The organism is Pseudomonas sp. FW305-E2 (assembly GCF_058782925.1).
The window spans coordinates 88110-145780 of sequence record NZ_JBYSYE010000004.1; the positions used below are offsets into that span (position 1 = coordinate 88110).

At 62.9% G+C, this 57671-nt stretch carries 44 protein-coding genes and 1 tRNA gene (2 of these 45 cut by a window edge); 22 read left to right on the top strand and 23 right to left on the bottom strand.

Annotated elements, in window-relative coordinates; all coding sequences use genetic code 11:
* On the top strand, positions 1 to 391 hold the final stretch of the coding sequence (locus AC3WLP_RS05560; RefSeq protein WP_014753818.1) for a propionyl-CoA synthetase. It extends 1499 nt beyond the left edge of the window; 391 of the gene's 1890 nt are visible here — the last part of the coding sequence; its start codon lies beyond the left edge, outside the window; the stop codon is at positions 389 to 391.
* A 359-nt stretch (positions 392 to 750) separates the two neighbouring features.
* Here AC3WLP_RS05560 and zapE read toward each other — a convergent pair whose 3' ends face one another.
* On the bottom strand, positions 751 to 1821 hold the full coding sequence (gene zapE, locus AC3WLP_RS05565) for a cell division protein ZapE (RefSeq protein ID WP_014753817.1): 1071 nt from the start codon (positions 1819 to 1821) through the stop codon (positions 751 to 753).
* A gap of 132 nt (positions 1822 to 1953) precedes the next feature.
* Positions 1954 to 2196, bottom strand: a complete 243-nt coding sequence (locus AC3WLP_RS05570; RefSeq protein ID WP_012052965.1) for a hypothetical protein — start codon at positions 2194 to 2196, stop codon at positions 1954 to 1956.
* Positions 2197 to 2455: 259 nt separating this feature from the next.
* On the opposite strand from AC3WLP_RS05570, the gene AC3WLP_RS05575 reads away from it, so the two are divergent.
* Positions 2456 to 2530, top strand: a tRNA-Gln gene (locus AC3WLP_RS05575).
* 123 nt (positions 2531 to 2653) lie between these two features.
* On the opposite strand, the gene AC3WLP_RS05580 is transcribed toward AC3WLP_RS05575, so the two are convergent.
* Genes AC3WLP_RS05580 through AC3WLP_RS05590 form a run of 3 tightly spaced genes read right to left on the bottom strand, consistent with a single transcriptional unit; the run spans position 2654 to position 7778 of the window.
* Positions 2654 to 5041 carry a hybrid sensor histidine kinase/response regulator gene (locus AC3WLP_RS05580; protein WP_014753816.1) on the bottom strand — a complete coding sequence of 796 codons (2388 nt, stop codon included), beginning with the start codon at positions 5039 to 5041 and terminating at the stop codon, positions 2654 to 2656.
* Between the two features lie 13 nt (positions 5042 to 5054).
* A complete protein-coding gene (locus AC3WLP_RS05585; RefSeq protein WP_003250360.1) occupies positions 5055 to 5516 on the bottom strand; it encodes a response regulator in 462 nt (153 codons plus the stop codon).
* A gap of 15 nt (positions 5517 to 5531) precedes the next feature.
* On the bottom strand, positions 5532 to 7778 hold the full coding sequence (locus AC3WLP_RS05590) for an ATP-binding protein (protein WP_012052963.1): 2247 nt from the start codon (positions 7776 to 7778) through the stop codon (positions 5532 to 5534).
* A 267-nt stretch (positions 7779 to 8045) separates the two neighbouring features.
* Between AC3WLP_RS05590 and AC3WLP_RS05595 the strand changes: the two genes are divergently transcribed.
* The 7 genes from AC3WLP_RS05595 (at position 8046) to AC3WLP_RS05625 (ending at position 14390) form a co-directional block, all read left to right on the top strand.
* Positions 8046 to 8573, top strand: a complete 528-nt coding sequence (locus tag AC3WLP_RS05595) for a Csu type fimbrial protein (protein ID WP_088512897.1) — start codon at positions 8046 to 8048, stop codon at positions 8571 to 8573.
* 30 nt (positions 8574 to 8603) lie between these two features.
* Entirely contained in the window at positions 8604 to 9140 is a 537-nt protein-coding gene (locus tag AC3WLP_RS05600; protein ID WP_010953317.1) for a Csu type fimbrial protein, read from the top strand.
* An 18-nt stretch (positions 9141 to 9158) separates the two neighbouring features.
* Entirely contained in the window at positions 9159 to 9692 is a 534-nt protein-coding gene (locus AC3WLP_RS05605) for a Csu type fimbrial protein (RefSeq protein ID WP_088512896.1), read from the top strand.
* Between the two features lie 3 nt (positions 9693 to 9695).
* Complete coding sequence (locus tag AC3WLP_RS05610) at positions 9696 to 10199, top strand: Csu type fimbrial protein (protein WP_017147732.1); 504 nt, start codon at positions 9696 to 9698, stop codon at positions 10197 to 10199.
* A 40-nt stretch (positions 10200 to 10239) separates the two neighbouring features.
* A complete protein-coding gene (locus tag AC3WLP_RS05615) occupies positions 10240 to 11016 on the top strand; it encodes a fimbrial biogenesis chaperone (RefSeq protein WP_012052958.1) in 777 nt (258 codons plus the stop codon).
* A 108-nt stretch (positions 11017 to 11124) separates the two neighbouring features.
* Positions 11125 to 13422: a fimbria/pilus outer membrane usher protein gene (locus AC3WLP_RS05620; protein ID WP_088512933.1), complete on the top strand. Its 2298-nt coding sequence runs from the start codon at positions 11125 to 11127 to the stop codon at positions 13420 to 13422.
* Positions 13419 to 14390, top strand: a complete 972-nt coding sequence (locus tag AC3WLP_RS05625) for a Csu type fimbrial protein (protein WP_012052956.1) — start codon at positions 13419 to 13421, stop codon at positions 14388 to 14390. Before AC3WLP_RS05620 ends, AC3WLP_RS05625 begins: the two co-directional genes overlap by 4 nt.
* A gap of 76 nt (positions 14391 to 14466) precedes the next feature.
* Here the strand turns inward: AC3WLP_RS05625 and AC3WLP_RS05630 are convergent, their stop codons facing one another.
* The 5 genes from AC3WLP_RS05630 to dkgB all read right to left on the bottom strand — a co-directional run bounded on the left by AC3WLP_RS05630 (position 14467) and on the right by dkgB (position 20049).
* Positions 14467 to 15615, bottom strand: coding sequence for a M14 family metallopeptidase (locus AC3WLP_RS05630; RefSeq protein WP_088512895.1), 1149 nt, complete (start codon positions 15613 to 15615; stop codon positions 14467 to 14469).
* A 141-nt stretch (positions 15616 to 15756) separates the two neighbouring features.
* Positions 15757 to 16530: an AraC family transcriptional regulator gene (locus AC3WLP_RS05635; RefSeq protein WP_012052954.1), complete on the bottom strand. Its 774-nt coding sequence runs from the start codon at positions 16528 to 16530 to the stop codon at positions 15757 to 15759.
* 36 nt (positions 16531 to 16566) lie between these two features.
* Entirely contained in the window at positions 16567 to 17799 is a 1233-nt protein-coding gene (locus AC3WLP_RS05640) for an MFS transporter (RefSeq protein ID WP_012052953.1), read from the bottom strand.
* Positions 17800 to 18052: 253 nt separating this feature from the next.
* Positions 18053 to 19225: an MFS transporter gene (locus AC3WLP_RS05645; RefSeq protein WP_088512894.1), complete on the bottom strand. Its 1173-nt coding sequence runs from the start codon at positions 19223 to 19225 to the stop codon at positions 18053 to 18055.
* 20 nt (positions 19226 to 19245) lie between these two features.
* Positions 19246 to 20049 (bottom strand): 2,5-didehydrogluconate reductase DkgB, encoded by an 804-nt coding sequence (dkgB, locus tag AC3WLP_RS05650; protein WP_012052951.1) that lies wholly within the window; start codon positions 20047 to 20049, stop codon positions 19246 to 19248.
* A gap of 204 nt (positions 20050 to 20253) precedes the next feature.
* Between dkgB and AC3WLP_RS05655 the strand changes: the two genes are divergently transcribed.
* Positions 20254 to 24441, top strand: coding sequence for an NEL-type E3 ubiquitin ligase domain-containing protein (locus tag AC3WLP_RS05655; protein WP_088512893.1), 4188 nt, complete (start codon positions 20254 to 20256; stop codon positions 24439 to 24441).
* Between the two features lie 46 nt (positions 24442 to 24487).
* Here the strand turns inward: AC3WLP_RS05655 and AC3WLP_RS05660 are convergent, their stop codons facing one another.
* The gene (locus AC3WLP_RS05660) at positions 24488 to 24982 is read right to left on the bottom strand and encodes a DUF934 domain-containing protein (RefSeq protein WP_003250391.1); all 495 of its coding nucleotides are present in this window, start codon (positions 24980 to 24982) and stop codon (positions 24488 to 24490) included.
* Positions 24966 to 26618, bottom strand: coding sequence for a nitrite/sulfite reductase (locus AC3WLP_RS05665; RefSeq protein ID WP_012052949.1), 1653 nt, complete (start codon positions 26616 to 26618; stop codon positions 24966 to 24968). Before AC3WLP_RS05665 ends, AC3WLP_RS05660 begins: the two co-directional genes overlap by 17 nt.
* A gap of 213 nt (positions 26619 to 26831) precedes the next feature.
* On the opposite strand from AC3WLP_RS05665, the gene AC3WLP_RS05670 reads away from it, so the two are divergent.
* Positions 26832 to 27908, top strand: a complete 1077-nt coding sequence (locus AC3WLP_RS05670) for an ABC transporter substrate-binding protein (RefSeq protein WP_088512892.1) — start codon at positions 26832 to 26834, stop codon at positions 27906 to 27908.
* A gap of 627 nt (positions 27909 to 28535) precedes the next feature.
* Here the strand turns inward: AC3WLP_RS05670 and AC3WLP_RS05675 are convergent.
* Together AC3WLP_RS05675 and metH are read right to left on the bottom strand one after the other, a co-directional pair.
* On the bottom strand, positions 28536 to 28751 hold the full coding sequence (locus AC3WLP_RS05675; protein ID WP_004573790.1) for a DUF2970 domain-containing protein: 216 nt from the start codon (positions 28749 to 28751) through the stop codon (positions 28536 to 28538).
* Positions 28752 to 28920: 169 nt separating this feature from the next.
* On the bottom strand, positions 28921 to 32628 hold the full coding sequence (gene metH / locus AC3WLP_RS05680) for a methionine synthase (protein ID WP_004573789.1): 3708 nt from the start codon (positions 32626 to 32628) through the stop codon (positions 28921 to 28923).
* Positions 32629 to 32810: 182 nt separating this feature from the next.
* Here metH and AC3WLP_RS05685 point away from each other — a divergent pair, with 182 nt between their 5' ends.
* From AC3WLP_RS05685 to AC3WLP_RS05705, 5 genes are all read left to right on the top strand, one after another.
* A complete protein-coding gene (locus AC3WLP_RS05685; protein WP_047604101.1) occupies positions 32811 to 35111 on the top strand; it encodes a fatty acid cis/trans isomerase in 2301 nt (766 codons plus the stop codon).
* A gap of 192 nt (positions 35112 to 35303) precedes the next feature.
* Positions 35304 to 36338, top strand: a complete 1035-nt coding sequence (locus tag AC3WLP_RS05690) for an acyltransferase family protein (protein ID WP_088512891.1) — start codon at positions 35304 to 35306, stop codon at positions 36336 to 36338.
* A 58-nt stretch (positions 36339 to 36396) separates the two neighbouring features.
* Positions 36397 to 36981, top strand: a complete 585-nt coding sequence (nfuA, locus tag AC3WLP_RS05695) for a Fe-S biogenesis protein NfuA (protein ID WP_003250416.1) — start codon at positions 36397 to 36399, stop codon at positions 36979 to 36981.
* Between the two features lie 196 nt (positions 36982 to 37177).
* Positions 37178 to 37786 carry an SCO family protein gene (locus AC3WLP_RS05700; protein ID WP_003250418.1) on the top strand — a complete coding sequence of 203 codons (609 nt, stop codon included), beginning with the start codon at positions 37178 to 37180 and terminating at the stop codon, positions 37784 to 37786.
* Entirely contained in the window at positions 37787 to 38269 is a 483-nt protein-coding gene (locus tag AC3WLP_RS05705; RefSeq protein ID WP_019752020.1) for a copper chaperone PCu(A)C, read from the top strand.
* 49 nt (positions 38270 to 38318) lie between these two features.
* On the opposite strand, the gene AC3WLP_RS05710 is transcribed toward AC3WLP_RS05705, so the two are convergent.
* A complete protein-coding gene (locus AC3WLP_RS05710) occupies positions 38319 to 38546 on the bottom strand; it encodes a hypothetical protein (protein ID WP_003250422.1) in 228 nt (75 codons plus the stop codon).
* A 456-nt stretch (positions 38547 to 39002) separates the two neighbouring features.
* Between AC3WLP_RS05710 and AC3WLP_RS05715 the strand changes: the two genes are divergently transcribed.
* Entirely contained in the window at positions 39003 to 40220 is a 1218-nt protein-coding gene (locus tag AC3WLP_RS05715; RefSeq protein WP_088512890.1) for an MFS transporter, read from the top strand.
* 48 nt (positions 40221 to 40268) lie between these two features.
* Here AC3WLP_RS05715 and AC3WLP_RS05720 read toward each other — a convergent pair whose 3' ends face one another.
* From AC3WLP_RS05720 to AC3WLP_RS05750, 7 genes are all read right to left on the bottom strand, one after another.
* Positions 40269 to 41114 (bottom strand): AraC family transcriptional regulator, encoded by an 846-nt coding sequence (locus AC3WLP_RS05720; protein WP_003250425.1) that lies wholly within the window; start codon positions 41112 to 41114, stop codon positions 40269 to 40271.
* Positions 41111 to 41425, bottom strand: coding sequence for an AzlD domain-containing protein (locus AC3WLP_RS05725; RefSeq protein ID WP_004573763.1), 315 nt, complete (start codon positions 41423 to 41425; stop codon positions 41111 to 41113). The genes AC3WLP_RS05720 and AC3WLP_RS05725 overlap by 4 nt, the downstream gene beginning before the upstream one ends.
* Positions 41422 to 42114 carry an AzlC family ABC transporter permease gene (locus tag AC3WLP_RS05730; protein ID WP_088512889.1) on the bottom strand — a complete coding sequence of 231 codons (693 nt, stop codon included), beginning with the start codon at positions 42112 to 42114 and terminating at the stop codon, positions 41422 to 41424. Before AC3WLP_RS05730 ends, AC3WLP_RS05725 begins: the two co-directional genes overlap by 4 nt.
* A 147-nt stretch (positions 42115 to 42261) precedes the next feature.
* A complete protein-coding gene (locus AC3WLP_RS05735) occupies positions 42262 to 42957 on the bottom strand; it encodes an SEL1-like repeat protein (RefSeq protein WP_088512888.1) in 696 nt (231 codons plus the stop codon).
* A 138-nt stretch (positions 42958 to 43095) separates the two neighbouring features.
* Positions 43096 to 44178, bottom strand: a complete 1083-nt coding sequence (locus tag AC3WLP_RS05740; protein WP_014753795.1) for a hypothetical protein — start codon at positions 44176 to 44178, stop codon at positions 43096 to 43098.
* A 39-nt stretch (positions 44179 to 44217) separates the two neighbouring features.
* Positions 44218 to 44844, bottom strand: a complete 627-nt coding sequence (locus AC3WLP_RS05745; protein ID WP_003250434.1) for a LysE family translocator — start codon at positions 44842 to 44844, stop codon at positions 44218 to 44220.
* A gap of 2 nt (positions 44845 to 44846) precedes the next feature.
* Entirely contained in the window at positions 44847 to 45635 is a 789-nt protein-coding gene (locus AC3WLP_RS05750) for a YqcI/YcgG family protein (protein WP_014753794.1), read from the bottom strand.
* A gap of 160 nt (positions 45636 to 45795) precedes the next feature.
* Between AC3WLP_RS05750 and AC3WLP_RS05755 the strand changes: the two genes are divergently transcribed.
* Complete coding sequence (locus tag AC3WLP_RS05755) at positions 45796 to 46716, top strand: LysR substrate-binding domain-containing protein (protein ID WP_012052942.1); 921 nt, start codon at positions 45796 to 45798, stop codon at positions 46714 to 46716.
* Here the strand turns inward: AC3WLP_RS05755 and AC3WLP_RS05760 are convergent.
* A complete protein-coding gene (locus AC3WLP_RS05760) occupies positions 46697 to 47593 on the bottom strand; it encodes a LysR family transcriptional regulator (RefSeq protein WP_014591618.1) in 897 nt (298 codons plus the stop codon). The two genes, AC3WLP_RS05755 and AC3WLP_RS05760, sit on opposite strands and share 20 nt — an antisense overlap.
* A 117-nt stretch (positions 47594 to 47710) precedes the next feature.
* Here AC3WLP_RS05760 and AC3WLP_RS05765 point away from each other — a divergent pair, with 117 nt between their 5' ends.
* From AC3WLP_RS05765 to AC3WLP_RS05780, 4 genes are all read left to right on the top strand, one after another.
* Positions 47711 to 48901: an MFS transporter gene (locus tag AC3WLP_RS05765; protein ID WP_088512887.1), complete on the top strand. Its 1191-nt coding sequence runs from the start codon at positions 47711 to 47713 to the stop codon at positions 48899 to 48901.
* 66 nt (positions 48902 to 48967) lie between these two features.
* The gene (locus AC3WLP_RS05770) at positions 48968 to 51328 is read left to right on the top strand and encodes a DNA polymerase II (protein ID WP_088512886.1); all 2361 of its coding nucleotides are present in this window, start codon (positions 48968 to 48970) and stop codon (positions 51326 to 51328) included.
* 78 nt (positions 51329 to 51406) lie between these two features.
* Positions 51407 to 55828: an NEL-type E3 ubiquitin ligase domain-containing protein gene (locus AC3WLP_RS05775; protein WP_088512885.1), complete on the top strand. Its 4422-nt coding sequence runs from the start codon at positions 51407 to 51409 to the stop codon at positions 55826 to 55828.
* Positions 55829 to 55925: 97 nt separating this feature from the next.
* Positions 55926 to 57671, top strand: partial view of an NEL-type E3 ubiquitin ligase domain-containing protein gene (locus AC3WLP_RS05780; RefSeq protein WP_088512884.1) — the 5' end (the start) only. The gene runs 2748 nt beyond the window's last position; 1746 of the gene's 4494 nt are visible here — the first part of the coding sequence; the start codon lies at positions 55926 to 55928; its stop codon lies beyond the right edge, outside the window.

Sequence of the window (57671 nt, forward strand, 5' to 3'; positions counted from 1 at the left end):
TTCTGGTCATCGTTTGTCCACCGGTGAAATGGAAGACCTGGTCGCCCGGCACCCGGCGGTAGCGGAGTGTGCTGTGATCGGCGTGCATGACGAGATCAAGGGCCAGGTACCGTTGGCGCTGGTAGTACTCAAGGATGGCGAGGGCATTGCCGAGGCGCAGTTGCTGGTGGAGCTGGTGGGTAGCGTGCGCGAGGAAATTGGCCCGCTGGCCTGTTTCAATCGGGTACGGCTGGTGAAGCGCCTGCCCAAGACCCGTTCCGGCAAGATACTGCGGGCGGTGCTGCGCAAGATTGCCGATGGGCAGGATTATGTGCCGCCTTCGACCCTGGATGACCCGGCAGTGCTGGGAGAGATCGAAGCGGTGCTGGCGGATTTGCCCAGGGCGGGTTGATGGTTTGACCTCGATGGCCCTTCGCGGGCGGGACGCGCATCGGTGGTTCGGCAGAGGCCGTCGTAGGCGCGGGTTCACCCGCGAAAGGGCCGGGCCTGCTGGCCAATCTCCACCCGCCGTTCAGCGTTGCGGCCGCTACCGTATTCGCGGGTAAACCCGCTCCTACACAGGACGTGAGCAGGCCGTCGTAGGCGCGGGTTCACCCGCGAAAGGGCCGAGCCTGCTGGCCAATCTCCACCCGCCGTTCACCGTTGCGGCCGCTACCGTATTCGCGGGTAAACCCGCTCCTACACAGGACGCGCGCAGGTCGTTGTAGGAGCGGGTTCACCCGCGAAAGGGCCGGCTCAGGCACTACAGGCTCAGGGGGCAATCTGGTGCAGTTGCCCCAACCGGCTGCGGGTACGCATCAGGTCGGCCAGCGGGCCGCCCAGGCTCTCTTCCAGCGGACGTTTACCTATGACAATCACCCGCCGATCCTGGTCATACAGCACATCCACCAGGTTGACGAAGCGCTGCTGAGCCGCCAGCGAACACGCCGAGAGGTCATCCAGCCCATCGATCACCCACTCGTCATACTCCCTGGCCAGCACCAGGTAGTCGATGACCGCAGTGGCCTTCTCGCACAGATCGTCAAAGCCCAGCACCACCCGCCGGCCATCGATGGCCAGCGCTCGCAGCGGGCGCTTGTTCACGTCCAGTATCACCGGTTGTTCGCTCGGCACGTTCAGCGCCTGGCGCTGCGCCGCATTACCCGGCCAGACATAATGACCCTGGGTAAAACGCTGATGCTCGCGGTTGGCCGGCAAGCTGCGAAAATCAGTGTCGCCACCGACTTCGAGCACGTGCATCGAGCTGTTGATCAGGCGAATGACCGGCAGAAAACGTTCGTGATACAGCGGGTTGGGCAACAGCCCTTCGGGCGCGTAGTTAGAGGTCACCAGCAGGTACACGCCACGGGCGAACAAGGCGTTGAACAGCCGGGTGAGCAGCATGGCATCGCCTATGTCATGCACGTGGAATTCGTCGAAGCACAGCACCCGGCAACCACCCACCAGCTCGTCCAGCGTTGCGCCCAGCGCGTCGTCCAGCGCCCGGTGGCGGTGCATGCCCTGGTGCAGGCGTGCAAAGAAATCATGAAAATGCAGGCGCAGCTTGTCGGCTATCGGCACGGCCTGGAAAAAGCCATCGAGCAACCAGCTTTTACCCCGGCCGACCGAGCCGTACAGGTACAGACTGCGCGGTTGACCTTGTTCAAGCTGCGTCAGTTGTTCGGCCATGCAGTGGATTACCCGCCGCTGGCCGTCACTCAGCTGATAACCGCGGCTGTGCGCCTTGTCCTCGAACCAGCCGAGCAGCTCGCTCTGTTGATGGGTGGCGCCGCGCAAGCGTTGGCCAAGCTGGCGCAGCGGGGTAGGGATCCAGGCAGACAAAAGCGACGCTCCTTGGGCGATGGCGGGGGCAGCCTGCAGCTTGCCCGAGAGCGGCCATTTTGACTAATAGAGAAAGTGCCGGGCAATCATCACTTGTTGCGATAGGTCTGGCCGTCTGTTTGCCCTCACGGGCTATGCCTTTCGTTCCAGTTGGCGCTCGATCAGGTACTTCACCGCCAGGCGACGCTCCTTGAGGTGGCGCAGGTCTTCGTCGACGAAGTTACCGGCCGATATCGATTCGGCAGCCAGCACCTGGTTGTCGATGTCCATGTATTCGTCCAGCAAGCGGTCCAGCGCCTTGTCCTGCTGGCGGCGCTGCTGGACGATTTCGCGCGGGTAGTGCAGGTCCTGGTAGAGGTCGTGAGAGACAGGCATGGGGTCCTCCTTGGTCAATGCGATAGGCTTACCTGATTGGAAGTGCGGAATGCGATTGTGTTGAAGCGAGGCGGGCGGAAACCGACGGACGGTCGCTGCGTCAGCGCCGAAATGACTAACTCGCTGTTTTTTGGCAATTTTTTTTATCAGGGGGGTTCACAGACCGAAAGTTTGTTGTTAAAGTGCCGCGCATTCCAAGACAACAACCCAGTTGTCACTCAGTTGGAATTGTCAGAGCAGCAAACGCTGCATCCGATACAGGGGCGTCGCCAAGCGGTAAGGCAGCAGGTTTTGATCCTGCCATGCGTTGGTTCGAATCCAGCCGCCCCTGCCATTTTTAAGAGTCAAACGTATTTAACCCGGTGCCAGGAAAGATGAGCACTGGGTTTTCGCGTTTTCGCGGTTTGTGATTTTGCGCGCCTCCGCGCCTCCTGAGCGCGGGTCGTGCCGTACCGGGTTACCCGGAAATCCCCAGCATTTCGTTCAGCGCCCTGGCCAGTTCATCAGCCTGCACCGGCTTCTGGATCACCAGGCTGCCCGGCAGTTCCAGCCCCTGCAACTCCGCATAACCGGTCAGGAACACCACCGGCACGCGGGGGTACCGTTCGCGGGCAGCCAGCGCCAGTTGTGCACCATTGAACTCGGGCATGGCGAAATCAGTCAGCAGCAGGTCAATATCGTCATCCAGCAATGCCAATGCCTGCTCGCCGCTGTGCGCCTGGCGCACCTGGTAGCCGTATTGGCGTAACACATCGCCAAGCATGTCGCGCACCAGGTGGTCGTCGTCCACCAGCAGCACCGTGCGGTTATGGCCGCTTTCGCTGATTGACTGACTGAGCACTGCTGCTACGGGTTCGTTCACCATCTCCTCTTTTACCGCCGGCAGGTATACCGCCACCTCGGTACCGCGACCGAGTGTGGTGTCGATGCGCACGCCGCCACCGGACTGCTTGGCAAAGCCGAACACCTGGGCCAGGCCCAGGCCCGAACCTTTGCCAATGTCCTTGGTGGTAAAGAAAGGCTCGAATACCTTGGCCAGCACGTCTTCGCTCATGCCGCAACCGGTATCGCGGATGCTCAGCATCACGTACTCGCCCGGGTCTGGGTCTTCCGGACGTTGCGGGCGCTGGTCGATGTGGGTGTTGCGCGTTGTCAGGGTCAGCTGACCGCCGTCGGGCATGGCATCGCGGGCATTGATCGCCAGGTTGAGGATGATCATCTCGGTCTGGGTGGGGTCGGTCAGTGCCTGCCACAGGGCCAGGTCCAGGTCCAGACGCACCGAAACGTTGCCACCCAGCGTGCGGCGCAGCAGCTCTTCCAGGCCGGCCAGGGTACGGTTGAGGTTCAGCGGCACCGGCTCCAGGCGCTGGCGGCGGGAGAAGGCCAGCAACTGCGAGGTCAGCTTGGCACCACGCTCGCCCGCTTCGCGGATATGGGTGAGGCGAGTGCGGGCCTTGTCCAGGTCGGCCTTGGCCAGGTCGCGCTCCAGAAAGCTGGCACCGGTGAGTATCACCGTCAGCAGGTTATTGAAGTCATGCGCCACGCCAGCCGTCAGTTGCCCAACCGCCTCCAGCCGCTGCATCTGCTGCAGAGCGGCCTCGATGCGCTCGCGCTCGTTGATCTGTTCGCGCAGCCGGGCGTTGGCATCTGCCAGGCCCAGGGCGGCTTCGCGCTCGCTGGTGATGTCGCGTGCCACCACGTACAGCAGGGTGTCCTCCGGCACCACCACCCACGACAGCCAGCGCTGTTGGCCGCCGGCATGCAGGATGCGGCCGACAAAGCGTGCGCTGGTGCGGCCGTGGGAGAGGGCGGCCAGTTCGGTGAGTAACTGTTCCTGGTCGTGCTCAGGCAGCAGGTGCAGCAAGGAGGACTGGCTCAGGCGTTCGCGCGAGAAGCCCAGGCTGGCTTCCCAGGCGGGGTTCAGTGCGACCGGGGTCAGGTCTTTGTTCAGCACGGCCAGCAAGTCTTGCGACAGCTCCCAGGCACGATCGCGTTCGCGGGTACGGCGCTCAACCCGCTCGCCAAGCATCTCGTTCAGCTGACGCAGCGCCTGGGTGGCCTGGCGTTGCGTGTGGATGTCCTGCAGTACGCCTGAAAAGCGAACGCACTGATCATCGACGAACTGGCTCTGGCCGCTGCTCAGCAACCAGCGAGGCTCCAGGCCATTGGGTTGCGCGATCCGAAACTCCACGCGGTAATGACCGCCGCTTTCCGGGCGCATGGCATGTTCCACTGCCTCGCGCACCAGTGGCAGGTCATCGGGGTAGATGCCGGCGTAGAACACTTCAAGGCTCATTTCGGTGCTGGTGGGCACGCCGAACAAGGTCTTGCAGCGGTCATCCCACAGCAACAGGCCCTCTTGCGGGCGCAGGTCCCAGGTGCCCATGCCGGCGGCGTCGATGGCAATGCGAGCACGTGCTTCGACGTCCGCCAGGGCCTCTTCGGCGCGGCGACGGCGTTGGCGTTCCTGCACTTCGCTCAGGGCTCGGCGCACGGCTTTGGGCAGCAGTGGCAGGTTCTTCTTCAGCACATAGTCGGTCGCGCCCAGGCGGATCATTTCCACCGCGTGCTCTTCGCCATAAATGCCGGACAGGAATATGAACGGGATGTCGGGTGCCAGGCGTTGGGCGATGGCCAGCACTTCGGTGCCGGATGAGCCTGGTAGCACGCAGTCACACAAGATCAGGTCGTAGCGGGCCTGGCGCAGGGCATGTTCGACACCTGCATGGTCGAACACCAGCTGTGACTGAACATGCAGCCCGCTGCGCTCCAGGCGCATCAGGGTCAGCTCGGCGTCCATCGAGCTGTCTTCGACCATCAGTATTTTCAACGGCGTTTGCTGCATCGTCGCGGCGGCCTCAGTTGCTACCGCGACGGTTCAGTCGCAGTGAGCCGGGTGGCGGTTCGTTTAGCACTGCCCAGAATACCCCGAGGTCGGAGATGGCGGTGACGAATTCCTTGAACTCCACGGGTTTGACCACATAAGCGTTTACCCCCAGCTCGTAGGCGCGCAGCAGGTCGGGCTCTTCGCGCGAAGAGGTCAGCATCACGGTGGGGATGCTGCGCAGTTCGGCAGTGGCGCGCACTTCCTTGAGCACTTCCAGGCCGTCGACCTTAGGCAGTTTCAGGTCGAGTAACAGCACGGCAGGGTTGCCGTCATCGCGCTCGGCATAGGCGTTGCGGCGCAGCAAATAGTCGAGCGCATCGGCGCCGTCACGCAGCACGATGACCTCGTTGGCCAACTGGCTGCGCTCCAGGGCCAGCAGGGTCAGCTCCAGGTCTCGGGGATTGTCTTCGACCAGCAGAATGGGCTTGAGCATGATGGTAGCGGTGCCTCAGGTAGCAGTGTTTCGGGGTAGGGTGAAGTGAAAGCTGGCGCCCTGGTCGATCTGGCCAGTGGCCCAGACTCGACCGTCATGGCGCTCAATGATGCGGCGTACGCTCGCCAGGCCAATGCCGGTGCCTTCGAAATCTTCCATGCGGTGCAAGCGCTGGAAGACGCCGAACAGCTTGTTGGCGTAGGCCATGTCGAAGCCCACGCCATTGTCGCGGATGCAGACCTCGGTTTCGTCAGGGTGCTGTACGGCACTGATTTCGATGCGAGCAGGCGTACGGCTGCGAGTGTACTTGATGGCATTGGCTATCAGGTTGTGCAAGGCCATGTTGATGAATGCCGGGTCGCCGATCACCTTGGGCAGCGGGGCGATGTCCCAAACGATTGCGCGGCCTTCGTAATCGGGGGCCAGCTCGCTGCGAATGGCCTCGACCAGGGCGTTGAGGTCGACGTCGGACAGGCGCAAGGCCGAGCGGCCCATCTGCGAGAAGTTGAGCAGGTTGTCGACCAGGCTCCCGGCAAAGTGCGCCGCTTCACCGATATGCTGCAGGAAGCGCTTGCCGCGTTCGCTCAGGCCCTGGCCTTCGATTTCGCCAAGCAGTTCGGTATAGCCGGCGATGTGCCGCAGCGGGGCGCGCAGGTCGTGGGAAACACTGTAGGAAAACGCTTCGAGCTCCTTGTTGGAGCGGCGCAATTCGCCAGCCAGTTGTGCCAGCTCTTCGGCCTTGCGCAGGACAATGCCCAGTACCGCGGTGCGCAGCTCCATCACGCCCTCGATCACCAGTGGGTCCCACGCCTGACAATAGCCGCGCAGTTCTTCCTGCCAGCGTTCAAAACTGTGCCGCGGGTCGAGGTTGCCCTGTGGCCCGACCTGCTTGGTCGGCTGGCCGGCCCAGTTGACCGTGCGTATCTGCTCGGGGCGGAACCACAGCAGGTAGTGCGAGTGGATCTGCGAGATGGCCACTGCCAGCACCCCGCCAGCATGGTTTGCCAGCTCGGGTAGCTCAGTGATGTCGCGGCGCAGGTTGTCGCTATGGAACACGCTGTCTTCGTCACGTTGGCCTAGCCAGTGCACCAGCGCCGTCACCTGGGCCTCAGGCGGGGTCTGGCCGATCAGGTCACAGCGCTCGGCCGAGATCACTGCTGCGCCCTGGGCGTCGGCGAAGGCCAGCAGCACGTGAGGCAGGTCGCGCAAGCCGTCACTGACGCTGTCGTGGTCGGCCATGGACGAGATCATGCGTACGATGTGTTGGCGCAGCGCCAGCAGCTTGCGCGTGCTGGCATGGGACTCGCGGGACTCTATCTGCAACGACAGTACGCTGGCCAACAGCTCGCAGGCCGTGCGGGTGCGCAGGTCCACCGGGCGTGGCTGCTGATGGTGGCAGGAAATCAGCCCCCACAGCTCGCCGTCGACCACGATCGACAGCGACATCGAGGCCAGCGTGCCCATGTTGCGCATGTACTGCAGGTGCACGGGTGACACGCTGCGCAGTACAGCGAAACTCATGTCCAGTGCCTTGCCAGTGCGCGGGTTGGTTGCGGGCAGCAGTGGCGAGGGCTGATAGTTGGCATCCTCGATCACGCGGATACGGTTGACCCGGTACAGCTCGCGCGCTTGGCGCGGGATGTCTGCAGCCGGGAAGCACAGGCCCGCGTAGCTGGGGTAGCCTGGGTCGGCCACTTCGGCCAGCACCTGGCCGTTGCCTTCGGCATCGAAACGGTAGGCCTTGACCCGCCCAAAGCCGGTGATGCGCTTGAACTGCAACACCGTTTGCTGCAGCAGGTCTTCAATACTGCTGGCCACTTGCAGACTGGCGACAAAGCTGCGCACCAACGGGTAATAGTCGCCTTGCCCGACCAGGTCTGCTGGCAGGCGGGGCGGTTCGAACTCGGCAATCAGTACCTGATCGTGGCAATGGACCAGCATGTGCAGCTGGGCACTGATGGGTGCGCCCTGGCGCAAGCGCACGTCGCCAATGTGGAAGGGGAAGACTTCGTCTTCGGGAAGCCGTGTGAGGTGCGCGTGCAGGTCAAAGCCCTCGTGAACCAGGTCGGCGAAGTGGCAACCGATCAGTTCGCGGGCTGGCAAGCCCAACCAGTGCTCGACATTTTCACTGGCCTGCAGCACGCACAGGTCGGTGGCATCCAGCACCAGCAGAAAGCCGTGTGGCTGGATGCTGCCCGGAACCTGGATCGGTTCTTGGGCACAGCGCTCCATGGCGTCTGCCAGTGAGTTGTCTGCAGTCATGATTGAAAAAGCTCCTGTCATGTCCGTCCGTGTACGGCACAGGTGTCTGGCGCGGGACGAATACAATTCACCCTAACAGAATCCCGGCGAATTTACCGGCTCCTGGCCATTGGAGGCACGGGGTGGCCACGGGTTCTGTGCGGTACAGGCTTTTTTTGATGCCACCGTATCGCTTTATCGCTAATACAAAAAAATGGCGTTATGCCACATCGGCTGCGCCGCCTCACTGCTACGCTCAGTTCAGGACGTTTCGATAAGGATAACAAGGTGACGGAGCGCATGCTGGCCGCGCTGTTCGGCCTGTTGTTCAGCGGCAGTACCGTGGCGGCGGATTTTCTCGTGGAAGTGCGGGTACTGGTGCAGCGTGGCTGCATGCTGGTCAACCAGACCCGCGATGCGGGAGCTCAGGCCCTGGGACGTATCGACCTGGGGGCGACGGCGCGCCTGGATGGCCCTGGCGCGCCCTTGAGCGGTGTGCTGCTAAGCCAGCGCCCGCCGCGCCTGGAGTGCAACCCGGATACGCCCTATCAGGTGCGGGTCGACGGTGGCCAGCATGGTGGCGTCGGCGAACTGCGCTACCTGGCCAGCGACGATCGCCTGGCGCGGCCCATTCCTTACCGCTTGTACCGTGACGCTGCCTGGCGTGAGCCTCTGGCGGTGGGGGTGGTCCAGTCGGCGCGTGTGCCGGGCAGTGGTTCGGTGGAGTTGCCGCTGTATGCACGTATCGACAAACTGGCCTGGGTGCCGAACGCAGGGTTTTATGCCGACCTGCTGAAAGTCACCGTCACCTGGTAGGGACGCCACCATGCACAAGGACGCCATGCCATGAGCCGCACTTCGATCCTTTTGCTCACCCTCGGCCCGCTGCTGGTCCCCGGCGGTGCGGTGCATGGCAGCACCACCGGTTTCATCCAGGCGCGGCTGGTGATCAGCGCGTCTTGCCAGATCAGCAGCAACGAGACGCAACCTGCCGTGCTGGGTGACCCAGGCGTACTGGACTTTGGCGAGCGCGGTCCGAACTGGGACCAGCCGTTGCGCAGCCAGGTGGACGAAGTGGGCGGCCAGGGCAGCCTGCAGATCAGTTGCACGCCTGAGGTTCGGGCCTTCAACGTGCGTATCAATGGTGGCCTCAATGGCGACGATGGCATTCGCCGCCTGAGCAACGGCCGTGAACTGATTCCTTATCAGCTGGCGGTCGACCCAGGCGGTAACAGCCGCTACGGCGTCGGCCAGGCACGGGCCTTCACTATCAGCAGCAGCCAGCAAGTACCGATTCCCATCTACGGTGTGGTAGTGGCGCAACCGCGTGCGCTGCCGGCCGGGCTTTACCGCGACACCCTCAGAGTGACCCTGGACTGGTAACCACGCAAGGAGACTCCGATGCGAACGAACCTTTCATATTGCGTCCTCGCAGGCCTGGGCCTGGCGTTGGCTTCCCAGGCCCAGGCGGCCACGGTGACGGGGAGTATCAGCTCGACCCTGACGCTGACTGCGGCGTGCCAGGTCAATGGCACGTCGGGCACGTCGGGGCTTAACTTCGGTGCCTTGGACTTCGGTACCCAGGATGCCTTGTTCGTTACCGCCGATGCCCAGGTGTTGGGAGGCGGAGGTGGCGCCATGAGCATCCTGTGCTCGGCAGGTACGGTGCCTGTGATCAAAGTGCGTGCCGGCCTGCATGACGGCCAGTCGAGCGGCGGCACCCGTGCGCTCGCCGATGGTTCTGGCAACTTTGTGCCGTATGACCTCTATACCGACGCGGGGCGTACGGCGTTGCTGGCGGTCGACGACACCATCACTCTGCCGACCAGTACCGGCGCCGCCCAGACCGTCAACCTTTACGGCAAGGCCGTCGGCAAGCCGGGCCTGCCCGCAGGGGTCTACAGCGACACGATCTCGGTCGAGTTGTCGTTCTGACCCATGCGCGGCTGGCTGGCAGGTAGCCTGACTGGCGTCAGCATGTTGTTGGCCGCCCCATTGGGGGCAGTGACCACCAGTACCTTCACGGTGACGGCGCAAGTTGTTGCCGGGTGCCTGGTGGTGGGGGGTGTCACCAGCTACGGCATGCTCGATTATGGCTCGCAGTCGGCGTTGTCCACGGGGCTGCTCAGCACATCGCTGGGTGGTTCTACCGTAACGTTCCAGTGCACGCCGGGCGTGGCCATGAGCATGAGCCTGGACGGCGGGCAAAACAGTGCCAGTGGTACACGCAACCTGAAGCGCACCAGTGGCACGCAAGTGCTGGCCTACCAGTTGTACCGGGACGCCGCCTATAGCCAGGCCTTGGGAATCGGCCAGAGCGTGGCGGTGAGCTATTCCGACCCGACGGCGATCAAGCTTCCGGTGTACGGGCGGGTCCAGCTGACCGGCACGTTGCCGGCAGGGACCTATACCGATGTGGTGCAAGTGACGGTGACCTGGTAACGGCCAGCGCCACCCCTGACAAGTGTCTAAGGAGAGCTGCATGCGGGCAGGCGCGAAGTGGACGCGTGGATTGACTGGATTGTTGTCACTGGCAAGCCTGCCGGCCTGGGCGGCCACTTCGGTGCTGATCTGGCCGATCGACCCGGTGCTGGAGGCCGACCAGAAGGCAGGTGCGTTGTGGCTGGAAAACCGTGGCACTGCGCCGGCAAACCTGCAGGTGCGGGTATTCGCCTGGCGCCAGGGTGACTACCAGGAGCAGTTCCAGGCGCAGCGCGAGATTATCGGCAGCCCGCCGGTCGCCAACATTGCACCCGGGCAGAAGCAGCTGATCCGCCTGACCCGTACCGGCCCTTCACCCGCCGGCCAGGAGCAGGCCTACCGCATCATCATCGACGAGATTCCGCCCGCCATCCCGGTCGACAAGGCCGAGCCCGGCGCGACGGCGGCCATTCGTTTGCAGATGCGCTATTCGGTGCCGCTGTTCGTCTACGGCGAAGGGCTGTGGGGCAAGGCCGACCCTGACGGCAGACGCAATGCCGAGGGCGTGGGCAAGCCGCAGCTCAGTTGGCGCCCGGTGACGGTGCAGGGCAAGCCCTACATTGAACTGCGTAACACGGGCCCGGTCCATGCGCGGTTGACCGATGTGGTCGTGCAGCAAGGCAGCCAGAGCAAGCCACTGGCTGAAGGCCTGCTGGGCTATGTGCTGCCGGGGGCAAGCATGCGCTGGCCGGCTCCCATCGCATCCGGCAACGGCAGCGTGCTCATGGGCAGGGTCAATGGTCAGCGCTCGGCGGACGCCATCCGCCAAGGCCAATGAGCCAACGGCTGAATGAAGTGCAGGGGCCAAGGAGGACCCGGCAATGGTTGGAAACCGTGTGTGAAGTGGCTCCCGGCGACGACGTGCCGCTGGTGCCTGGGGCTGGTCATGGTCAGCCCCGCGCTGGTGCTGGCCGACGACTTGCCCCCACCGCCCACGGAGATGTCCGCCATCGCCGAGGCCACCCTTTACCTCGATCTGGTGGTGAACCAGATGCCCAGGGTTGAACTGATACCGGTGCAGCAGCGGGCCGGGCGGTTGTACCTGGACAGCGAACTATTGCGTGCAGCCGGCGTTTCGCTGCCGGGCAACCCCCAGGGGGAGGTGGCCCTGGACAGCATTGCGGGGCTGCATACCGATTACGACAGTCAGAACCAGCGCCTGCTGCTGCAGGTGCCGCCGGCCTGGTTGCCTGACCAGCAGGTGGGTGATCGCAACCTTTACCCGGCCAGTGATGCGCGCAGCAGTTTTGGTGCCTTGTTCAACTACGACCTGTATCTCAACGACACCGATGAAGGCGGCACCTACCTGGCTGCCTGGAACGAGCTGCGGCTGTTCGACAGCTGGGGTACCTTTTCCAGCACCGGGCAGTGGCGTCAGTCTTTCAATGGCGCACAGGCGGACGATACGCGCCGAGGTTTCATGCGTTACGACACCACCTGGCGCTTTACCGACGAGCAGCGCCTGCTGACCTACGAAGCCGGTGACTTCGTGACGGGTGCGTTGCCCTGGAGCAGTTCGGTGCGAGTGGGTGGGGTGCAGCTGTCACGCGACTTCGCGGCGCGTCCTGATCTTGTCACTTACCCGTTGCCTGCGTTCGCCGGCGAAGCGGCGGTGCCCACGTCGCTCGACCTGTTCATCAACGGTTTCAAGTCCAGCACCACCGAACTGCAGCCAGGCCCATACACCCTGACCAACGTGCCGTTCATCAACGGGGCCGGGGAGGCGGTGGTGGTCACCACGGATGCCCTTGGCCGGCAGGTGTCGACCACCTTGCCGTTCTATGTCACCAGCAGCCTGCTGCAGAAGGGCCTGTCGGACTACTCGGTGGCCGCCGGCAGCCTGCGCCGTGATTACGGTGTACGCGATTTCAGCTATGGGCCGGGTATCGCCTCGGGCAGCCTGCGCTATGGGCTCAGTGACATGTTCACCCTGGAAACCCACGCCGAAACGGCGGAGTCGCTGATGCTGGGAGGGCTGGGTGGCAACATGCGCGTGGGCAATTTCGGCGTGCTCAACGCTGCCTTGGCGCAAAGCCGGTTCGAAGGCGACAAAGGCCACCAGGTCGCCCTTGGCTACCAGTACAACAGCCAGCGCATCGGCTTCGGTTACCAGCGCCTGCAACGCCACGGCGACTATGCCGACCTGAGCCGGGTGGACTCCCCGGACATGCAACTGAGCAAAAGCAGCGAACAGGTTACCCTCAGTGTCAACCTGAACGCGTACGGCAGCATTGGCGCTGGTTACTTCGACGTGCGCGCCGGTGACGGTACGCGTACCCGGTTGATCAACCTGAGCTACAGCAAGCCGCTGTGGGGCAGCAGCAGTGTGTACCTGTCGGCCAACCGTGAAGTGGGGGACAGCCAGTGGGCGGTGCAGGCGCAGCTGGTGATCCCGTTCGACCTGCACGGCACCCTGGCGCTGAGCATGGAACGCAGCAATGAAGGCGAGACCCTGCAACGGGTCAACTACAGCCGTGCGGTGCCAGCGGGTGTCGGCGTCGGTTACAACCTTGGGTATGCCGCAGGCAGCGACCGTGATGCCTATCGCCAGGCCGACGTTACCTGGCGCCTGCAATCGGTGCAATTGCAGGCCGGTGTGTATGGCAGCAGCGGCGAGATGACCCGCTGGGCCGACGCCAGTGGTTCTCTGGTGTGGATGGATGCCGGCGTGTTCGCCGCCAACCGTATCGATGATGCCTTCGTGGTGGTCAGTACCGCAGGTTACGCGGATGTGCCGGTGCGTTATGAAAACCAGGAAATCGGCCGTACCGATGCCAAGGGGCACTTGCTGGTGCCTTACAGCAGCGGTTACTACCGGGGTAAGTACGAGATCGATCCCATGAACCTACCACCGGATGTCCTCGCGCCGGACGTTGAGCAGCGTGTGGCGGTACGACGGGGCAGTGGCTACTTGCTGGAATTCCCCCTCAAGCGCGTCATGGCGGCCAGTGTTGAATTGGTGGATGGCAACCAGCAGGTGCTCAAACTGGGTAGCCGTGTTACCCACGCAGAGAGTGGCACCCAGGCGGTGGTGGGGTGGGACGGGTTGGTGTACCTGGAGAACCTGTCGTTGCATAACCGCCTTCAGGTGGCGCTTGAAGGGGGTGGGCATTGCGAAGTGGCGTTCGACCTGCCTGACGCGCAAGGCTCGGTCCCTTTGATTGGTCCGTTGGTGTGCCGATGAATGCCTGGCGGCGGGGCCTGGTGGCGAGCGTGCTGCTGTTGCCGAGCGGCACGGCCTTGGCGCTTTGCTCGTCGGTGGCCACGTTGCCGGCAGCGTTTGGCAGCCTTAATTCTACGCAGGTTCGCAACACGGTACAGACGGCTTCCAGCCTCAACTCCGGGTTGCAGTGCACCGGTTCGCTACTGACCGTGCTCAGCAGCGGTGATCATTTCTACGCCACGATCACGCCCGCTTCGGGCGGGCTGGTCGGCCCGACAGGCGATGTCATTCCCTACACGCTCTATGCCGACAACACCACCCGCTACCCGATTACCCGGGGTGTGGCCTACGACTTCGCCCGCAACGGTATCCTCGACTTGCTGGGGCTGCTCGGCGGTACCACGCCCAAGGCGGTGCCGATCTACATGCGCACCCAGATTGGCAGCAATGTCGCGGCCGGGTTGTATCAAGAGGCCCTGACCGTGGCCTGGAGCTGGGATTATTGCTCGGGGATTGGCGCGTTGGGGATATGCCTTGGGCGTGACATCGGCTCGGGTAGCCAGGTCTTGAACGTGAGCCTGACGGTGACCAACGATTGCCAGATCACCACCCCCGACATCAGCTTCGCCAGTGCGCCGGTGGTGGCGGGGTTCGGCACGGTGAGCCAGGGCATAAACGTGTCATGCACCAAGGGCAGTAGCTACACGGTAGGGCTGGGTGACGGGCAGAACGTGTCCGGTGGGCGGCGGCGGATGAAGTCTTCGGCCAACAACTACCTGGCCTATGACATTTTCAAAAGTGCCGGTACCGTGCGCTGGGGGGCGTCCGGGGCTGCCAGGCGTTCCAGTACGGATGCCGACATCAACCCCGGCGTGGGTACCGGCACGGGTAGCCAGGTGTTCAACTACAACGCCAAGGTCTATACCGATCAGGCGACACCGCCGGCTGCGACCTATACCGACAGTGTGATACTGGATGTGCAGTTCTGAACGGCGGTCAATACCCCCGAAGGAGCCGCCGCGTGTCGCGACGGGCTGCTCCTGCAGGGGCTGCGCAAGACGAGGTTCAGCGCAAATCGCCTACCATGCTTGCCAGGGTCTCCAGCACCGCGCCGGCCAGTGCCTTCGAGCGCGCTCCCGACCACCCGGCAACTGCATCGGGCGCGTCGTCATGGTCCTTGAACGGCATCTCCAGCGTCAGTGACAGGCAGTCATGGGCCATGCCCACCGCGTTGCAGGCCAGCGTCGTGTTCGCCTGTCCGGGCTCGTCACGGGTATAGCCATGCACCGTCTGGAAGTCGCGAGTCAGGCTGCACAAGGTGGTACGGAACTGCTCTTCGAGCTTGGCCAGCCGAGGGGTGTAACCGGGGTTGCCCTCGCATGCGGCCGTGAACACGTGCGGGATCTCTTCGTCACCGTGCACGTCGATGAAGGCATCCACACCGTACTGCTTCATCTGCGCCTGTGCAAAGAACACTTCCGGGCTGAATTCGACGCTGGCGTCCTGCCAGGCGCGGTTGAGGTCCTTGCCTTTGAAGTTGGTGCGCAGGTGGCCGAGGAAGGCGCCGTCGGGGTTCATGTTGGGGATCAGGTAAAGGTCGGCCTTGGCCAGCAATTGCTGGACCACTGCGTCGTTGGCCTGCAGGCGGTCGATCACGCCTTCCATGAACCATTCGGCCATGTGCTCGCCCGGGTGCTGCTGGGCAATCAGCCACAGCTTGCGCTTGCCTTCGGCACCGTCGCCTGCCCGCAGCAGCGGGATATCGCGGCCCTGGATACTGCGGCCGCTGGCCAGCAACTCGACCCCCTGGAGTTGGCGGGCGCGTTCGATCAGCTGGTTGTGGCGGGCACGCGGGTAGGGCTCGAAATAGGCGAACCAGATCTGGTCCTGTTCAGCCTTGACCTCGAACGATAGCGCCGTACCGTCGAACTGGCTGGGCACGCGGAACCAGCGCTGCTGGTCGTAGCTGGCCACAGCGTTGTAGCCGCTCCACGCGTTCTTGTACGAGGAGCCAGAAGCGTTGTCCAGGCTGAAGCGATGGACCTGCCCCGGTGTGAGCCCGCTGACCTTGAAGTGGAACCACTGGTAGTGGCCGCTGTGGGTGTCCGGGCGAATGGCCAGGTGTACCTGGGCCGGGTTGCTGGCATCCAGTACCTGTATGTTGCCGGAGTCGAAATCGCAGTCGATCTGCAGGGGGGACAGCGTCACGGTCATGTGCCGGGCTCCTTTGCGGGCATTGTTGTAGGGGTACTGTATACGGCTTGGCGGGGATGCTGTGCAAGAACAGGCAGGGCGAGCCGTCAGCGGACAGCCCGTATGCGGCGGGCCAGTGCCGGCAAATGCGTGGACTTCAGGTTATCTGAAGAACTGGCTGGGCGTGGTACCGAACTGGCGTTTGAACATGCTGGCGAAGGCACTTGGGCTGTCATAGCCCAAGGCCCCCGCCACATCGATGATTCGCTCGCCCAGGGCAATTCGCTCCAGTGCCTGCATCAGCCGCGCCTGCTGACGCCACTGGCCGAAGGTCATGCCGGTTTCCTTGCGGAACAACCGCTGGATGGTCTTTTCGTCCACCCCCAGTCGCACGCCCCAGTCGGCAACGGTGGCGTTATCGTCGGGCCGTTCATGCAATGCCGTGCAGATCACCCGCAGGCGCTGGTCTCTGGGTTGCGACAGCTTCAGCGGCAAGGTCGGCAGTACGCAGATTTCGTCGAGGATCAGGCGCATGACCCGGGCTTCGCGCGAGTCCTCGGCAAACGGTGCGGTGAACCCCACCGAGGCCTTGATCAGTTCGCTGAGCAAGGGCGAGATGCTGATGGCCTTGCTCTGCAGGGGCAGGCCGGTTGCCGCGTCGATGCGCACGAACACACTGCGCATCTTCACGTCGCCGACACAGCGAATGGCGTGCACCTGGCCGCAAGGCATCCACACACCGCGGCTGGGTGGCACCGTCCAGCATTCGTTTCCGGACTCGACGATCATCAGGCCTTTGATGGCATAGATCAGTTGATGCTTGGTATGGCTATGGGGCTCGATGAACCAGTCGCTTGGGTAGTCTGTCGCACGGCTACCCACTTCCCAGGTCCACTCATCGACCTCCACCAGCAATTCACGCTGCGGCTTTACCATCGTGACCTCGTATCGAAGCAGCCTGGCAGCGCCACTTTAGCAGCAACGGCCAGGGCGGGCCCGCGAGCGGGTGGCCGGTAGCAAGGCGGTGGCCAACCCGAGCAGCGGCAGGAACGCGATGGCTTGGTACACCCATTCGATGCCATGCCGGTCGGCCAGTGTGCCCAGGCCGGCTGCACCCACGCCGCTGATGCCGAACATCAGCCCGAACATCACCCCCGAAACCATGCCGACCCGGCCTGGCACCGCCTCCTGGGCATACACCACCAGGGCAGCGAATGCCGAGGACATCACCAGGCCGATGGCCACCGCCAGTACGGCTGTCCAGGCGAGGTTGGCATGGGGCAGGGCCAGGGCGAAGGGCGCCACGCCGAGGAACGAGACCCAGATCACGGCCTTGCGCCCGATGCGATCACCCACCGGGCCCCCGGCAAAGGTGCCCAGCGCAACGGCTGCGAGGAACACGAACAGGTACAGCTGGCTGTGCTGCACACTCAGGCCGAAATGCTCGATCAGGTAGAAGGTGAAGAAGTTGGTGAACGAAGCGATGTAGACGAACTTGGCGAACATCAGCACGGCGATCACCACCACAGCGCGCCACATGGCACCCCGCGACAGGCCGGGGGCCTGTTGGCCCGCGAAGCGCTTGAGCCGGGCCTGGCCGTGGCGCACGCTCCAGCCCGTCACCCGCAGCAGCACCAGAACGGCCAGCGCAGCGGCCAGCATGAACCAGGCAATGGCCGGTTGGCCGTGCGGAATGATGATGGCAGCGGTGAGCAGTGGGCCGAGGGCCGAGCCGGTATTACCGCCGACCTGGAAGGTTGATTGCGCGGTCCCGAAGCGCCCGCCGGAAGCCATCCTGGCGACCCGCGAGGCCTCTGGGTGAAAGGTGGCCGAACCCACGCCGACCACGGCGGCGGCCACCAGCAGCATTTCATAGCTGCCGGCAAAGGCGAGCAGGGCGATGCCCACCAGCGTCACCACCATGCCGGCAGGCAGCAGGTAGGGTTGTGGGTGCTTGTCGGTGAACATGCCGACCCAAGGTTGCAGCAGGGAAGCGGTCACCTGATACACCAAGGCGATCCAGCCGATCTGGGCGAAGCTCAGCGCGAAATCGCTTTTCAGCATGGGGTAGATCGACGGCAGTACGGCTTGAATCAGGTCGTTGAGCAGGTGGGCGAATGCAGCAGCACCGACGATGCGCACGACAAAGCCCTGAGGCTGGTCGGCAGGCGTGGCGGCGGCTACGGAGGCGGCGGAAGTCGTCATGGGCAAGGTTCTTCTATGGCAAGGGAGCAAGGCGTCGCCGCAGCAGGTTATCCAGTGCCGAGGTTGCCTGTCTCACGCCGAACGGGCAGCCAATGTCGCGTTTCGGGCACCCGTGCGCACAGCCTGACAAGCGCACGCAATCGCCCGGCATTTCATCATTGCAGTGAGGAACGGTGCGTCGCAGGCGTCAGGTGCGGCCCGTGTGCAGAAGCGGCCTTGTATCGCGGTGGGCCGCTCCTGCAGGTGGTTGCCTTCAGGCCATATCGGCTGCGGTCTTTCCGGCGGCCTTGTGGCGGCCGCCCAGCCATACCAGCAACAGCCCCGCAGCCGCCAGCACACCTCCGGCCATTGGCACGGCGGCGTAGCCCAGGTTCAGGCTGATAACCGCACCACCCAGCGCCGCGCCCACGGCGTTACCCAGGTTGAACGCCCCCACGTTGATCGAAGATGCCAGGCCCGGCGCCTCGATGGCGGCAGTCATTACACGCATTTGCAGCGGCGGTACCACGGCGAAGGTGAACATGCCCCAGACCAGCAGGGCGATGGCAGCGCCGATGTGGCTACCCAGTACCAGGGGCATCGCCAGCATGATCAGCGCCAGCACGGCGAGGAAGATTTTCGCCGAGCCGTCCAGTGACCAGTCGGCCAGGCGGCCACCCAGGCTGTTGCCAAGGGTGAAGCCAACGCCGATCAGTACCAGCGCCAAGGTTACGAAGCTGTCCGAGGCACCGGTCAGTTCGGCCAGCACCGGCGCCACGTAGGTGTACAAGGTGAACATGGCGCCGGCACCGAGCACGGTGGTGGCCATTGCCAGCAGCACGCTGGGGCGGGCAATGACCGCCAGTTCCTTGCGCACATGCGGCACGCTGCCGCGTTCACCCTTGGGCAGGGCGTACCACAGCGCGGCCATGGCCAGCAGGCCAAGTACGGCGGTACCGGCAAATGCCATGCGCCAGCCGATCTGCTGGCCAATCCAGGTGGCGGCCGGCACGCCGCCGATGTTGGCGATGGTCAGGCCCATGAACATGGTGGCCACGGCGCTGGCCTGTTTCTCCTTGGGCACCACGCTGGCTGCCACCACGGCTCCCAGGCCGAAGAACGCACCATGGTTGAGGCTGGTGACCAGCCGCGAAGCGAGCAGGGTGTAGTAGTCCGGCGACAGTGACGACAGCAGGTTGCCAAGGGTGAAGATGGCCATCAGCGCCATCAGCGCAGCGCGCTTCCCAAAGCGGCTGAACAGCAAGGTCATGATCGGTGCGCCGACCATCACGCCAATGGCATAGGCGGTGATCAGCATGCCGGCGCTGGGGATGCTCACCTCCACGCCCTGGGCGATGACTGGCAGTAGCCCCATCGGGGTGAACTCGGTAGTGCCGATGCCAAAGGCGCCAATGGCCAACGCGAAGAGCACGCGGCCGGGTCTCATTGTTTGAGCAGTCATCAGTGTCAGTCCCAGGTTGGCGCCAGGCCGTCAGGGCTGACCTCGCGGCCATTGCGCTCCAGCTTGGCGATGCGTGCCATGTCGTCGCTGTCCAGCGTCAGGCCACGGGCAAGCAGGTTGCTGGCCAGGTTTTCACGCTTGGTCGACGACGGGATCACGGCATAGCCCAATTGCAAGGCCCAGGCCAGGGCAACCTGGGCGACGGTAGCCTTGTGCTTGGCGGCGATCTGGGCCAGCACCGGGTCTTTCAGCACTTTGCCGTAGGCCAGGGTCATGTACGAGGTCACGGTGATCCCTTGTTCCTTGAGGAACGCGGTCAACTTGCTGTTCTGCAGGTAGGGGCTGAGCTCGATCTGGTTGGTGGCGATTTCCCCTTTGCCGACCACGGCAATGGCTTGCCTGGTCAGCTCGATGTTGAAGTTGGAAATGCCGATCTGGCGAGCCAGGCCTTGCTGCTTGGCGTCGGCCAGGGCCTTCATGTACTCGGGCAGTTCTACGCCATTGCCCGGCGCTGGCCAGTGGATCAGCAGCAGGTCGACGTAGTCGGTGCGCAGCTTCTGCAAGCTGTCACGCAGGCTGGGGATCAGCTTGTCGGCGGCGTAGTTGTCGACCCAGATCTTGGTGGTGATGAACAGCTCGCTGCGCGGCACGCCGCTTTCGGCGATGGCCTGGCCCACTTCGGCTTCGTTCTTGTAGATCTGGGCGGTATCGATGACGCGGTAGCCGACTGCCAGGGCAGACTTGACCGAGTCGATGACGGTTTGGCCGGAGAGGCGGAAGGTGCCGAGGCCGAAAGAAGGAACGCTCATGGGGTTGCTCCTGAATAGGGTGAGGATCATGTGATGGCCAGTGTGCAGGTTTGAACGGCAGCGAATAAGCCGCCATGGCGCCAAAGTCATTTGACCTGTAGTCACAAATACATTTTCAAGCTGTGCATTCACTACATAAATAGGGCCCGAGGGGACTGGAACCTTGTTCAGCTAGCGCTTTTTTATCAAGCGTTGAGGCTGCCCATGACCCCTTCAGTAATACCCGCCGACTCCATCGATGCGCTGATTGCCCGTCAGCTGCCAGGCTGGCTCAAGCGCGCATCTGCCCAAGAGCTGACAGGCCTGCGCGCCGCTGCTTTGCGCCAACAGCGGGCGCAGGACCACGTCGACGCCTGGTTAGGGGCTGTAACCCCCTTGGATGAGTTCGCCGAGTCGTTGCTCAAACGTGCACCCGAGGCCCATTCGATCAAGCAGGTAGATTTGCGCCAGGCTCAGCTCAGGCTGGTGACCCTGCAGCCAAAACCGTCGATATCACCTGCTTTACCAAGCACGTCAACACGCATCGTCAGCACCCAGACGCTTCTCTCGGCGGCACTGCATAACTTCCACGAAAAGGAAATGCAGCCTGGCTGGTTCGCGGCCGGGTCGCAGTTGGTCACTGCCAGCGGGCACCTGCTGCCGCTAAGTGCGCAAGCCTTTGTCCGCCTTTGCAGAGACATTGATATTGGCAGGCGTTATCAAAGCCATTTGCAATCGAAGCTTGAAGGCGAGGGGGTGGCCGTCGAGAGCACCCTGGAGGAGGCGTTGAGGGCCAACCTGGCGCTTGCTGCAATCGCCGCAAGGATCAAGGGTGAAATCGATGAGCAGACCTGTCAGTGGATCAACCAGGTGGTGGGCACAGCGTCTTTCCAGCCAGCCGACAACGCCGTGTTGAAGTGTCACACCCTGCGGCTGTTGGGGAAGGAGGTCATTGGCGCACTGGTGATCGAAGTGCGTCAGAACGCCCGCCTGCTTGGCGTTATCGCGTGGTTCCCTGAGGACCCGTATGCCCCGGTGAGTTGGCACACCAGCTGGGAACTGCTGTACATGACCCTTGGCATACGTTTGCGTAATGAAGCGTATCGGCGCTACTTCCAGCGCTTCGTCGCAGAGCGTGATCGCATCGCCTTCTGCGCGGCGCTGAACGCGCTGCTCAGCCACGGTAATACTGTTCTCCCGCTTGAGCTGGATGGCCGCTGTTTTGCGATCGAGGGCGACGTGTTCGTCGCGCTGCGCCAGGCCCGGATCGACAAAATGCTGGATGACGCACGGGTATTGGCCGTTTCGACAGAGGATGAAGATGTCGCCGACCGTCGCGCACGTTTGCAGGGCTATCTGGATTTGGGGTTGAGCGTGGCAGGCCTGGCAGCGCTGTTTGTGCCTGTGTTGGGGCAGGCCCTGCTGGGGCTTACGGTGATGCAACTGGCAGGTGAGGTGTACGAAGGCTACCAGGATTGGCAGTTGGGTGATCGTGACGCCGCATTGGGCCACTTGTTCAACGTGGCCGACACGGTTGTGATGACGGCGGTGACGACGGCCGGAGCGACGGCACTTGGCAAGCTGGCCCAGCGAGTGGCGCAGGTGGATGCCTTGGTGCCGGTAAGCCTGGGCGATGGCCAGTTGCGGCTGTGTGATCCGTCCTTGTCGGGCTATCAGCGTGAGGGCGTCGATCTGATGGTAGGGCAGGCCGTGAATGAAACTGGCCGTTCGCTGAGGCGCCTGCACGATGCTGTGTATGAAGTGAGCGAAGGGGACGATGGCGCATGGCGTATTCATCACCCATCGAGGCCACAGGCCTACGTACCGGTACTTGAGCACAATGGTGCCGGGGGATGGGTGCATGAGTTCGAACAACCGCAGCGCTGGCATGACGCCGCCTACATGGTGCGCCGCCTTGCCAGTCGCACGGCGCAGGTGCCGGATGAGGTGATATCTGTGGCGTTGCAGACCACCGGTCTGGATGCTGATTGCCTGCGCCGTTTGTTATTGGAAAATGCGCCCCCGCCGGCACGCTTGCTCGACGCCATCGAGCGCCAGCAATTGCACCGTGATTTCCCGGCGTTGCGAGGTGAGGCTTTCGAGGAGGTCTTCAACGAGCGACAGATCAGCCCGCAAGCAGCAGACCGGGTCGTGATGCGGGACTTCCCAGGCCTTTCCCCCCGCTGCGCACGGGAAATCGTCGAGGGGGCCAGCAGTGTCGAGATGGAGAGCCTGACTGGCGCAGGCCGGGTGCCCTTGGCCTTGGCGGAACGTGCACGCTGGGCAATACGCGACAGTCGGCTAGACCGTGCCTGCGCAGGGTTGCGCCAGGCCGCGGCAGAAAATGACGATACCGGTAAGCTCGCGCTGGGCCTGCTCGATGCCATCGCCCCCTGGTCGGCTGGGGTCAACGTTGAGCTGCCTGCCGCGGGCAGGGGTGGGTTGCTGCAGACGTTGAGACGGCAACTGGACAGCCGGCAGCGACAATTGCTTGGTATTAGCCAGATGAGGGATGACGCACTGGGTGAGCGGCTTGGGCGTGAGGCACTCGCTGACCGTGAAGCGGCGGCTCGAATGATTGGGCTGGCCCGTGTGGGGCAGGGGATTCGCCCTCCTGTGCGGTTGTTCGATGGGCGTTTGGGCTACCCGCTCAGTGGCCACCTGACAGGCACCCGCCAGGCACTGCGGCGCACGTTGAACCACGTGTTCCCGGTGATGAGCAGTGAGCAGCTGGAGGTCTACCTGCAAGACCTGGCACAGCGGGGGGTGGACCCGTGGAACCATGTCAGCCAACTGTTACAGGCCAAGGTCAGCCTCAAGCAGGCATTGCAAGCCTGGCGAAATGACGCAGGGCTGAACATTGTTCGCCGCCTGCGTCGTATCAAGGTTGCCAGGCGCATTACGGCAAGCTGGCAGCGCTTTACCCCTGGGGAGGTGGCGGGTGACTACCACCTGACCCTCGTGGGTGAGCGGGTGGGTGACCTGCCGGCTTTGCCTGAAAATGTGAGTTTTGACCACATCACGCACCTGACCCTGCGCGATATGCAGCTGACGAGCCTTGATGCGGGCTTTTTTGGTCGCTTCAGCAAGGTGCGCAACCTGGACTTGCGGAACAACCGGCTGACACGCCTTCCTGCAGGTATCGAGCAACTGACCGAATTGAAAAACCTGCGCCTTGGCGGCAACCAGATCGTGCTTTCCAGCGAGGATAACCTGCGTTTGAGCCAGCTTGTGGAACTGCGCCGCCTGGAGCTCAACGGCAACCCGGTCGGTTTGCTGCCACCCTTGGCGTCTTTCCCCCTGCTGCGCCGGCTGTCCTTGCGCAACACCGGGCTGGGCGAACTGCCCGCTGATCTGGCCAGGCACGGTAATCTGGAGTTGCTGGACATGCGTGACAACCAGATCCAGACGCTGCCTGAAGCGTTGTCTTTAGTGCCGCTTCGCCTGTGGCGGGGCCTGGAGCTGCACGACAATCCACTCTCGGACGAAACCCTGCAGCGCTTGCAGTTGGCCAGGGCGTCGGCCGGGGCTGCTGAGCGTCGACGTGCAGCTCATGCCACTTCGATCCCGAACGCTGCAGCCCCTTGGTTTTCAGGGTTCACGCCAGCCCAGCGCGAGGTGCGATTGGCGAGCTGGAACCGCTTGAGCCAGGAAGCCGGGGCGCAGGATCTGTTTCGCTTTTTCTCTGATTTACGGGCCCTGCGTGAATACGACGCACAACCGCGCGACCTTCAGGCGCGGGTGTGGCATATCCTCGAAGCCTGCGAACAGCACGCTGAAGTACGCGCGAGCCTGTTCGAGCAAGTTGCCCGGCCGCGCAGTTGCAGCGACGAGTTGCTGCTGACGCTCAGCGAGCTGGAGGTTGGCGCGCTGGTCGCGAAGGCCGGAACAGCCGGTACCGGGTTGCAGAAGGAGCGGGCGCTGGTCAGGCTGGGGCGTTCGTTGTTCCGCCTGGACAAAGTCAACGCAATTGCCGCGCGGCATATTGCGGATTACTTTTCGAACGACCCCGTTGAGGTTTACCTGACCTATCGCGTCAGGCTGGCGGATAGCCTCGACCTTCCCGTGCAGCCCAGCCATCTTTCGTATGAGAGTTTCAGCGGGGTTGGCCGCGAAGACCTGGACACCGCGCGCAGCGAGGTGCTGCGGCAGGAAACGCCACAAGCCTTGGCTCAGGCGCTGGCAGATCGATCCTTCTGGCAGGACTATCTGCACGAGCAGCAGGCGGCGCGCTTCAGCCGCCTGGACGAGCCTTTTCAGCAGCGCCTGGAGGCGTTGCTCGAACAATCGAAAACGCTGAGCGATGGCGACTATTTTGCCCAGGTCGAGCATATCTGCGCAGCGCGTGAGGTCGCGAAACGGCAGCTTTTGCTTGAATTGAGCCGAGAGGCAATTCAACGCCACGGCCTGTGAACGAAACAGCCCGCCGAGAGGCGGGCTGTTCGCTGGGGCGGGACGATCAGCGGCGGCGGAACAGCGGCAGCGGTTCGTCGGTGGCGGCCTGGTAGGTCACCGAGAAGTCCTTCAGGCTTTGCAGCGCGTCTTCCGGGTCCTTGTCGGCACGGATGGCGAATGCGTCGAAGCCGCAGCGGGCCATGAAGAACAGCTGGTCGCGCAGCACATCGCCGATGGCGCGCAGTTCGCCTTTGAACTTGTAGCGGTCACGCAGCAGGCGCGCATTGGAGTAGCTGCGGCCGTCGGTGAATGCCGGGAAGTTCAGGGCGATGACCTGGAAGTGGTGCACGTCTTCACCGATTTCCTCCGCTTCCTGGTCGCTGTCCAGCCATACACCCAGGCCGCCATCGCGAGCCTTGAGCACATGGGCATGGTCGCGCCACATTTGCAGCGGCACGATGTAGTCGTCGCAGTTGGTCAGCTCGTCGAACGAGGTTTCCTTGGGCAGCAGGTGCCAGGTTTCGTCGACGATCTGGTTGTTCTTAATGATTCGCTGCATAGACGCGTTCCTTGAAGGGGTCGATGCCGATACGCTGGTAGGTGTCGATGAAACGCTCTTCCTCGGTACGTTGCTCGACGTACACGGCGATCAGCTTCTCGATCACATCGGCCATGTCATCCTGCGCGAAGGACGGGCCAAGGATCTTGCCCAGGCTTGCGCCGCGTGCGGCGTTGCCGCCCAGCGACACCTGGTAGAACTCCTCACCCTTCTTGTCCACGCCGAGGATGCCGATGTGGCCCACGTGGTGGTGGCCGCAGGCGTTCATGCAGCCGGAGATGTTCAGGTCGATTTCGCCGATGTCGAACAGGTAGTCCAGGTCGTCGAAGCGGCGCTGGATGGACTCGGCAATCGGGATCGACTTGGCGTTTGCCAGCGAGCAGTAGTCGCCACCCGGGCAGCAGATGATGTCGGTCAGCAGGCCGATGTTCGGGGTAGCGAAGCCGCCTTCGCGCAGTTCAAGCCACAGCGCGTGCAGCTGGCGCTGCTCGACGTCGGCGAGGATGATGTTCTGCTCGTGCGAGGTGCGCAGGAAGCCGAAGCTGTAGCGTTCGGCCAGGTCGGCCACGGCGTCCAGCTGCTTGTCGGTCACGTCGCCCGGGGCAACACCGGTAGGCTTGAGTGACAGGGTAACAGCCACGTAGCCCGGGCGTTTGTGGGCGCGGGTGTTGCGCGAGCGCCAGCGGGCGAACCCTGGGTGCTCGGCATCCAGGGCGGTGTAGTCGACGTTGTCGAGTGCGAGGTACTCGGGGTCGACGAAGTGGCGCGATACGCGTTGCACTTCGGCTTCGGTCAGGGTGGTGGTGCCGCCACGCAGGTGGACCATTTCGGCCTCGACCTTTTCGGCGAACACTTCCGGGGTAAGGGCCTTGACCAGAATCTTGATCCGCGCCTTGTACTTGTTGTCACGGCGGCCGTAACGGTTGTACACGCGCAGGATGGCGTCGAGGTAGCTGATCAGGTCCTGCCATGGCAGGAACTCGTTGATGAACGAGCCCACCACCGGGGTACGGCCCAGGCCGCCACCGACCAGCACACGGAAGCCCAGTTCGCCGGCCGCGTTGCGCACGGGCTCAAGGCCAATGTCGTGCACTTCGATGGCGGCGCGGTCTTCCTGCGAACCGTTGATGGCGATCTTGAACTTGCGTGGCAGGTAGGCGAATTCCGGGTGGAAGGTGGTCCACTGACGGACGATTTCACACCATGGGCGCGGGTCGACGATCTCGTCTGCGGCCACACCGGCGAACTGGTCGGTGGTGGTGTTGCGCAGGCAGTTGCCGCTGGTCTGGATCGCGTGCATCTGCACGGTGGCCAGCTCGGCGAGGATGTCGGGGATGTCTTCCAGCGCCGGCCAGTTGAACTGCACGTTCTGGCGGGTGGAAATGTGGGCATAGCCCTTGTCATAGTCGCGAGCGATCTTGGCCAGGGTGCGGACCTGGTTGGCGTTCAGCTGGCCGTACGGCACCGCGACACGCAGCATCGGCGCGAAACGTTGGATGTATAGGCCGTTCTGCAGGCGCAGAGGGCGGAATTCTTCTTCGCTCAGCTCACCGGCCAGGTAGCGGCGGGTCTGATCACGGAACTGCTTGACGCGGTCCTCGATGATCCGCTGATCGTACTCGTCGTATACGTACATAAAAGTCCTGTCTCAGGCATGCAGCTATTCGCGCGCACGGCCGCGCACTCCGGTACGGAGCCGGGGAACGATAGCAGGTTGCGGTTATGCGCTAAAGTGATGTTTTTGCATATGAAAAGAACCAAATGGACTATGTGAGATTGACTGCCATTTGTGCGCTGAGCATCGCCAGGCGTTTATAATCCGGCGTTTGCTTCGCAGAGATGTGACCCCATGCTCAAGGCCCTGTGCCAAAGCTTGTGCCTTGCCTTGCCACTGGTGGCAAATGCGCAACCGGCTTCGGTGGTGTTCCTCAACCCGGGGCTGTCCACCGAGACATTCTGGACCAGCTATACCCGCTTCATGCAGGCCGCCGCGGACGAGCTGGGCATGACCCTGCAGGTGCAATACAGCGAGCGCCGAGCCGACCTGGCACTGGCCCAGGCCCGGGCGATCCTGAGTGCGCCGCAGCGTCCGGATTACTTGGTGCTGGTCAATGAGCAGTACGTGGCACCGGAAATCCTGCGGTTGTCGCGTGGCACCGGGGTGAAACTGCTGCTGGTCAATAATGGCCTGACCGCCAGCCAGCGCCTCAGCATCGAGGCCCAGCCCGGCAAGTATGCCGAGCCACTGGGTACCTTGATGAGCAACGACGAGCAGGCAGGCTTCCAGATGTTGCACCTGATGCTCGCGCAGCTGCCTCGCGACGCAGGGCCGGTGGATCTGGTGGCTTTTGCCGGGATCAAGACCACCCCGGCCTCGCAGTTGCGCGTTGAGGGCATGCGCCGCGCCTTGGCCGATTTCCCTCAGGTGCGCTTGCGGCAAGTGGTATACGGCGGCTGGAACCGCCAGCGCGCCTACGAGCAAGCGAAGCAGTTGCTTGAGCGTTACCCGGCCACCCGGCTGGTGTGGTCGGCCAATGACCAGATGGCTTTTGGTGCCATGCAGGCGTTCGAGGAGGCCGGGTACACGGCGGGTCGTGACGTGCTGTTCGCTGCCGTCAACAGCTCGCCCGAAGCGTTGCGAGCACGTATCGATGGGCGCTTGAGCGTGCTGATGGGTGGGCATTTCACCCTTGGCGGTTGGGCCATGGTGATGCTGCACGATGACGCCCACGGGCTGGCGTTGAACCGCGACGGCCTGCGCGAGCGCCGTGTTCCGGTATTGCAGGAAATCGATCAGGCCAAGGCCAGGCGTTGGCTGAAGCTGTTGGAAAGGGATGACTACGGCGTCGATTTTCGGCGTTACAGTGCTGAAGGGCGCCCGCCCGGTTACCGTTACCCGTTTCTGGCGTCACCGGTCGAATATTGAATGACCCTGCTTGAGGGAAGGGCATTGCTCGTCTTAACTGCTGGTGGTGAAGTGCATTCCCATAACCACTACAAGAGGCAATGCAATGGGAAACTCAACCAAGGTCCGCAAAGCTGACAGCAGCGTCGATGCCTGGGCGATCCTCTGCCTGATCGTTCTGGTGGTGGTCACTGCCGTGTATTGGGTCAGCCACCAGTGACTTGAAACTCAAGACCGTGATGTAGCAGGGCGCCTGTGGGAGGGAATCTCGCAGGCGCTTTAGTATTGCCTGTGCCCGTCTCTTTGCGGTGAACATCTGCCTTGAGAATGGCGCAGCACCGCTGTAGGAGCGGGTTTACCCGCGAAAGGGCCGGCCCTGTTGGCCAATTACCACCTGCCGTTCACCGTTGCCGCCGCCACCGTATTCGCGGGTAAACCCGCTCCTACACACGTATCGGTGGTTGGGGAAAGGCCGCCGTAGGCGCGGGTTTACCCGCGAAAGGGCCGGGCCTGCTGGCCAATCTCCACCCGCCGTTCACCGTTGCCGCCGCGACCGTATTCGCGGGTAAACCCGCTCCTACACACGCATCGCTGGTTGGGCGCAGGCCGCTGTAGGCGCGGGTTTACCCGCGAAGAGGCCGGCACAGGCTAGCGGGTCAGGTGCAGCGCCAATTGCACCAGGCCGATCAATACCGCAATGAACACCAGGGTGAACAGCGCCCCCAACGCAATGAAGTGGCTGGCCTTGCCGTGGGTGAAGTCGCGTGCGCGGTTTTTGCCGCTTTGCACGCCGAAGGCGGCAGCGAGGATGCTGTGCAGCATCTGCCAGAAGGTCGGGGGTTTGCCCTGGCTGGAATCGTCCATGGTGGCTCCTGGGGAAATCAGAGGCAATCAAGGACAGTGTAGGCAATGGTTGTGAGGTTGCCTGTGCCGGCCTCTTCGCGGGTAAACCCGCTCCTACAGGTAAATCACGGCCCTTGAGGCCTGTTTCATACCTGTGTGGGCGAGCCCGCGAAGAAGCCAGCGCAGTCGTTTAGCTGTCATACCCCAGGTTAGGCGCCAGCCAGCGCTCGCTTACGCTGATATCCTGGCCTTTGCGTGCGCTGTAACGTTCGATCTGGTCCTTGTCGACCTTGCCTACGGCAAAATACTTCGCCTGCGGGTGGGCGAAGTACCAGCCGCTGACCGCCGCCGCCGGGAACATCGCGAAGTGCTCGGTGAGGTACACCCCGCTTGGCCCGGTCTCACCGATGGCGGTGCCATCGAGCAGGCGGAACAGGGTTTCCTTTTCGGTGTGGTCGGGGCAGGCCGGGTAGCCCGGCGCAGGGCGGATGCCGCTGTACTGCTCCTTGATCAGCGCCTCGTTGTCCAGGTGTTCGTCGCGGGCATAGCCCCAGTGCTCTTTACGCACCTGCTCGTGCAGCCATTCGGCACAGGCTTCGGCCAGGCGGTCGGCCAGGGCCTTGACCATGATCGAGCTGTAGTCGTCGCCCTTGTCCTGGTAAGCCTTGGCCACTTCCTCGGCACCGATGCCGGCGGTGGTGATAAAACCACCTACGTAGTCGGTCACGCCGCTGTCTTTCGGTGCGACGAAGTCGGCCAGCGACCAGTTGGGCTTGCCGTCCGGCTTGATGGTCTGCTGGCGCAGATGGTGCAGGGTGGCCAGTGCCTGGCCGTCTTCGCCGTAGACTTCGATGTCGTCATCGGCCACCTGGTTGGCCGGCCAGAAGCCGAATACCGCGCGGGCGCTGATCAGCTTCTCGTCGATCAGCTTGTCGAGCATCTCGCGGGCATCCTTGTACAGCGCCGTAGCAGCCTCGCCAACCACCTCGTCGGTGAGGATGCGCGGGAACTTGCCGGCCAGGTCCCAGGAGATGAAGAACGGGGTCCAGTCAATGTACTCGGCCAGGGTCCGCAAATCGATGTCTTCCAGCACCTTGACGCCGGTGAAGGAGGGCACCGCTGGCTGGTAGCTGGCCCAGTCGTACTGCGGCTTGGCAGCGATCGCCTGGGCGTAGCTGAGGCGCTCGGTGCGGGCGCTGCGGTTGGCGGTGCGCTCGCGCACGTCCACGTATTCCAGGCGGGTCTTCTCGACGAAGCCCGGCTTGAGTTCTTTGGACAGCAACTGGGTGGCCACGCCGACCGCGCGCGAGGCGTCGGTGACGTAGATGACTGCGTCGTTGCTGTACTTGGGCTCGATCTTGACCGCCGTGTGCGCCTTGGAGGTGGTGGCGCCACCGATCATCAGCGGCAGTTCGAAGCCCTGGCGCTGCATTTCGCGGGCAACGTGGACCATTTCGTCCAGCGACGGGGTAATCAGGCCGGACAGGCCGATGATGTCGCACTTCTGCTCGCGGGCTGTCTGCAGGATCTTCTCCGCCGGCACCATTACGCCAAGGTCGACGATGTCGTATCCGTTACAGCCCAGCACCACGCCGACAATGTTCTTGCCGATGTCGTGCACGTCGCCTTTCACCGTGGCCATCAGGATCTTGCCCTTGGCTTCCGGCTTGTCGCCTTTTTCGGCTTCGATGAAGGGGATCAGGTGAGCAACGGCCTGTTTCATGACGCGGGCCGACTTGACCACCTGCGGCAGGAACATCTTGCCCGCGCCGAACAGGTCGCCGACCACGTTCATGCCGTTCATCAGCGGGCCTTCGATCACTTCGATGGGGCGCGCGCACTGCTGGCGGCATTCTTCGGTGTCTTCGACGATGAACGCGGTGATGCCCTTGACCAGCGCGTGCTCCAGGCGTTTTTCCACCGGCAGCGAGCGCCACTCTTCGTTTTCCACTTCCTTGGTTGCGCCGCCACCTTTGTAGTCGTCGGCGATGGCCAGCAGTGCATCGGTGCCATGCGGGGTGCGGTTGAGCACCACGTCCTCGACCTTTTCACGCAGCTGGGCCGGGATCTCGTCGTAGATCTCCAGCTGGCCGGCGTTGACGATACCCATGGTCAGGCCGTTCTGGATCGCGTGATACAGGAACACCGAGTGGATCGCCTCACGCACCGGGTTGTTGCCTCGGAACGAGAACGACACGTTGGACACGCCACCCGAGCTCAGGGCGTGGGGCAGGTGGTCGCGGATATAGGCACAGGCCTCGATGAAGTCGACGGCGTAGTTGTTGTGTTCTTCGATACCGGTGGCGACGGCGAAGATGTTCGGGTCGAAGATGATGTCTTCTGGCGGGAAGCCCACTTCGTTGACCAGGATGTCATAGCTGCGCTGGCAGATTTCCTTCTTGCGCGCGGCAGTGTCGGCCTGGCCGACTTCGTCGAAAGCCATGACCACCACGGCAGCGCCATAGCGCTTGCACAGGCGGGCGTGGTGCTTGAACTGCTCGACGCCTTCCTTCATGGAAATGGAGTTGACGATGCCCTTGCCCTGGATGCACTTGAGGCCGGCTTCGATCACTTCCCACTTGGACGAGTCGATCATGATCGGTACGCGCGAGATGTCCGGCTCACCCGCGATCAGGTTGAGGAACCGGACCATGGCCGCCTGGGAGTCGAGCATCCCTTCGTCCATGTTGATGTCGATTACCTGAGCGCCGGCCTCGACTTGCTGCAGGGCGACTTCCAGGGCTTCGGTATAGTTCTCTTCGCGGATCAGCCGGGCGAATTTGGCGGAACCGGTGATGTTGGTGCGCTCACCGACGTTGACGAACAGCGACTGGCGGTCGATGGTGAACGGCTCCAGACCCGACAGGCGGCAGGCCTTGGCGATTTCCGGGATCTCGCGCGGCTTGTACTTGGCCACGGCTTCGGCAATGGCCTGGATATGGCCTGGGGTGGTGCCGCAGCAACCGCCGATGATGTTGAGGAAACCGCTGGCGGCGAATTCTTCGACCACCGCGGCCATCTCGGCCGGGGTTTCGTCGTACTCACCGAAGGCGTTCGGCAGGCCTGCGTTGGGGTGGGCGGACACGTGGGTGTCGGCCTTGGTGGCCAGCTCTTCCAGATACGGGCGCAGGTCCTTGGCGCCGAGGGCGCAGTTCAGGCCCACGGAAATCGGCTTGGCGTGGCGCACCGAGTTCCAGAACGCTTCGGTGGTCTGCCCCGACAGGGTACGGCCGGAGGCGTCGGTGATGGTGCCGGAGATCATGATCGGCAGTTCGACGTTGTCGTCCTCGAACACTTGCTGCACGGCGAAGATCGCCGCCTTGGCGTTGAGGGTGTCGAAGATGGTTTCGATCAGGATCAGGTCGGCGCCGCCTTCGATCAGGCCGCGGGTGGCCTCGATGTAGTTTTCTACCAACTCGTCGAAGGTGACGTTGCGAAACCCTGGGTCGTTGACGTCTGGGGAAATCGAGCAGGTTCGGCTGGTAGGGCCGAGCACGCCGGCAACGAAGCGCGGCTTGTCCGGCGTCTCCAGGGTCTTGGCATCGGCAACCTGGCGAGCGATGCGCGCGCCTTCGACGTTCAGCTCGTAAACCAGCGACTCCATGCCGTAGTCGGCCTGGGAAATCTGCGTGGCGTTGAAGGTGTTGGTTTCGAGAATATCGGCACCGGCATCCAGGTAGGCCTTCTCGATGGCGGCGATCACGTCCGGGCGGCTGAGCAGCAACAAGTCGTTGTTACCCTTCACATCGCTTGGCCAATCGGCAAAACGCGTGCCACGATAGTCGTGTTCCTCCAGACGGTAGCTTTGGATCATAGTACCCATGCCGCCGTCGAGGATCAGGATGCGCTCTTTGAGTGCGTTCTGGAGTGCTTGGAGACGAGCGCTGCGGTCGGACATAGGAACTACCTGGTCGGGCGAATATCAGAAGGTGCCGAATCATAACAAAGCTGCGCGGTTTTTAGGCATGTCGCCCATTTGCATGAAAACTGCTCATGTTGGGCGGGTGGAGGCAGCGCAAGGCACCCAGGACGACCAGGCAACAAATCGTGATGGCTTTCAAGAACCAGGACTTTCCGCACATGGTGCATCGTATCCTTGCCGGCGCCTTCGCCCTGCTCATCAGCGGCGCGGTTTTCGGGCAGGCCCCCCAGTCGAGCCCGGCTATTTCCTACACCCGGGACATTCAACCGATCTTCACCGAGAAGTGCGTGGCCTGCCACGCCTGCAACGACGCCGCCTGCCAGCTCAAGCTGGAAAGCCCTGAAGGCGCGGTACGCGGGGCCAGCAAGGTCCCGGTGTACCAGGGCGAGCGGAGCAAGGCGGTGCCCACCACGCGGCTGTTTTACGACGCACACAGCGAAGAGCAATGGCGCAAGAAGGGCTTCTACTCGGTGCTCGACAACCAGGGCGGTCAGGCCGCGTTGATGGCGCGCATGCTGGAGTTGGGCCACAAGACCCCGCTTACGCCCAACGCCAAGCTGCCCGAAGAGATCGTCCTGGGCCTGAGCCGCAACAACATGTGCCCGTTGCCCCATGAATTCGACGCCTATGCCGGCGCACACCCCAAGGAGGGCATGCCGCTGGCGGTGACCGGGCTGACCGACGACGAATACGCCACCCTGCGCCGCTGGCTGGCGGCCGGTGCGCCGGTGGAGTACCAGCCGATCCAGCCTAGCGCGGCCGAAGCCAGGCAGATCGCAGAGTGGGAAGAACTGCTCAACCGCCCGGGTTCCACCGAGGCGCTGGTGGGACGCTGGCTGTACGAGCACCTGTTTTTGGCGCACATCCATTTCGCTGGCGGCGAGCAGGGCCACTTCTTCCAGTGGGTGCGCTCGCGCACGCCAAGTGGCAAGCCGGTCGATATCATTGCCACCCGCCGCCCCAACGACCCACCGGGCACGGACTTCTACTACCGGTTGATCCCGGTGCAGGGCGTGATCGTGCACAAGACGCACATCACCTACCCGATGGGGCCGCAGAAGCTCAAGCGCGTGAAGCAGCTGTTCTATGCCGGTGACTGGCATGCTGCCGCGCTTCCAGGCTACGGCCCGCGCCACCGGGCCAATCCGTTTGAAACCTTCGAGGCGATCCCGGCGGTGGCGCGCTACCAGTTCATGCTGGATAACGCCGAGTACTTCGTGCGCACCTTCATCCGTGGCCCGGTGTGCCGCGGGCAGATTGCCACTGACGTGATCCGCGACAACTTCTGGGCGCTGTTCCAGGAGCCGGCCTTCGATCGCTACATCACCGATGCCAAGTACCGCGGCGAGGCTACCCCGCTGCTGGCCATGCCTGGTCAGATCGATGACGTGGGCAGTGTGCTGAGCCTGTGGCACGCCTATCGTGACAAGCGCAACGACTACGAGAAACTGCGCCGTGAAGCCTATGCCGAAATGCCGGCACCGAGATGGTCGACGCTGTGGGCCGGTAACGACAATGCGCTGCTGAGCATCTTCCGCCACTTCGACAGCGCATCGGTGACCAAGGGCCTGGTGGGGGATGTGCCGCTGACCGTGTGGCTGTTCGACTACCCGTTGTTCGAGCGCACGTATTACCAGCTGGCGGTCAACTTCGATGTGTATGGCAACGTTTCGCACCAGTTGCAGACGCGCCTGTACTTCGACCTGATCCGCAACGGCGCCGAGGTCAACTTCCTGCGCCTGATGCCGGCCGACCAGCGCAAGGCGATCCTTGGCGACTGGTACCAGAACAGTGGCAAGGTGAAGATGTGGATGGATTATGAAGACATCGACACCGACACCCCGAGTGGCATCAAGCTCGACCCGCGCAACCCCAAACGCGACTTTGGCCTGAAGCTGCTGCAGCGCACCGGCAGCCTGAATGCCGCACCGGACCCGATCAACCGCTGCCAGGGCGCGTTCTGCTCACGGCCGCAGATGAGCGAAGAATTCCGCAATGCCGAGCAGTCGCTCAGCCGTCTGGTGTCGCGCCCGGCGGCGGGGCTTAAGGTGATCAACCAGTTGCCCGAGGCGACCATGCTGCGTATCGAAGGGCAGGACGGCCAGCGTCAGGTGTACAGCCTGCTGCGCAACCGCGCGCACAGCAACGTGGCGTTCTTGCTGGGTGAGGCGTACCGCTACCAGCCGGGGCTGGATACCCTGACCCTGTACCCGGGGGTGCTCTCCAGCTACCCGAACTTCATCTTCAACATCCCGACCAAGGATGTGCCGGAGTTCGTCGAGGACATGGAGTACGCCAAAGATGACGCGGCGAAGTTCGAGCGCATTGTCATGCGCTGGGGTGTGCGCCGCAGTCACCCGGCGTTCTGGCGCTATTTCCATGACCTGAACAGCTATATCAAGGAAACCGAACCGGTCGAGGCGGGCGTGCTGGACATGAACCGGTACGAGAACCTCTGATCGGGTTGGCTGACCTTTCCGATTTGCCTGCGGTCGGACACGGTAGGTGGTCTGGATCGATTGCTGGGGGCTGCTTTGCAGCCCTTCGCGGGTGAACCCGCTCCTACGACAGGTACGGCGCGGCTCTCAAGGCTGGCGCTGGCCTCTGCACTCGATACGGGCCTCAATGCACCGCCAAGCGCAGGGTATTCCATGCTGTATTCGCTTCAGGCACTGCGGGCGTTCGCCGCCTGGGTGGTGGTCTGCCACCATTTCATGCAGATCTTCTTCGACTTCCACGCCACCGGCCCCATCGGCCAACTGCTCACCGACCGTGGCGCCGTAGGCGTCGACATCTTCTTCGTCATCAGTGGGCTGGTCATCTACCTGTCGACCCGCGACAAAACCATCGAACCGCGCCAGTTCTTGCTCAATCGGGCGCTGCGCATCGTCCCTGCCTACTGGTTCTACACAGCCCTGATGGCCATGTTGCTGCTGGCATTCAGCCAATGGATGCCCCATCAGGCGTTTGACTGGCGGCACCTGTTCCTGTCGCTGCTGTTCATCCCGGCGGAAAACCCAGGTGGCTATGGCCTGTACCCGACCCTGAACGTGGGCTGGACGCTGAACTTCGAGATGTTCTTCTACCTGCTGTTCGGCCTGGCCTTCCTGGTACGCCAACGGTATCACCTGCTGCTGGTGACTGCCGCTCTGTTGCTGGTCAGTGAGGTACTGGGGCGCATGGGCGTGGTCAGCCGCTTCTACAGCAACGGCATCATCTACGAGTTTCTGCTGGGCATTGGTGTCGGCGTACTGTACCGCCGCGGGCTGATCCGTCAGGGGCGGTGGTTGCCGCTGGCGTTGCTGGGTGTGGCGGGCATGGCGATCTACTATCTGGACGCTTCCCAGCGCTTGCTGCACTGGGGGTTACCGAGTGCGATGGTCGTCCTGGCCTTCGTGGCCATGGAGCCGCTGTTCCAGGGCAATCGGCTGCTCAAGGCCCTTGGCGACTGTTCGTACTCGGTGTACCTGATACATGTGCTGGTGCTGTATGCCGGTTGGTTCGCCAGTGAGCGCCTGCATCTGAACCCGTTCCTGACATTTGCCCTGTGCGTGCCGTCCATTGGACTAATGTCGTGGTTCAGCTACCAGTGGCTGGAGCGCGGCCTGTACCGGCGAATGCAGGCCTGGCTGGCGGCGCAACGGGGGCCGGCCCCTGAATATGCGCTTTCCCGAGTCAATTGCTAGGACTTTGTTCGAAGGCTGGGTTGGCGTACACTTGGCCGCAAGTCTGTGAGGAACCTACATGAGCGCTATAACCATTACCGACGCCGCCCATGACTACCTGGCCGATCTGCTCTCCAAGCAGAATACGCCCGGCATCGGCATTCGCATTTTCATCACCCAGCCGGGCACCCAGTACGCCGAGACGTGCATCGCCTACTGCAAGCCGGGCGAAGAGAAGCCTGACGACACCGCCGTGGGTCTGAAAAGCTTCACTGCCTACCTGGACGCCGTCAGCGTACCGTTCCTGGAAGACGCACTGGTCGACTACGCCACCGACCGCATGGGCGGCCAGCTGACCATCAAGGCGCCAAACGCCAAGGTGCCGATGGTCAACGAAGACAGCCCGATCAACGAGCGTATCAACTACTACCTGCAGACCGAGATCAACCCCGGCCTGGCCAGCCATGGCGGCCAGGTGAGCCTGGTGGACGTGGTCGATGACGGCATTGCCGTGCTGCAGTTCGGTGGTGGCTGCCAGGGTTGCGGCCAGGCCGATGTCACGCTGAAGGAAGGCATCGAGCGCACCCTGCTCGAGCGTATTCCGGAGCTGAAGGGCGTGCGCGACGTGACTGACCACAGCCAGAAAGAAAACGCCTACTACTGAGTTGAAGGCGGCTCCCTTAGCAACAAAGTGTTACGGTTTCAACCCCTGCGACAACAGGCCGCAGCCCGTATTCAAAGGGCTGCAGGCCATACCCGCCATGGTCGGGTAGAACCCCTCTGGGTGTCATGCCAGAATGCCCCGGTTTTTCGACCGGCCCGTCCCGAGGGCCGGCACCTTCCCTGTAAAGGATGGTTTCATGAATGATCTTTTGACCCGGCGTGCGGTTGTCGCCGGCATGGGCGTTCTCGGGCTTGGCCTGCTGGCAGGCTGCAGCCCGGCCCGGGGGCTCGAGTTCAAGTACGGCAAGAACATGAGCAACGAAATCCTCGGGCGCAAGTTCAGCCTCAAAGACCCGCAAGGTAACGTGCGCACCCTGTCGAGCTTCTACGGCAGCATGCCGATGGTCTTCTTCGGCTTCACCCAGTGCCCGGCCGTCTGCCCGACCACGCTGGCGCGGGCGGCGCAGATTCGCAAGCTGCTGAGGGGCCGCGACCGCGACCTGTTCCAGGTGGTGTTCATCACCCTGGACCCGGAGCGCGACACGCCCGAGGTGCTTGATGCCTACGTCAAGGCCTTCGACCCGACGTTCACCGCGCTGACCGGCACCCCCGAGGAAATTGCCGCGGTGGCCAAGGAATTCAAGGTGTTCTACGAGAAGGTTCCGGCCGGAGACACCTACACCATTTCTCATTCGTCCACCAGCTACGTCTACGATACACGTGGCACCCTGCGCCTGAGCCTGGGCCATTCCCTGAACGCCAAGGAATGCGCCGAAGATCTGGTCACCCTGATGGAGATCTGCTGAATGTCGATGCAACCGATCAAACGCGGTTTGGCTGCCCTGGTACTGATGGGGCTGGCCCTGCCGGCCCTGGCCCAGACCACCGTGAGTGATGCCTGGGTGCGTGCCAGCGTGCCGCACCAGCAGTCCACCGGTGCGTTCATGGTCCTGACTGCCAGCAGCGACAGCAAGCTGGTGGGCGTGGCTTCGCCCGTGGCCAAGACCGTGCAGGTGCACGAGATGACCATGAACGGTGACGTGATGGGCATGCGTGAGGTCAAGGCTGTCGAATTGCCAGCCGGCAAGGCAGTGACCCTGGACCCGAATGGCCTGCATGTCATGCTGATGGGCCTGCACAATCAGGTGAAGGAGGGTGACAAAGTGCCTCTGACCCTGACCATCGAGGATGCCAAGGGCGCCAAGGAAACCCTGGACGTTCAGGCACAAGTGCGTGCGCTCAACGCCGACGCGGGTGGTGGGCATGATCACATGCACATGAACCACTGACAGATCAAAGGGCCGCGTTCAGCGGCCCTTTTCTTTTCAACTGCGCCTTTCAGCTACGAAAGCGCGGCAGCGGTCTGTCGAGGGTCAGCGACGTCAGGGTCTTGCGAACCTGGGCCTCATCGGCCTCCAGTGCCTTCAGGCTAGCGCGGATCTTGCCGGCGGCGGGCACATCGCCCTGCCGGTCGATCCAGTCGGCAATCTCCTTGCAGGCACTGCTCAGACAGGCCTGGCGCTGGTTCATCAACGACAGAAGGGTGGTGAGCTCTCTTTCGGACATGACAGGATCCTCCATTCAGCCTTGTCAGTGTAGCAGAGGGTTGGCCAGGCTCTTGCGGCCTTTGCAAGGTGCGCTGCGGCAGCTGCCAGTGGCTGCTCTCGCGGCGCAGTAACAACTCGTTACTTATAAACAGCATGTTTAAAGTTGATGCTCGTGCCGTGCAAGGGATTCAGGGCTCGGTTTCTGAACGTGACCTGTTGAAGTGCTCAACTGCACAGTCGGGAAAATGCCGTCGGGTCTGCATTCAAAGCATGGTTGTTGTAGGAGAATTCCGGGTTTCTGATTTTCGCTTGCAGAAAGCATCGGCGTTGTTACAACTTTCATGTTGAGCTCAATCCTGGCCGAGTCTTAGATTGAGTTGGCCAATATTTGGCAATCTCAATCGGCTCAAAGGAGTGCCCATATGAATCTACAATCCGAGTGTTCAGGAGCGATGTCGCCAGGAAGTACCCGCTAATGCTGGCATTGCGCCTTAACCCCGGAACGCGTTCGCTGTCGCTGGGCTACAGCTTTTCCAAATGTGGTGAATTTGCCTTCGAGGCTGCATTTGCCGTGGCGATCGTGTTCATCACAGATGCGGATATGCTTTTGATCGGCATCGCCTACTTTTTTCGTTACTTGCCAAGTGTGGTGTTTTCGCCATTGGGTGGCTGGCTGGCAGATAACGCCAACAAGAAACACACACTATTAGCAATCGAGGTGACAAAAGGCCTGCTGGCACTTTCCTTCTTTGCCTTGTTCAGCGTGTTCACGCCAGTATTACTTGCGTTGGTGGGCCTCGCAATGGTCATGACAGCGCTCGAATGCCTTTATGTGCCCACGTTTCGCGCGTACTTTCCGGACCTTGTCGAAAAGGATGAGTTAGCCACGGTGAACAGCGGTATCCAGGTGATCGAGGACGCCGCCTCGATCCTCGGGCCGCTGGTCTTTTCGGCCTGTGTGTTACTGCTGTCTCGAGAAGCCACTTTCTTGTTTTTTGCAATGTGCCTTGTCGTGTCGGCCATTTGTATCGCTACCCTGACGCCTGCCAGGCGTAGTGTCCAACAGGCATTCGATGGGTGCGCCATAATCAGGGATGCGGCGAGCAGTGTGAGTCAGTTGAGGGCCGGCAATGCGCCGTTGTTCGCTGTCATTGGCTGCACCACACTCTGTGCGATGTTCGCCACGTCGGTGATTCGCTTTATCCTTCCAGCATCGGTGCTGGAGCACTTCGCCTCTGAAGCGGCGGTTGGATACGTGTTTTCACTGCTTGCGGCAGGCACGGTGGTGGGGGGCATGCTTTACACGCGCTTCAATCCTCGTACAACCGCAGCAATGGTGCTGCGCTACTGGATGCTCTATGGCGGGCTATTTTTTGCTGCAGCAGTGGCGCTGCAATTCAATAACTGGCTGTTCCTGTTGATTCTGTTCCTGGTTGGCTTCATTGGTGCATTTGTCGATATCGCAATCGTGACCAACATCCAGTGCTTGTCGAGGGAGCATGAAGTGGGCAGGAATTTTTCCCTCTATTACTTCACCGCCGTGATGGGTGATGCCGTATCAGGATTGATTGCCAGTTTGGTCTTCGTGCTTGCGGGGCCGGCAACCTTTATCTGGATGACGCTCATGTTATTCATCGCGCCAGTGCGCTGGAACATGAAAGGACGTGGCCCAGATGTCGACAGCCGTACATAGCTTGGGCCTGGCGTATAGACGCAAGTTGGAGAGGGCGCTGCCGCCCTTTCACGCGCGCAGAGCAGAGTGAACGCAGGCTTGCCGATACGCCCCCGGGGTCACCCCATAGGCTTGCTTGAACTGCCGGCTCAAATGGCTCTGGTCGGCAAAGCCGAGGTCGAACGCCACTTGCGAAGCGGCCAGGCCGTGCTTCAGCATTTCGCGGGCGCGGGCCAGGCGGCGTTGCTTCAGCCAGGCATGGGGTGGCAGTCCGGTGGCCTGGCGGAACACCCGGGCGAAGTGGAACGGCGACAGGTTGACTGCTGCCGCCAGCGCTTCCAGTGAGGGCGGGTCGGCCAGTTGGCTTTCCAGCAGTTCGCGGGCGCGGGCTACGGCCAGGGGTTCGTGGCCAGGGGCCGAAGGCTCGGCGCACTGCCCGTGCCGTTGCACCAGGGCCAGCACCGCCTGGCGCCAGGCCGTCTGCTGCTGCAAGGCGCTGGCGCTGGCTTCGGACAACTGATGCAGCTGGCTGAACGCGAGGGCCAGGGCCGGGTCATGGATCACGCTGTCCTTGAAGCTGGGCATGCCGTGGCGGCCCAGTTCCAGTTCGTCGAGCACACCGGTCACCCGCTCGTGCTCGGGATAGAAGCCGCGATAACGCCAGCCGGCTTCATGGGCCGTAGCGCCGGTATGCAGTTCGTCGGGGTTGATCAGCACCATGCTGCCGACCGGTGCCAGGTGCTCGCTGCCGCGGTGCCAGAAGCGCTGGGCGCCCGACTCGATCACGGTGAATACATAGCCTTCGTGCACATGCGGGGCGAAGCGCTGCTGGTAGTAGCGAGCGTGCAGCATCTCGACGTCGCCAAGCGCTGGCGCCTGCCAGAGGTGTGTCTGCTCGCGCAAAGGCGGGCTCATGCCAGCCAGCTGCGCAGAAGGAAGAAGATCAACATGCTCACCAGCATGCTCAGCAATACGCTGCGGGTCAACAGTACCAGGGCGATGGCCACAAGGGAGCCCAGCAGGTAGGGGTTGAGCACGCTCAGGTTGAGCTGGTGGTCGGCCATGAAGATGATCGGGCCGCAGATGGCGGTGAGCATGCCCGGCACGGCAAAGCCGAGAAACTGCCGGGCATTCGAGCTCAGGCGCAGGGGCAGGCGCGGCTCCAGGAATGCGTAGCGGTTGAGGAACACGATGGCGCCCATGGCGAAAATCAGGATCCAGGTCATGCGCGGGCTCCGGCGAATTTCTGGCAGATGAACCCGGCGCACATGCCCAGCAGGCCTGCGACCACCAGGGCGGTTTCCCAGTGCCAGTAGCTGAACAGCACCGAACAGAACAGCGACACGGCTACGCACACCACGGTGGCCAGGTTGCGCACCAGCGGCGCGATCAGGGCGACAAAAGTGGCGACAATGGAGAAATCCAGGCCGAACTGGTCCAGGTGTGGAATGTTCTGGCCCAGCAGTATGCCGGCCAGGGTGAACAGGTTCCAGGCGATGTAAAAGGTCAGGCCCACCCCCAAGGCATACCAGCGGTTGAATTGCTGCTGGTCGTACTGGCTGGTCAGGGCGAAGAATTCGTCGGTCAGCAGAAAGCCCAGGCCGAGCCGCCAGCGCAGCGGCTGGTTGGACAGTACCGGGCGCATCGACAGGCCATACAGCAGGTGCTGCGAGGTCAGCAGCAGGGTGGTGAGCAGGATCGATGCCAGGTTGGCACCCCCCTTGAGCATGCCAATGGCCACCAGCTGCGCGGCGCCGGCGAAGACGATGGCCGACAGCCCCTGCCCCTGCCAGGCGCTGAGGTTGGCCTCGATGGCCATGGAACCGGCCAGCAGGCCCCAAGGGGCAACGGCCAGGGACAACGGGAGAATGGCAATGGCGCCGTGAAGAAAGGCTTGGCGGGCGATGTGGGGCATGATGGCTGCATGACGGCTACGAGGCAGGCCAGCATGACAGACGGGGCAGGGGATGGCTTGAACGATCTTGCTGGTCGAGGCGTGTTCGTCTCAACCTCAGTGGCCAACTGACAACAGGGCCGCAAGGCGGCCCCGAATGACCCTGGGTTATGGGCGGCTGGTCAGCAGCTGTTGCGCCGTTGCGCAGCCATTGATGTCTACGGCTTTCTGCAGCAGGCTCGTGCGCTGCTGTGGGTCGAGGTCGCCAAGCAGGCGGTACACCTCGGCCTGGTAGTCGCGCTGACGCCCCCACAGCATTTCCAGGCCTTGTGGCCGGCTGCGGTTGCAGGCCAAGCGCGTGGCCGGTTGCGGGTAGTAGGGGGCGTACACGGTGGCCATGCTGGGGATGGCCTCCAGCGCTGTACGGTACTCGCTGCTGACGTTGTAGGGCTGGCACCAGGTGGCGATGGCGGGCGCCGGTGCGGCAAACCCCTGCTGGAGGCTGGCTTCGAGCAACGGGCAGGCGGCCTCCGGGATTTGCGCGGCGGGCAGGTACGTCATGTAATACAGCGCCAGACGGTACTGTGCGACCGGGTGGCCAAGCGCTACCGATTTTTTCAGCAGGGCAACCGCTGTCGGCAAGGTGTGAGCCATGGCCTGGCCCTGGCGGCTAAGCTCAGGGTCGCCGCCCACTGCGGTGCGCAGCGTGCTGGCAGCGTCGTCCTGGTTGTCGGCCTGCTCCAGTAGCGGCAAGGCCTGACGGTAGAGCAGGTCGGCATGAGGGTCGATGCGTACCTCCAGCGCTTGCGCGGCCAGTGGCATCAGCGCAGCCAACAGCGGGGGCAGGCGTCGCACAAGGCTCACAGGCAAACCCCATGGGTGGCCAAGTACGGATGGACGGCTTTGGTGTTCATGGCGGTCAAACGTGCGCCTCGGGCAAATCGTAACGACGACGTATTCTAGCCACCCTAAGGGGGTGGCCGAAAGACCACCCGACAACTGTCAGACGAGCTTGATCGGCGTGACCTTGCGCTGGGCATGTTTTTCCTGGGCCAGCCCAAGCTTGGCGGTGATCACCTTGGCCAAGGCATTGTTGCCCAGATCGTTCAGGTGCAGGCGGTCGATGAACAGGTCGGCGCCGAACACGGGCGAGCTGTCGAGCATGCAGTTCATGTCGTAGCAGGGCACCGGGTCGGCCTGGCTTTTGATACGGCGGAAAAATGCCGAATGCAACTGTCTGTCGAATGCCCCCTCCAGCAGCCGGTCGAAGTTGGCCGGTTGTTGCTGCAGCGCGGTCAGCATGGCTTGCTCGCCGGCGGGCAGGGTATCCCGGCACCAGGGCAGCAGCGGTTGCAGGATGAAGGTGAGCGTGGCGTGGCTGTCTGCCAGCAGACGGTCCCATTGGCGCAAGGTGCGGCCAATGTTGTCGGCGGCACGGGCCAGTCGTTTTTCCGGGGAGGACAGTGGCCAGCTGACCGGGGCTGTGACCACGGGAGGGGTCAGCGCCTGGCCGATGCGCCGCCACAGCGACTGCCGACGGGGCGGTGCGCAGGGCTGCATGCCTTCGCTGAAACTGTTGAGAAAGGCCTGGTAGGCCTTGGCGTGCTGCGGGTCGTTGGTACCTGCGAGGACTTCACACAGGGCTTCGTGGGCCAGGCTGTTGAGGCCACTGAGCACCACCACATGGCCGAGTTGGCCAAGGCGGTGCTGGTGGGTCAGGAACATCATCAATTCCTGGGTGGCGTTCAGCCCGCAGCCGGCCAGGCTCAGCCAGACTTCGCCCGTGAGCATCGACAGGTGCGAGGCCACTGTGTGTTCGTCGGAGCTGGCGCCGATGCCCAGGGCTGTGGAGCCGCCGACCAGCAGGTTGATGCGCGACGCACCACCGTGCTCGGCCGCCGAAAAGCGCTTGCCGGCGCAATGGCTGTAGCGCAAGCCAAGTGCATCGGTGTTGATGGTGCCGGAGCGGTAGCCGGTTTCGTGCACATGCAGCATATAGGGGGCACGGCGACTGCCCAGCAGGAGAAAGCGCTGGTAGTCCTGCTGCAGCGGCGAAGGAGACGGGCGCGCATCAGTCGTGGTCATGGTCTCTCCTTCGCTTGAGCCGGGTACTTTGCAGCAGATTCAGGCCGCCAGTTCCTTGAGGTTGTACAGCAGGCCGCCGGCGGCGATCAGCAGCAGGGCGACGCCCGAGGCCAGGCTGATGATGCGGTTGCTGCGCTGCGAGGCGATCTTGCCGATGGCGAAGATGTACAGGCTGAGCACGGCGAAATCGATGGCCACCCACAGTAGCGACAGCACCACCATGCTCTTGCCGAACGATTCGGTGATCTGAATGAACTGCGGGAAGAAGGCGATGAAGAAAATGATGTCCTTCGGGTTGGAAATGCCCACCATGAAGCCTTGCATCAGCCCGCCGCGCCCAGCCTTGGGGGCCTCGCTCGCCGCGTCTGACGCGGGTGCCTGCAGGGCGTCCCTCAACGTGCCCATGGCAATGTAGCCGATGAACAGGCAGCCCAGCAGGCTCATGGTGCTGAGCCATGTTTTGTCGATGGCGGCACTGGTGAGGATGATCCACGCTGCCGCGCCGATCAGCACCAGTGATGCCCAGTTGGTGCCGACGGCGGTGAACATGGCCTTGCGCGAGCCGGAGGCGGCCGCAGTGTTGACGATCAGTGCCACCACCGGGCCGGGAGTGGCGATCAGTAGCAGCACGGTGAGGGCGTAGGTGGCGGTGAGTGCGGTATTCACGGTCAGTTCTCGATCAGTATGTCGGGTGTCGCCTGGTGTGCGGCATGGGCGTGGAAGGGGCAGCGTGACGGGTTGAGCGAGCCTGCCTCCTGCAGTTGATACTGCTTCCACTCGTAGTTGTCGGTATCGCCGAAAAAGCCAAGGGTGTCGGGCACAACGCCGTCGTTGTAGTGGTGCACGCGCTCGCGAATGCGCTCGCGGATGCGCTTGCCACTCTCGGTGTTGGCATTGGCCACTTCGTCGAAGTTCTCCCGCGGGTTGATGACGAAGGTGATGTGCTGGCCCAGATTGCGGCTTTTCATCTGCTGATGGCCGGGGAAGTTCATGTTGATGAACAGCGGCATGCCGGCATAGCAGAACGACCAGCCGGTATCGTCGGGATCGGTCGGGATGCCCTGAGGCCAAGGGTGCGGGTCGCGCGCATGCACGCCGCGCAGTACCTTCCAGGCCAAGGCCTGTTGCTCGGCCAGGCTGCTGCCGGCGGCGGTTTCGAGAAACACCACCAATGGGCTGCCGATGCGCTGCTTGGGCGCGATCGGTGCGACGGTGCGCACATAATTGGCCAGGCCCTGTGCGATATCATCGGCCAGTTGCTCGGCGCGGGCGAAGAGAATGTGGCAGGTTTCGCCGTTTACCGCCTTGCGGCCGAACAGGCAGGGGAATTCGGGGTTGGCGAGAATACTGCGAAAGTGTTCTATGGTTTTGAACGTCCAGTGTTGCATGGTGTGTCCATGTTCAGCGGCGAGCTCCAGCGCATCCAGGCGATAGCAATTTCCATATCCCGTAAACATGATTTCCCCAGGCGTTGATTTAAGTGAACGTTCCAGTCACATGCAGGCAGGATCTTGGTTATGTTTGTTATTTACCGGCATTTTCCGAGACGCTCCTGTCGTTGTAAAACGCGTGGAGTTATGACCTACTATTAGTCTTACTCATGCTCGGGACGCCGCCATGTCGGAACGAATTCAGGCCTTGCACGCGCTGCGTGCCTTCGAGGTGGCCTCTCGCTATGGCTCTTTCACCCGCGCTGCTGAGGAGCTGGCCCTGACCCAGGGCGCCGTCAGCCACCACATCAAGACCCTCGAAGCCCTGTTTGGCTGCGACCTGTTCGAACGTCGGGGCCCGAAGCTGAGCCTGACCGAGCACGGCCGCCTGCTTGCGCAAGAGCTGAAGGTAGGCTTCAAGATCATCGAGAATGCCTGCGCACTGCTGCGTCAGGATCGCTACGGCCTGCGCCTGAAGGCGCCGTCCACGCTCACGGTGCGCTGGCTGCTGCGGGCGCTGGATGCGTTCAAGAAGGTCGAGGACAACTGCAGCGTGCAGCTGTCCAGTGTGTGGATGGATATCGACAGCGTGGACTTCTATTCCGAGCCCTACGACTGCGCCATTCTCCTGGCCAGCGGGCGTTTTCCCGCCGATATCGAGAGTTTCAAGCTGTTCGATGAATGGCTGATTCCGGTATGTCATCCGGATTACATGACGCAGGCACAACCGCAACTGTCCGACCTGCCCCGATGCGAGTTCCTGCACCCGTCACCCGACCGGCGTGACTGGCGGCGTTGGCTGGCGCGAATGGATGCGCTGGACATCAGCATCGACCAGGGGCAGGTGTTCGATACCCTCGACCAGGGCATATCGGCCGCCCAGCAGGGCTTAGGCATTTCAGTGGTCGATCTGGTACTGGCCAGCACCGACCTGGCCGCCGGGCGCCTGGTCACGCCTTTCAAGCATGCCGTGGCCACCGGCGACGGTTACTACATGACCTGGCTCAAGGCCAGCCCAAAAGCGCGGCAAATGAACAAGCTGCGTGACTTCCTGCTCGGCCAGGTACCGCCGCTGGCCTACAAGGACATCAACTACCTGTACGGTTGAATACCCGAGCGAGCATGAAGTCGATGAATACCCGCAACTTTGGCGGCATCTGCCGCCCGGACGGCCACAGCAGATAGAAGCTGCCGCGCCGTTCCATGAAGTCGTCGAGGACACTGACCAGTGAGCCATTGGCCAGCTCGCGACCTACGTTGAAGTCCGGCAGACAGGTAATGCCGCGGTGGTTCAAGGCAAAGCAGACGCGTGTTTCGACGTGGTTGCAGACCATCGAGATGGGGATGTCATAGGCTTGCTCGGGATGCTCCTGGCGCAGCGGCCAGGTTTCCAGCTTGCCGTTGCTGGGGAAGCGATAATGCAGGCAGGTATGCGCTGCCAGGTCGCGTGGGTGCAACGGTGTGCCGCGTTCGCGCAGGTACTCGGGCGAGGCTACCAGGCGATGCTGAAAGTGCCCGAGGAATTTGGCGCTGAGCCGGGAGTCCACCGGCTGCCCGCCGCGCATCACCACATCGAAGCCTTCACCAACGATATCCACCATGCGGTCGGAGAAGTCCAGGTCCAGTTCAACCTGTGGGTACAGTGCCATGAACTCGGCCAGTGCCGGCATTACCAGTCTGGTCACCTGCGGCATGCTCACCCGCAGGCGCCCGCGCGGCGTTTCGCTGGCCTGCGACAGCTCCTGCTCGGTGGCTTCGATTTCGGCAAGGATGCGCCGGCTGCGTTCGAGGAACATCGTGCCCTCGGCGGTGAGGGTGATGCTGCGTGTGCTGCGGTGGAACAGGCGCACGCCCAGGCGGCTTTCCAGGCGCGCCACGCGTTTGCCCACTGCCGAAGCACTGATCCCCAGTGACTGGCTGGCGGCAACGAAGCTGCGGGTTTCAGCCACCCGATTGAAGACCACGAAGCCGCTGAGGCTGTCCATGTCGCACTCCTGATTGCGGACGCTGATGTCCTGGGTGAGCGGCATTGTAACCGTCTTTTTCCGCAATGGCCTGGTCTTGCAGACTGTTCGCCTCGTTTCTCACTCAAGGCATTTGCAATGTCCCAGACATCTTCCGCACCGGTGCTGGCTGCCAGCAACGAACGTCTGCCCGTTGGCGGGCTGCTGGCGCTGGCCATGACCGGTTTCATCGCCATCCTCAGCGAAACCTTGCCGGCGGGTTTGCTCGACCAGATCGCCGATGGCATGCACATCAGCCAGGCCATGGCTGGGCAATGGGTCACGGCGTATGCCTTGGGCTCGTTACTGACCGCCATCCCGTTGGTGACATTGACCCAAGGCTGGTATCGGCGCCGGGCGCTGTTGCTGGCGATCATCGGCTTCGTGCTGTTCAACGGGCTGACGGCCCTGTCGGACTCCAACAGCCTGACCCTGGTGCTGCGCTTTTTCACGGGGGCTGCGGCCGGCCTGGCATGGGGCCTGATCGCTGGCCATGCCCGGCGCATGGTGCCGGTACCGTTGCAGGGCCGGGCCATGGCGCTGGCCATGCTCGGGCAGCCGATTGCCTTGTCGCTCGGCTTGCCGATTGCGACCTGGCTGGGGGCAGGGTTGGGCTGGCGCGCGACGTTCGTGGTCGTCACGCTGGTGGCGTCGCTGCTGGTGGTGTGGGTGTTGCGATCCGTGCCGGACTACCCGGGGCAGGCTGCCGGCAAGCGCCCGGCGGCCATGCAGGTATTGCGCACGCCAGGGGTGTTGATCGTATTGCTGGTGATCCTCACCTGGATCCTTGGCCATAACATCCTCTACACCTATATCGTGCCGTTGCTGGTGGCGGCTGGCATGGCTGCGGACATTGGCCCGGTGCTGATGGTGTTTGGTCTGTCGGCGCTGGCCGGGATCGGCCTGGTAGGGCTGCTGGTCGACCGGCACCTGCGCAAGCTGGTATTGCTGAGCCTGGCCGGTTTTGCCTTGGCCACGCTGGCATTGGGGCAGGCATCGTCGTGGCTTGTGTACCTGAGCATCGCCTTGTGGGGAATGACCTATGGCGGCGCCCCGACCCTGCTGCAGACAGCGTGCGCCGACGCCGCAGGCCAGGGTGGTGATGTGGCGCAGTCGATGCTGGTGACGGTGTGGAACTGCGCCATTGCCCTGGGCGGAATCATTGGCGGATTGCTGCTGGCTGGGGCCGGCGTGGCGTGGTTTGGCGGGGTGGTGCTGGGGTTGATCGCCTTGGCCTGGCTGCTGGCCGTGGCCGGGCGGGGGAGCGGTTTTGTGGCGGGGAGGCGCTAAAACACTCATGCCACGCACGACACAGGTAGAATAACGCCCTCTACAGACAATCCAGAGGTCGACGCAGTGGAGTTGCAGCAGGGTTTTGTCCTGACCCGGCACTGGCACGATACGCCGGAAGGCACCTGCGTGGAGTTCTGGCTGGCCACCGATGCCGGGCCCCGGCTGTTGCGGCTGGCGGCGCAGGAGTCGGTGGCTTTCATTCCTCAGGCGCAGGCCGAGCATGCCCGTGTGCTGCTGGCCAACGAAGCAGGGACCAAGCTCAAGCCACTGCGCCTGAAGGACTTCGAGCATCGCCCAATGCTCGGCCTCTACACCCGCCAGCATCGCCAGTTGATGCAACTGGAGCAGCGTCTGCGCACGGCCGGTATCGACGTGTTCGAGGCCGATATCCGCCCGCCGGAGCGTTATCTCATGGAGCGCTTCATCACGGCGCCGGTGCAGTTCACTGGTCAGCCGGATGCGCAGGGCGTTTACCGGGACGCCCAGCTCAAGCCGCAGCCAGGCTATCGCCCGGCGCTGCGCCTGGTGTCGCTGGACATCGAGACCAGCGAGCGTGGCGAGCTGTACAGCATCGCGCTGGAGGGCTGTGGTCAGCGCCAGGTGTACATGCTCGGCCCGGCCAACGGCGATGCCACCGGGCTTGACTTCGACCTGGAGTATTGCGCTGATCGCGCCGCCTTGATTACCCGGCTCAACCAGTGGATGGCCAGGCATGACCCGGACGCGATCATTGGCTGGAACCTGGTGCAGTTCGACCTGCGCCTGCTGCATGAGCATGCCAAGTCGTTGCAGGTGCCACTAACGCTGGGGCGCAACGGTGCGGTCATGACCCTGCGCAGCCATGCCGGTGGCGGCCATGTCTTCGCCGATGCGCCGGGGCGGCTGCTGATCGATGGCATCGAGGCGTTGCGTTCGGCCACCTGGAGCTTTGCCTCGTTCAGCCTGGAGAACGTTGCCCAGACCCTGCTGGGTGAAGGCAAGGCCATCGACACACCGTACCAACGCATGGACGAAATCAATCGCCGCTTCGCCGAAGACAAACCGGCCCTGGCGCGCTACAACCTGAAGGACTGCGAACTGGTCACGCGCATTTTCGCCCATACCCGGCTGCTCGACTTCCTGCTCGAACGTGCCTCGGTGACGGGATTGGCCGTGGACCGCAGCGGTGGGTCGGTAGCCGCGTTCTGTCACTTGTACATTCCACAGATGCACCGCCTTGGCTTTGTCGCGCCCAGCCTTGGCAGCCGCCCTGACGAAGCCAGCCCCGGCGGGTTTGTCATGGATTCGCGGCCAGGGCTTTACGACTCGGTGCTGGTGCTGGACTACAAGAGCCTGTACCCATCGATCATCCGGACCTTTCTCATCGACCCGGTCGGGCTGATCGAAGGCTTGCGCCAGCCTGACGACGCACATTCGGTCGAGGGTTTTCGCGGTGGGCGGTTTTCACGCACGCAGCACTGCCTGCCAGCCATCGTCGAACGGGTGTGGCAGGGCAGGGAAGCGGCCAAGCGCGAGGGCAATGCGCCGCTGTCACAGGCCTTGAAAATCATCATGAATGCCTTTTATGGCGTGCTTGGTTCCAGCGGTTGCCGTTTCTTCGACCCGCGCCTGGCGTCCTCGATCACCATGCGCGGCCACCAGATCATGCGCCAGACCAGGTCCCTGATCGAGGCGTGTGGCTACGATGTGATCTACGGTGACACCGACTCCACCTTTGTCTGGCTCAAGGGGGCCCACGCCGAGGCAGACGCGGCGCGCATCGGCCGCGAGCTGGTGGCAAAGGTCAACCAATGGTGGCAAGCCCATCTGCACGAGACCATGAACCTGCAGAGCGCCCTCGAACTGCAGTTCGAGGTGCATTACCGACGCTTCCTGATGCCCACCATCCGCGGTACCGATGAAGGCAGCAAAAAGCGCTATGCCGGCCTGGTGCAGCGGGCCGATGGTTCGCAAGAGATGGTTTACAAGGGCCTGGAATCGGTGCGCACCGACTGGTCACCGCTGGCCCGGCAGTTCCAGCAGGAACTCTACGGCCGAGTGTTCCGCAGCGAGCCCTACCGTGATTATGTCCGCGAGTACGTGCGGCGAACGTTGGCGGGCGAGCAGGACGAACTGCTGGTTTATCGCAAGCGCCTGCGTCGCCCGCTGGCCGATTACCAGCGCAACGTGCCGCCGCATGTGCGTGCCGCACGCCTTGCCGACGACTACAACAAGCGTCTGCAGCGCCCTCTGCAGTACCAGCGTGGTGGCTGGATCAGTTACGTGATCACCACCGCCGGCCCTGAGCCGCTGGAAAACCTGCAGGCACCGATCGATTACGATCACTACATCAGCCGTCAGCTACTGCCGGTGGCCGACGCCATCCTGCCCTTTGTCGGCGATGATTTCGCGCGCCTTACCGACCATCAGTTACTGCTGTTCTGAACAGGTGGTAGATAGCTAGGCGTCAGCCTGACGCTACAGTCTTCAGACTCGGACCTCCATGTCGTCGCGGAGGCAGAGATGCAGAACAATAGCCGTCAACCATCGGCTGCGGTCGATACCCTTGCCATGGCCCAAGCATGCCAGGACCACTACATTGCACAGCGGCTGCCGGCCTGGATGAAGCGGCTGAGCGTGGCCGAATTCACCCTTCTGAGCGAGGCGCTGCCTGAACTGCTGGCCTGCCGCGCAGGCTTGGTGTCAGCGCTGGCGCGGCTACGCAACCTGAATGCATTTACCCAGCCCTTGCTGCAGCAAGCGCTCGGTGCCCACGGCGACCTTGACGTCGATCGCCTGTACTTTCGCCAGTGGTACACCTTTACCTCGCCCACGATCCATTATGTAACCAGTCGGCTTCCGGTTGTCGGCAGCGATTACTACGACATCCCTCTGCTCGAGGCTGCTTTGAGCAATTTCACCGCAGAACAGCAGCGCGACCAGCCACAGGGCTATTGCTTGGTCGATGTGCGCGGCGCAAGGCGTAGTGAGCTGTCTGCACCGGGCTTCGCCAGGCTGTGTCGAGCGCTGGATCTTGGGCAGAAATACCAGGCGCATCTGGATTCGGTACTCCAGCCTGAAGTCAGGGGGTTACTGACGCGACGGCAACGCTACAGCATGCTGGTGGATGCCCTGCAGGCCAGGGCGCAGGGCGTATTGAGCGCAGACGAACTGCAGTGGGTGGTGGCGCTCTGCACCAAGGACACGCTCGGCAAGCTCGAAGGCGCATCGGTTCGCGTGCGGCAGTTGGCGGTGTTCGGTTGCCGCTTGCAGCAGATCGTCGTGCTGGACGTGATCGACGCGGGCCTGTTGTTCAACACCAGCAAGCGCGTGTTGGTCTATGTACCGGGTGACCCGCACGGCCCCTGGAGCGTGCGCAGCGACCTGGAAGATTATGCCCGCCGGGTGCTTGGCAAACGCCTGCGCGAAGATGACTACCGGCGCTTCTTCAACCGCTTCGTGCGCCGACGCGATAGCCAGCGATTCTTCTCGGCCGTCAGTGAGCGCCTCGATGACGTGCCCGGCTGGGCAACCCGCGACCTCGATGAGCAGACCTTTGCCTATCGCCTGCCATTGTTCGAACACCTTGCTGACGACTGGATTGCGCGGATCAAGGACGATGCTGCGGTCATCGCCCCGCCCGTGGCCCTGCTTGATCGCGAGGTCCAGGCCGAACACGCCCGCCGTTTGCGTGCTGAAGGCTGGACCCTGTTGGGTGTTGCAGGGTTTTTCGTTCCGGGCATCGGCGCGGTGTTGTTGGGGGTGATGGCCTGGGAGCTGCTTGAGCAGACGTTCCAGGCTGTAGGGGATTGGCAGGACAACGAACGCAATGCGGCACTGGCGCACCTGCTGAATGTAGGCAAAGGACTGCTGGCTGTCGGGGCAACCGTTGCCGTAGTCGCCACGGCCCGACGCGCCTGGAGTGTGGTGGACAACCTGGTACCGGCGCAGCTGGAAAACGGTGAGGAAAAACTGTGGAACGCAGACCTCGGCCCCTATCGCTGCGAAAGCCCGCCAGACACGGCGGTGCCGGACATGGAGGGTATGCACCGCCTGGGCGAGCGCCGCTGGATCAGCATGGACGGGCACTGGTATGAGATGACCTGGCACAACGACGATGAACAGTGGCAACTGCTCCCTTATCAGGGCTATGCGCCGCCACTGCGTCACAATGGGGCCGGTGCATGGCGGCTGTGGTACGAGCAGCCCGCCGAGTGGGGCGACACACGCCAGTTGTTCCGCCGCCTGGGCGGGCCATTCAGCGACCTTGACGATGCGCAGATCGACCAGTCGCTGGCGATCCATGGCCTCGATGATCAGCACCTTCGGGCATGGCATGTGTATGGCCTTGCGCCGGAAGCAGCGCTGGTCGACACCGTCGCACGCGTGCGGCTCGCCGGCAGGATTGGGACGTTGATCAACCACTTGCGCGAGGGAGGGGTAACGGCAGACCCGCTGCTGCTGGAGCAGGTCATGCGCCTTCCACAGGCCGCCGGCAAGGACGGAGCAGCGTTGGCCGATGTGGCTTGGGCCGGGCGACGAGAACTGCTGCAGGCGGTGTACGAAGAGCAGAATCCCGACACGGAAACGGGCCGTCTCTTACGGCAGAATTTTGCCAGCCTGCACCGCCTGGCTGCGGATGAGGTGCTACGCGATGCCAGCGAGGATGACCTGCAGCTTTTGCGTGAGACGGGGCGCGTGCCGTTGCCGATGGCCGAGGCAGCAAGGTTGCAGGTTGCGCGGATTCGAATAGCGCGGGTGTATGAGGCGCTGAGCATCGATACGCCGCAAAACCTCGACCTGGCGCGTGTGGTACTTAATCTGCTGGTGCATGTGCCGGGGGCTGGCGGGCCCGGGTGGCGATTGTACGACGGTGATGCCAGCGAGCCGTTAGTGACGGTCGAGGGAACGGGGCAGACGTTTGACTTGCTTCATCGTCATGGGCTGTTCCGCCTGCGTACCCGAACGCACACGGTTGCCGGTGAGAGGGGGGAGTTGTTCGAGACCTTGGCCGCAGCCTATGACGACGCATCGCAAGCGGCCATCAGCCAAGGCCGGTCGTTTGTGCCTGCGCTGCGCCAGGCGCTGACCGACGTTGCTATCGAGCAACGCCAGACCGTGGTGAATCTGCTCAGGTTGGAACAGCCGACCGGCTCGTTTCTCCCGCCACAACGTCTGGCGGATGGCAGGGTTGGCTACCCCTTGGCGGGCGGCAGGTTCTGGGGGGCGCTGGGGCGGAACAGGCCCAGGGCGCTGCAGGCTCGGCTGCGTGATCTGTACCCAGCTTTCAGTGACGAGCAGATCGGGCACTGGCTCGCATCAGGCGACGCGCAGGCCAGGTTACAGAGGCTGGAACAGCAATACGGGGTGCTCAAGAGACACTTGACCCAGTGGGCGCGCAGTGCCTTGCTGTCATCAGAACTGCCCGCCCGGCGTGAGTTCAGAAAGGGGCTGATCAACTGCTGGCGCTGTCTTGTGCCGGAACTGCAAGGACAAGCAGCACTGGACGACGGGCGCTTCATGCTGACCCAGACCATCAGCCGCTTGCGCCATCTGCCGGCCCTGCCCGCGCAAGTGGGCTTTCCCCACGTCTCGATCCTGGCCTTGCGCGCCATGCGCGTGGAGCACGTTCCGGATGAGTTTCTGCGGGCGTTTCCCAACTTGCGCAACCTGGAAATCACCCATTGCCGACTCCGGCGTTTGCCATTGCCTCTGATGCTTGTCCAGAAGCTGGAGGTACTCGACTTGTCTGGTAACCAGATCACCCTCGACCAAGGCCAGGCGTTGGTCCTGGCGGATTGCCGGTCCCTGGTGTACCTGAACCTTTCAGACAACCCGCTGCGCAGGGCATTTTCCGTCCAGGCAATGACCGAACTGAATGCCCTCTACCTGTCGAACACCCAGTTACCCGAGTGCCCCTATGGGCTGATGGACGCGCCAGAACTGCACACCCTGAACCTCAGCGGCAACCGTATTTCTGAACTGCCCGAGGGTTTTCATCAGTCGCAGCTGTGGCGCTTGGGCAGGGTCGAGCTTTCCGGCAATCGGCTGGGGGGGGCGCAGGTTGGGTTATCAAACTGGCATTTGCTTGAGGCCAGTCGCGTGCCTTACCGGTTGCGCATTCTGGATGCGCTGCCTGGCGAACGCCGAGATGAAATGGCTGCACTGTGGGCCCATCTGGAGGCCGAGGAACAATCGGAAGCGTTCTTCAATACCCTGTCGATGCTGACGGAATCGGGCGCCTTCAGCTTCTCATCGACTGCATCCGCGCTCGCGGCCCGTGTGTTCGACATGTTCCAGGCGATGTCTGAGCATGATGCCCTCAGGCAGGAGCTGTTCGAGCACGCTGCGGCGACCGGTTGCCAGGATAACGCCACCGCGCGTTTCGCCAACCTGGAACTGCGAGTGATGATATGGCGCACGAGGCACAGCGGATCTGCCCGGCCTGAACGGGCCTTGCTGAAGCTCGGTGCCCGGATGTGGCGGTTGGCGGTGCTTGAGCAAATTGCCGCTGAACATGCTCATCGGGTGGGGGCGAGCGCTGAATCGATCGAATTCGCCTTGGCCTATCGAATCGGCTTGCGCACGTCTCTGGACTTGCCTGGCCAACCCGATGAAATGCTCTATGCAGGTATCCCTGCCTTGAGTAGCCAGGACCTTCTCCTGGCCCGTGAAAGGGTTCTGGCGCGACAGACCCGGGAGGGCATTGCTGATTACTTGTCACGCCAGTGGTTCTGGCAGGATTACTTGCGCAAGGCCTGCGCGGTTCGCTTGCAAGTGCCCCAATCCATGCACGCTGAGCTGGAACGGCTGATGGCGCTGGGGAATCGGGACGAGGAAATCGCGCGGCTGCAGATCCGCAATCAGCAACGCGAGCATGCGGTGTTGCTGCAGTTGACGCTGGAGGCGCTGGACCGGAACACGGTGCAGCGTCCGCTCAGCTAGCGGGTTGGCGGTTGTCTGAACGCAGGCATTAGCTATATAGCGCCTGGCGGGGAGCAGGCAATTTAGTCTGGCCTCTTTTCATGAAGAGGCCCCCGCTATGGACACCACTTTGCCGTCAGATGCGCAGGCCGCCATCGATGCCTTTCAGGACGGCATCATCGGCAGGCGCCTGCCACCCTGGTTGCGTCATGCACCTGCTGAGCAACTGCCTGAGATCGGCAGGGCATTGTCAAACAGCCTTCGCTGCTGTGAGCAAGTGAACACGGTGCTGCGAGGTATCGAGGGCCTCGACAGTTTCGTCGCATCAGCCCTGGGAAAGGCCCTCGACGAGCGTTACGGGCTTGGCCGTAACCCGCACGTGCTCAGGTTCCTGGAGGGCCGCCGGGAACCTGTGATCAACAGTCAGCCGGTGGGCGCGCACCTGACTACCGTGGTCTATGAAGAAAAGCCACTGCTCGAAGTGGCATTGCGCAACTTCACGGCCGCGCAGGCGCAGGAAGGTGGCCAGCCGCGCGGTAACCGCCTGCTGCTTCCACGCCACGGCACGGCCAAACCCCCTACGAGCATCGAGTTTGCCGGACTGTGTCGTGAGCTGGACCTGGGTGAGCGCTATCAACGTCATCTGGATGCCATCCTCACGCCCACTGGCAGTGCCGAGCGCCTGGTATCGCAGCTTGTAGATGCCACGCGCTACACCATGCTTGTGGACGCCTACAAAGCCAGGCAAGAGGGAACGCTGGATGCCAGCGAACTCAATGTGATGGTAGCTGTGTGCGAGAAGGGAAAACTGCCGCGCTTGGCGGGCGACCTTGTGCAGGCCAGGCAACTGAAATTGCTGGGTTGCCAGATTGAGCAGGTGACCGTGTTCGTAGTGGTTGAGCAGGGCGTTTTGTTCAACACGACGCGTCGGGTGTTGCTTTACGTGCCTGGAGACCCTTTTTCGCCCTGGCGCGCGTTCGAGAGCCTCGACAAACTGAACCGCGAACTGGGCCGTCGCTTGCGAGACAAGGCTTACCAGCGTTTTTTCAGCCGCTTCGTGCTGCGGCGCGACAGCCAGGCTTTTTTCGCCCAGGTCGCGGAGCGCTTCGATGACCTGCCGGGCTGGGCGTTTCGTGATCTCGAACCGCGCTTGCAGGCTTACCCGCAGCCGTTGTTCATCAGCCTGGCACAGGCACGTATCCACCAGATCAAGGACGATGCGGCGATGATCGCGGTGCCTGTGGCCAGACTGGATCGTGAGGTTCAGCGCCAGCATGACCTGCGCCTTGCAGCCGAAGGATGGGCGCTGCTCAACCTGGCCAGTTTCTTTGTGCCCGGGGTTGGCCTGGCGCTGCTGGCCGTGACGGCCTGCGAACTGCTGGGTGAGGTCTACCATGGCGCCGAGGCCTGGCAGCAAGGCGATCGTCAGGAGGCGCTCGACCATTTGACCCACGTGGCGACAGACCTTGCCGTGCTGGCGACCACAGTCGCCGGGGTGGGTGTCGCTCGACGGGTTTGGGCACGCTCTGCGAAGGTCGATGCCATGGTGCCGGCCCGGCTGGAGGACGGCACTGAGAAACTTTGGCAACACGACTTGACCCTGTTTCAAAGCCAGGCCCCCGTTGCGGCCTCGAGCCGGGATGCCTTGGGTATTCGGCGTCAGGACGGGCGGGCCTGGATCGAAATGGACGGGCATCACTATCGCGTGGCAGAGGCGGGTGATGATCAATGGCAGTTGTATCCGGTCGACGGCCACGGGCCGTTGCTGCGCCACAATGGCGCAGGTGCCTGGCGTTTGTGGAGCGAGCAACCGGCTCGGTGGACCGACAAATACCGCATGTTCCGGCGTTTGGGCGAACCCTTC

Bases quoted from the DNA above. Each gene is read 5' to 3' on its own strand.
- AC3WLP_RS05570 (WP_012052965.1), bottom strand. From the start codon at position 2,196: ATGCCTGTCTCTCACGACCTCTACCAGGACCTGCACTACCCGCGCGAA.
- AC3WLP_RS05580 (WP_014753816.1), bottom strand. From the start codon at position 5,041: ATGCAGCAAACGCCGTTGAAAATACTGATGGTCGAAGACAGCTCGATG.
- AC3WLP_RS05585 (WP_003250360.1), bottom strand. From the start codon at position 5,516: ATGCTCAAGCCCATTCTGCTGGTCGAAGACAATCCCCGAGACCTGGAG.
- AC3WLP_RS05590 (WP_012052963.1), bottom strand. From the start codon at position 7,778: ATGACTGCAGACAACTCACTGGCAGACGCCATGGAGCGCTGTGCCCAA.
- AC3WLP_RS05600 (WP_010953317.1), top strand. From the start codon at position 8,604: ATGAGCCGCACTTCGATCCTTTTGCTCACCCTCGGCCCGCTGCTGGTC.
- AC3WLP_RS05605 (WP_088512896.1), top strand. From the start codon at position 9,159: ATGCGAACGAACCTTTCATATTGCGTCCTCGCAGGCCTGGGCCTGGCG.
- AC3WLP_RS05610 (WP_017147732.1), top strand. From the start codon at position 9,696: ATGCGCGGCTGGCTGGCAGGTAGCCTGACTGGCGTCAGCATGTTGTTG.
- AC3WLP_RS05615 (WP_012052958.1), top strand. From the start codon at position 10,240: ATGCGGGCAGGCGCGAAGTGGACGCGTGGATTGACTGGATTGTTGTCA.
- AC3WLP_RS05620 (WP_088512933.1), top strand. From the start codon at position 11,125: ATGGTCAGCCCCGCGCTGGTGCTGGCCGACGACTTGCCCCCACCGCCC.
- AC3WLP_RS05625 (WP_012052956.1), top strand. From the start codon at position 13,419: ATGAATGCCTGGCGGCGGGGCCTGGTGGCGAGCGTGCTGCTGTTGCCG.
- AC3WLP_RS05630 (WP_088512895.1), bottom strand. From the start codon at position 15,615: ATGACCGTGACGCTGTCCCCCCTGCAGATCGACTGCGATTTCGACTCC.
- AC3WLP_RS05635 (WP_012052954.1), bottom strand. From the start codon at position 16,530: ATGGTAAAGCCGCAGCGTGAATTGCTGGTGGAGGTCGATGAGTGGACC.
- AC3WLP_RS05640 (WP_012052953.1), bottom strand. From the start codon at position 17,799: ATGACGACTTCCGCCGCCTCCGTAGCCGCCGCCACGCCTGCCGACCAG.
- AC3WLP_RS05645 (WP_088512894.1), bottom strand. From the start codon at position 19,225: ATGAGACCCGGCCGCGTGCTCTTCGCGTTGGCCATTGGCGCCTTTGGC.
- dkgB (WP_012052951.1), bottom strand. From the start codon at position 20,049: ATGAGCGTTCCTTCTTTCGGCCTCGGCACCTTCCGCCTCTCCGGCCAA.
- AC3WLP_RS05655 (WP_088512893.1), top strand. From the start codon at position 20,254: ATGACCCCTTCAGTAATACCCGCCGACTCCATCGATGCGCTGATTGCC.
- AC3WLP_RS05660 (WP_003250391.1), bottom strand. From the start codon at position 24,982: ATGCAGCGAATCATTAAGAACAACCAGATCGTCGACGAAACCTGGCAC.
- AC3WLP_RS05665 (WP_012052949.1), bottom strand. From the start codon at position 26,618: ATGTACGTATACGACGAGTACGATCAGCGGATCATCGAGGACCGCGTC.
- AC3WLP_RS05670 (WP_088512892.1), top strand. From the start codon at position 26,832: ATGCTCAAGGCCCTGTGCCAAAGCTTGTGCCTTGCCTTGCCACTGGTG.
- AC3WLP_RS05675 (WP_004573790.1), bottom strand. From the start codon at position 28,751: ATGGACGATTCCAGCCAGGGCAAACCCCCGACCTTCTGGCAGATGCTG.
- metH (WP_004573789.1), bottom strand. From the start codon at position 32,628: ATGTCCGACCGCAGCGCTCGTCTCCAAGCACTCCAGAACGCACTCAAA.
- AC3WLP_RS05685 (WP_047604101.1), top strand. From the start codon at position 32,811: ATGGTGCATCGTATCCTTGCCGGCGCCTTCGCCCTGCTCATCAGCGGC.
- AC3WLP_RS05690 (WP_088512891.1), top strand. From the start codon at position 35,304: ATGCTGTATTCGCTTCAGGCACTGCGGGCGTTCGCCGCCTGGGTGGTG.
- nfuA (WP_003250416.1), top strand. From the start codon at position 36,397: ATGAGCGCTATAACCATTACCGACGCCGCCCATGACTACCTGGCCGAT.
- AC3WLP_RS05700 (WP_003250418.1), top strand. From the start codon at position 37,178: ATGAATGATCTTTTGACCCGGCGTGCGGTTGTCGCCGGCATGGGCGTT.
- AC3WLP_RS05705 (WP_019752020.1), top strand. From the start codon at position 37,787: ATGTCGATGCAACCGATCAAACGCGGTTTGGCTGCCCTGGTACTGATG.
- AC3WLP_RS05710 (WP_003250422.1), bottom strand. From the start codon at position 38,546: ATGTCCGAAAGAGAGCTCACCACCCTTCTGTCGTTGATGAACCAGCGC.
- AC3WLP_RS05715 (WP_088512890.1), top strand. From the start codon at position 39,003: ATGCTGGCATTGCGCCTTAACCCCGGAACGCGTTCGCTGTCGCTGGGC.
- AC3WLP_RS05720 (WP_003250425.1), bottom strand. From the start codon at position 41,114: ATGAGCCCGCCTTTGCGCGAGCAGACACACCTCTGGCAGGCGCCAGCG.
- AC3WLP_RS05725 (WP_004573763.1), bottom strand. From the start codon at position 41,425: ATGACCTGGATCCTGATTTTCGCCATGGGCGCCATCGTGTTCCTCAAC.
- AC3WLP_RS05730 (WP_088512889.1), bottom strand. From the start codon at position 42,114: ATGCCCCACATCGCCCGCCAAGCCTTTCTTCACGGCGCCATTGCCATT.
- AC3WLP_RS05740 (WP_014753795.1), bottom strand. From the start codon at position 44,178: ATGACCACGACTGATGCGCGCCCGTCTCCTTCGCCGCTGCAGCAGGAC.
- AC3WLP_RS05750 (WP_014753794.1), bottom strand. From the start codon at position 45,635: ATGTTTACGGGATATGGAAATTGCTATCGCCTGGATGCGCTGGAGCTC.
- AC3WLP_RS05755 (WP_012052942.1), top strand. From the start codon at position 45,796: ATGTCGGAACGAATTCAGGCCTTGCACGCGCTGCGTGCCTTCGAGGTG.
- AC3WLP_RS05760 (WP_014591618.1), bottom strand. From the start codon at position 47,593: ATGGACAGCCTCAGCGGCTTCGTGGTCTTCAATCGGGTGGCTGAAACC.
- AC3WLP_RS05765 (WP_088512887.1), top strand. From the start codon at position 47,711: ATGTCCCAGACATCTTCCGCACCGGTGCTGGCTGCCAGCAACGAACGT.
- AC3WLP_RS05775 (WP_088512885.1), top strand. From the start codon at position 51,407: ATGCAGAACAATAGCCGTCAACCATCGGCTGCGGTCGATACCCTTGCC.